The organism is Streptomyces sp. NPDC032091, from assembly GCF_055580265.1.
This window is the reverse complement of the sequence record NZ_JBVILR010000024.1, coordinates 1-43,148: the sequence shown is the minus strand read 5'-3', so window position 1 is coordinate 43,148 and position 43,148 is coordinate 1. Positions and strand designations below refer to the sequence as shown.

Here is a 43,148-nt window from a genome sequence, read left to right as displayed (position 1 = left end):
CCGTCCCTCAACTTCGTCCCCAGACCCACCCTGCTTCACTCTTCGTACCTCTCCCCGCTCCCCCCCCCCCCCCCCCCCCCCTTTGGCCCTTCCCCGGGGGAGCCGGGGTGGCAGGTCGGGAGGCCGGCGGGGTCAGTGGGGGGAGCGGAGTCGGGTTTTCAGGACCTTGCCGCTCGCGTTGCGCGGGAGGGTCGGGACGAACTCCACCTCGCGGGGGACCTTGTAGTTGGCCATTTCACGGCGGGACCAGGCGATCAGGTCGTCGGCGGTGAGGGTGGAGCCGGGGCGGCGGACGGCGTAGGCCTTGCCGACCTCGCCGAGGCGGGGGTCGGGGATGCCGACGACGGCGACGTCGGCGATGTCCGGGTGCAGGCCGAGGAGTTGCTCGATCTCGGCGGGGTACGCGTTGAAGCCGCCGACGATGAACATGTCCTTGATCCGGTCGGTGATGCGCAGGTTGCCCCCGCCGTCGAGGACGCCGACGTCGCCGGTGCGGAGCCACCCTTCGGGGGTGAGGGTGCGGGCGGTGCCCTCGGGGTCCTCGAAGTAGCCGCGCATGACGTGGTGGCCGCGCACCCAGACCTCGCCGGGGGTGCCGGGGTCGAGGGCGGTGCCGTCGGGGCCGGTGATGCGGAGTTCGGTGTCGGGGATGGCCCGGCCGGAGGTGGCGGCGATGACCTCGGCGGGGTCGCCGCGCCGGCACATGGTGACGATGCCGCTGGCCTCGGAGAGCCCGTAGGCGGTGAGGACGGTGGCGATGCGGAGTTCGGCGCGGAGCCGTTCGACGAGCTGGAGGGGGACGACGGCGGCCCCGGTGACGACCAGGCGCAGCGCGGACAGGTCGTGGTGGTCGCGCTGGGGGTGGTCGAGGAGCGACTGGTGGAGGGTGGGCGGGCCGGGGAGGACGGAGATCCGCTCGGCGGCGATGTTGGCGAGGACGGTGTCCACGTCGAAGACGGGCTGGGGGACCATCGTGGCGCCGCGCATCAGGCAGGCGATGATCCCGGCCTTGTAGCCGAAGGTGTGGAAGAAGGGGTTCACGATCAGGTAGCGGTCGCCCTCGCGCAGTCCGGCGAGCTCGCTCCAGACGGCGTAGCAGCGCAGGGTCTGGGCGTGGGTGATCACGGCGCCCTTGGGGCTGCCGGTGGTGCCGGAGGTGAAGATGATGTCGGACGGTGCGTCGGGGGGTATCGCGTCGGCGCGGGCGCGGACGGCGGCGGCCGGGACGCCGTCGCCGCCGGCGAGGAAGTCCTTCCAGGTGCGGAAGTCGGCGGGGGCGTCGTCGGCGAGGACGACGACCTGTTCGAGGTGCGGCAGCCCGGGCAGTGGTCCGGTGCCGGTTCCGGTGCCGGTGCCTTCGGCGGCTGCGCGGCGCAGGGAGGCGACGTAGGAGGTGCCGAGGAAGGTGCCGGTGACGAAGAGGAGGCGGGCGCGGCTGCGCCGGAGGACGTAGGCGGCCTCGGCGCCCTTGAAACGGGTGTTGAGCGGTACGAGGACCGCGCCGGCGGTGACGGCGCCGAGGGCGGAGACGATCCAGTCGACGGTGTTGGGGGCCCAGACGGCGACCCGGTCGCCGGGTTCGACGCCGGCGGCGAGGCAGGCGGCGGCGGCCCGTTCGACACGCTCGCCGAGCTGGGCGTAGTCGAGGCGGGTGCGCCCGTCGACGACGGCCTCCCGACCGGCGTGGCGGCGGGCGGCGTCCCGCACGAGGGCGGCGACGCTTCCCCAGCGCAGATCCCCCCGCGGGTCGGCCGCGTCGGCGGGATCCGCCGGGTCGCCGTGGTCCTCGTAGCCGGCTCGGTCCATCGCCCGCCCCTCCCTTGGAACCCAGTAGCTGACTATCCGTCAGATTAGCTGTAGCCTTCGCGGCTGTCAGCAGTACCGGCGCACCCCGGAGGTGGCGATGGCGGCAACGCTCAAGGACGCTACGGCAATCGTCGGCATCGGCCAGACCCCCTTTGCCAAGCGGCTACCCGCCCCGGAGAAGGAACTGGCCTGCCGGGCGATCCTGGCGGCGCTCGCCGACGCGGGCATCGCCCCCGGCGAGGTCGACGCCTTCGCCTCGTACACGATGGAGGAGACCGACGAGGTCGAGGTCGCCAAGGCCATCGGCGCCGGCGACGTCACCTTCTTCTCCAAGGTCGGCTACGGCGGCGGCGGCTCCTGCGCCACCGTCGGCCACCTCGCCGCCGCCATAGCCACCGGCCAGGCCACCGTCGGCGTCGCCTGGCGCTCCCGCAAGCGCGGCTCCGGCCCGCGCCCCTGGAAGAACACCGCCGTCCAGCTGCCCACCCCCGGCCAGTGGACCCGCCCCTTCGGGCTGCTGCGGCCCGCCGACGAGATCGGCATGCTGGCCCGCCGCTACATGCACGAGTACGGGGCCACCCGCGACCACCTCTTCAACGTCGCGATGGCCTGCCGCAACCGGGCCAACGAGAACCCGGCCGCGATGATGTACGAACGCCCGCTGACCCGCGAGATGTACATGACCTCCCGCATGATCAGCGACCCCCTCTGCCTCTTCGACAACTGCCTGGAGACCGACGGGGCGCTGGCCTGCGTGATCGTCTCCGCCGAGCGGGCCCGCGACTGCCGCCAGAAGCCGGTGTACGTGCACTCCGTCGCCCAGGGCCTGCCCGCCCAGCACCACGGCATGGTCAACTACTGGAACGACGACCCGCTGTCCGGCCCCGCCTGGACCGCCGCCCGGCACCTGTGGAAGCAGGCCGACTTCGGGCCCGCCGACGTGGACGTCGCCCAGATCTACGACGCCTTCACCCCGCTGATCCCGCTCTCCCTGGAGGGCTACGGCTTCTGCGGGCGCGGCGAGGGCGCCGCCTTCACCGAGGGCGGGGCCCTGGAGATCGGCGGCCGGCTCCCGATCAACACCGGCGGCGGCGGGCTCAGCGAGGCGTACGTGCACGGCTTCAACCTGATCAACGAGGGCGTCAAGCAGCTGCGCGGCACCTCCACCGCCCAGGTGCCGGACGCCGCGACCTGCCTGGTGACGGCGGGCGAGGGCGTCCCCACGTCCGCGATCCTGCTCCGCGCCTGAATCCCGCATCGAGGAGTCGCCCGATGACCACCGCCCCCGACGCCGGCGAACACCGGCTGCTGCTCCCCGTCCCCGACGAGGACGGCGCCCCCTTCTGGGAGTACGCCGCCCGCGGCGAGCTCCGCGTCCAGGCCTGCGCCTCCTGCGGCAGGCTCCGCTTCCCGCCCCGGCCCTGCTGCCCGCACTGCGGGTCCTTCGACTCCGAGTGGCGCCCGATGAGCGGGCGGGGCCGGATCTGGTCCTACGTCCTGCCGCACCCCCCGCTGCTGCCGGCGTACGCGGCGCAGGCCCCGTACAACGTGGTCCTGGTGGAGCTCGCGGACGCCCCGCACATCCGGCTGGCCGGGAACGTGGTCAGCTCCGCCGACGCCCCGCTCGACTCGGTGGACCCGGCCCGGCTGCGGATCGGGGCGCGGGTACAGGTGGTGTTCACCGAGACGGGCGGGATGGCCGTGCCGCGCTGGATCCTGGAGAAGCCGTGACGCTGCGGGTGGAGCGGGACGCGGAGAGCGGGGTCGCGGTCGTCACCCTGGACCGGGAGGCGCGGCACAACGCGATCGACCTGGACACGGCGGCCGGACTGGCGGCCGTCTGGCGGGAGTTCCGCTTCGACGAGGAGGTGCGGGCGGTGGTGGTGACGGGCGCGGGCACGGCCGCGTTCTGCACCGGGATCGACCGCTCGGCGCAGGTCCCGCAGCCGGCGTCCCCGTACTCGGTCGACGACCCGCTGGTCGCGATCGGGCCGAAGGCCAACGACCTGTGGAAGCCGGTGGTGGCCGCCGTCAACGGCATGGCCTGCGGCGGGGCCTTCTACCTGCTGGGCGAGGCCGAGTTCATCGTGTCGGCCACCACCGCCACCTACTTCGACCCGCACACCTCGTACGGGATGGTCAGCGCCTACGAGGCCGTGTACATGGCCCAGCGGATGCCCTTCGGGGAGGTCGCCCGGATGTCCCTGATGGGCACGGCGGAACGGCTCTCCGCGCGACGGGCGTACGAGATCGGGCTGGTCTCGGAGCTGGCCGAGCCGGGCGAGCTGCTCGCGGCGGCCCTGCGGTCGGCCCGGACGCTGGCCTCGTTCCCGACGGAGGGCGTGCAGGGCACCGTACGGGCGCTGTGGTCGGCGAAGCAGGCCGCGCTCCAGCAGGCCCTCGCGCAGGCCCCGGCCCTGATCGCCCTGGGGAACCTCCCGCCCGGCCGCCAGGCGGAGCTGTTCGCGGGGCGCCGGCCGGGGACGGAGTTCCGGCTGCGCTGACCGGCACGCGGCGGCCGCCCGACGTGTCGGCATTCACCACCGCACACCCGGAAGGCTCCACTCCGCTCTCTGCGCCACCAGCGAAGACCTCCCCTCCCGAGGTCCCCCGGCAGCGGATCCGTGGTTGCATCCCTGCACCGAACCCGGCGGCAGCCGCACACCCCGCGTCCCTTCGGTGAGAGCACCACGTCACCACGAGGAACACGGCACATGCGACGCCACATCACCACCGAGATCATCATCGACGCGACCCCCGAAGAGGTCTGGCAGGTCCTGACCGACCTCCCCCGCTACTGCGTCTGGAACCCGTTCATCCAGCAGGCCGGCGGCGAGGTCGCGCCGGGCGAGCGGATCCGGCTGACCATGTACGCGGAGTCGGGGAAGCCGACCACCTTCCACCCCAGGGTCGGGGTCTGCGTGCCCGCGGCGGAGCTGCGCTGGACGGGGCACTTCCTCGTCCGCGGCCTCTTCGACGGCGAGCACTTCTTCCGGCTCTCCGAGGGCCCGGGCCGCACCACCCGGCTGGAGCACGGCGAACGCTTCCGCGGCCTGCTGGTCCCCTTCCTCGGCAGGCTGCTGGAGGGAACGGCCCGCAACTTCACCGCGATGAACGAGGCGCTGCGCACCCGCGTCGAAGCGGCCCGCGCCACCTCCTGAGGCACCGGCCGGCTCGGCCGTCCCCGGGCCGGTCCCGGACGCCACGACCGGCGTGCGGGCCCGGGGACCCCGGGCTAGCGTCGGGATCACGACCCCTACCCCGGAGGGCCGGGCATGATCCGCAACGCAATCGGCGCGCTCATGGGTCTGATCGGCGCGACCGCCGCCGTCTGGAGCCCCTTCCGCGCCTGGTACGACGGCCGGCCCGGCCGCGACTACCGCATCGAGGAGCTGTTCTCCGGCTCCGGCGTCACCACCGACCCGCCCGCCCTGCTGGGCTCGCTGCTGCTGCCGATGCTCTGCGCGGCGCTGCTCACGCTGCTCGCCGTCCTCCGCCGCTCACGGCTGCTCATGGCCCTGGCGGGCGTGGTGGTGCTCGGCGTGGCGGTGCTGTGGATGGTCCGCCAGGGCCAGGCGGCCGGGGGGCTGTCGGTTGGCGGCGCCGAGGGGCACGGCCTGGGCGACGGGCTCGCGAGCGCCTTCGGCGCGGGCGCGCTGCTGCTCCTGGCGGCGGCCGTCATGCGCGGGCGGCGCCGCCGGCCCCGTGCCCGCGACCTGGACCTCGACCCCCTGGCCCGGCCGTCGGCCGCGGACCCCGAGCCGTGGGGGCCGGGCGACCGGCCGTAGCGGTCAGCCGGTCAGCCGATCCTTCCGACCTGGCAGCGCTGGACGTCGTTCACCTTGCCGGGGTTCGGCAGCGCGACGGTGACCGTCTGGGTCTCGCGGGGCTTCAGCGTGACGCGGACGGAGGTCCGGTCGACCGTGCCCGCGTTGCCCTCGAAGGTGAGCGGGACGTCGACGGTGCGCTGGGTGTCCAGGTCGGACGTGACCTGGAGGACGGCCTTCGCACGGCCGGGCGCGGCGCAGGAGACGACCATCGCGTGCGCAGGAGCGTCGCTCTTCCTGCTCTTGCCGGTGCCGGTGCCGCCCCCGGTGGTGCTGTCGTTGCTGCCGTTGCTGCCGTTGCTGCTGCTGTGGCTGCTCTTGCCGGACGAGCAGCCGTGGCCGCCGCCGCTGCCGCCGTGCCTGCCGTGGGCCGAGAACCCGCTGAGCGAGAGCACGACACCGACGATCACTGCGGTGAACTTCACATGACGACCGGCCACCATGGCGCGATCCCTTCCCCCGAGGACAACGGCGGGCCACGCTACCAGCGGCCACCGACACCGAAGATCCCGCTCGGGGCGCCCCCGGAACGGCGGCGGCCCCGCCCCCCGGAGGGGGCGGGGCCGTCGGCGTCCGTGAAGGGGATCAGGCGGCGTCGACGACGCCGGAGGCCGCGATCTCGACCTTGCCCTTGGGGGCGCCGGACTGCGAGCCCAGGGCCTCGATCTGGTCGACCAGCGCCTGGCCCTCGACGACCTCGCCGAAGACGACGTGCTTGCCGTCGAGCCACGGGGTGACGACGGTGGTGATGAAGAACTGCGAGCCGTTGGTGTTGCGGCCGGCGTTCGCCATCGACAGCAGGTACGGGCGGTCGTGCTTCAGGTTGAAGTTCTCGTCCGCGAACTTCTCGCCGTAGATGCTCTTGCCACCGGTGCCGTTGTGGTTGGTGAAGTCACCACCCTGGAGCATGAACTGGGGGATGATGCGGTGGAAGCCGGAGCCGGCGTAGCCGAAGCCGTTCTGGCCGGTCGCCAGCTCGCGGAAGTTGCGCGCGGTCTGCGGGACGACATCGTCGAACAGGTTGAAGACGATGCGGCCGGCGGGGGCGCCGTTGATGTTGATGTCGAAGAAGACGTTGCTCATGGGTCCCATCCTGTCACTCCCGGTGCGGAACGCGACCCGGCGGGGCCCGGGAACCCTCCCCCAGGGCGCCCATAAGGGGCGTTCCGGGCGGGTTCGGGGGGTGGGGGACGGGCCCACCCCGGCCCCGCCCGTCAGCCTCCCGTACGGGTGCCCGTGCCCTTGGCGGCGTCCAGGGCGTACACGCAGCGGTCCTTGCTGCACGCGTACACCACGCCCGCCTCCGCCACCGGCGCGCCGGTGATCTCGCCGCCCGTGGCCAGCTTCCAGCGCAGCTGCCCGCCCGCCGCGTCCAGGGTGTAGAGGCAGTGGTCGGCCGACCCGAAGTGGACCCGGCCGTCCGCGACCACCGGCGAGCCGGTGATCTCCCCGCCGGCCGCGAACCGCCACTTCGGGGTGCCGGTGACCGCGTCCAGCGTGTAGAGGGCGCTGCCCGCGCCCAGGTGGACGTTGCCGCCCGCCACCAGCACCGGGTCCGCCGCCGGGCGCGGCTCGGTGGCGATGCGCCAGCGGTCCTTGCCGGTGGCGGCGTCCAGGGCGTAGACGGTGCCCAGGTAGTCGGCGAGGTAGACCCCGCCGCCGGTGACCGCCGGGCCCGGCGCGAACGCGGGCGGGGCCAGGAAGACGGCGGGCGCCTCGAAGTGCCAGCGGACCCGGCCCGAGGCCCGGTCCACGGACAGCACCCGGGTGCCGGCGGCCACGTACACGTTGCCGTCGGGGGCCGGGGTGACGCGGACCGGGACGTTGCCGCAGGAAGCGGCGTCCCCGACCGGGTAGGACCAGGCCTCCAGTCCGGAGCGGGCGTCGAGGGCGCGCAGCCGGGCGTCCTGCCAGACGTAGACGGTGCCGTCGTGGAGGACGGGGGCCGCCTCCGGGGTCTCGAAGTCGGACTGGGCGCCGCTCAGCTCCCACAGCTTCTGGCCGTTGGAGGCCTCCCAGCCCTGGACGCCGCCGCCGCGCGTGGCGGTGACCACGGTGCCCCGCTCGGCGCGCAGCGCGTACACCCAGGCGTCGGCGTTCAGCCGCCACCGCTCGGAGCCGTCCCCGGCGTCGAGGGCGAAGAGGGAGGGCCCGTCGGAGGCGTGGATGCGGCCGTCGGCGACCGCCATGGACCAGGCGACGTCACGGGTCTTGAACTGGCGCCGGCCGCTGCCCACGTCCAGGGCGTGCACCTCGAAGGAGGTCACGTACAGCAGGTCGCCCGCGACGGTCGGGGTCCCCCACACCTCGTTCGACATGCGGAAGCGCCACGGCCGCCAGCGCCCGCTGTCCGGCGACGGACCGGGAGCCGGTACGGACGGGGTCGCCACCGGGGCCGCGGCGGACGCCGACACGCCGGCCGGCGGCCGCACCCAGCCGGTCGCCGAGTCGGCGGCGGCGAGCCCCGCCGGGGCGGAGGCCGTGGCGCGCGGGCCGGGGCCGATCGGCACCGGGGAGGCACCGAGGTGCACGGGCGCCCCCGACGGCGCGGAGACGGGGGCCATCGGCGGCCGGTCGGGGCGCGGCGGCACGGCCTGCCCGGTCCGCGGGTCGGTGAACGGGTCGGCGGTGCCGCGCACGGGCCTGCGGTGCGTGGCGGGGCCCGACAGGGGCGGCGCCGAGGAGTGTCCGGGGGCGGGCGCGTGCCCGGAGGCGGGCGCGGCCGCGGAGCCGCCGCGGGGCGCCTGCGAGGGGCCGCCGGGCGAGGGCACGCCGGGGGCGGGCGTACGGTGGCCGGCGCGCCGGGCCTCGATCATGGCAACGGCCCGCGCGGGGAGCCACGCCGAGGCGGTCCCGCTGTCGTCGCCGCCGTCGAAGAGGTGCGGGGCGAGCTGCGCCTGGAGGTCGGCGGGGGTCGGGCGCTGGGTGGCGTCCATCTGCATGCAGGAGTCGATCAGCGGTCGCAGCTCGTCCGGGAGCCCGTCGAGGTTGGGGCCCTCGCGCAGCAGCATGAACACCGTCTCGACCGGGTTCGCCCCGTGGTACGGCGGGTGCCCGGTCGCGGCGAAGACGAGGGTGGAGCCGAGCGAGAACACGTCGCTGGCGCCCTTGACGCTGCGCGAGTCCTTCGCCTGCTCCGGCGACATGTAGGCGGGGGTGCCGACGGCCACGTTCGTCATGGTCAGCCGCGTGTTGGACACGCCGCTCGCGATGCCGAAGTCGATCACGCGCGGTCCGTCCTCGACGACCAGCACGTTGGACGGCTTCAGGTCGCGGTGGACCAGGCCCGCGCCGTGGATGGACTGCAGCGCCTCGGCGATGCCGGCCGCGAGCCACCGTACGGCCTGCACGGGCATCGGCCCGCACTCGTTGACGATCTCCTCCAGCGAGGGCGCCGGCACGTACGCGGTCGCCAGCCACGGCACGGCCGCGCGCGGGTCGGCGTCGACCACGGCCGCGGTGTAGAAGCCGGACACCGCGCGCGCCGCCTCCACCTCGCGCGTGAAGCGCACGCGGAAGAGCTGGTCCTCGGCGAGCTCGGTGCGCACCGTCTTGATCGCGACGCGCCGGCCGGACGCCGACCGCGCGAGATAGACCAGCCCCATGCCGCCGGCTCCGAGCCGTCCCAGCACCTCGAAGGGGCCGATCCGTCTCGGGTCGTGCTGCGTCAGCTGCTCCACCACTCGCCTCCACACCTCCCCGTACGGGCCCTCTGCCCGGGCCCGCTGTCCGACTCCGGGCCCGTGGCCGGGAGTCGCGCAATCCTGATTCTGTCAGGCCCGCGCCTGGTCCGGCCCCGGCTCCGGGTCTCCGTCGCCGCGCGGCTCCGACAGGAGGGCGAAGACGGCCCCCTGATTGTCGGCGACGACGGCGATCCGGCCGTACGGCGTGTCGAACGGATCGGCGGTGACGCGGCCGCCGAGGCGCTGCGCCGCGGCCACGCTCGCGTCGCAGTCGGGGACGGCGAAGTAGGCCAGGAAGTGGGCGGGCATGATCTCCGGGAAGGCGTCGGTGATCAGGCTGCGGCCCAGGATGGCGGTGGCGGCGCCGGGCGCGGTGCCGGGCGGGGACCACAGGCGGTACTCGGCGGCCGGTTCGGCGGGGGCGCCGGGGTCGCCCTGGTCCTCGGGGACATAGCCGAAGACGGTGGCGTAGAACACGTCGACCGCGTCGCGGGCGCGGGTGTAGAGCTCGGCCCAGCAGTAGGTGTACGGCTCGCCCTGCGCCTCGAACCCGTGGTGGGTGCCGGGCTGCCAGAGCCCGAAGACGGCCCCGCCGGGGTCGGCGGCCAGTGCGGCGGTGCCGTAGGGGCCGACGGGCTGCGGGTCCATCACCATCTGGCCGCCGGCGGCGCGGATGCGGGCCGCGCAGGCGTAGGCGTCGGAGGTGTACAGGTAGACGCCCCAGACGGTGGGCATGCGGCCGTCGGGCTTGGGGGCGAGGGCGGCGACGTTGCGGCCGCGGTGGTAGGCCTGGGTGTAGCCGCCGTACGCGGGGCCCGCGCTCTCGCCGAAGGTCCATCCGAAGAGCTCGCCGTAGAAGCGCTTGCCCGCCTCCACGTCGGGGAGCGAGGCGTCGACCCAGCAGGGGGAGCCTTCCGCGAATGCGACCATGGGGAGGTTCCTTCCATTTGTGCTGGGTCATCCCTGTTGGACATGGTCCGCCCGAAAGGTTGTCCACACCCTGTTGATAAGACTATTCGGGGGATAAGCCGCGATACGGAGCGGGGTGCGCCGGTCGCGCGCAGGCAGGGGAGTAAGGGCGGACGCGCGGTTCCCGCAGCGGGCGCCCCGGCCCCCGGCGCGGCCGGAATCCGCTGCCGCGAGAGGCCCCGCGAACGCTCCCGGGCTGGTCGGCAAGGCCGTAACCCCATTTGCAGGCGGCCGAATAGCGCGCCGGAGCCCCCTCGGTAAGCTGACGGCATGACAGGACAAGTACGCACCGTCGACGGGCGTGTCGCCGGCCGGCGCGGCCAGGCGACGCGGCAGAAGCTGCTCGACTGCCTCAGCGAGATGCTCAGCTCCTCGCCGTACCGCGACGTCAAGGTGATCGACGTCGCGCGCAAGGCCGGTACCAGCCCCGCCACCTTCTACCAGTACTTCCCGGACGTCGAAGGCGCCGTCCTGGAGATCGCCGAGCACATGGCCACGGAGGGCGCCCAGTTGACGGCGCTCGTCGAGGGCCGCAACTGGGTCGGCAAGGCCGGCTGGGCGGCGGCCGAGGAACTCGTCGAAGGATTCCTGGACTTCTGGCGGCGCAACGACGCGATCCTGCGCGTGGTCGACCTCGGCGCCGCCGAGGGCGACAAGCGGTTCTACAAGATCCGCATGAAGATCCTGAACTCGGTCACCAACTCCCTTACGGAGTCCATGAAGGAGCTCCAGGCCAAGGGCAAGGTCGACAAGGAGCTCAGCCCGGCGGCGATGGCGGGCTCCCTGGTGGCGATGCTGGCCGCGGTCGCCTCGCACCAGAAGGGCTTCCAGACCTGGGGCGTCAAGCAGGCCGAACTCAAGCCCAACCTGGCCCTGCTGGTGCACCTGGGCATCACCGGCAAGAAGCCGACCAGGTGACGGCGGACCCCACCGGGGGGTCCGCCGCCGGCGCAGGCCCCCGTACGCCCGCGGTCAGCGCCGCTCCAGGCGGAACAGCCTGATCTCGCGCTCGATGCGCGCCTGGTACGTCGCGTACGGCGGCCAGAACCTCAGCACCGCCCGCCACGCCTCCGCCCGCTCGGCCCCCTCCAGCAGGCGGGCCCGTACCGCGATGTCCCGCCCCTGCCAGTTCACGTCCGCGTCCGGGTTCTTGAGCAGGTTCCCGGTCCAGGCCGGGTGGCCGGGGCGGCCGAAGTTGGACCCGATCAGCAGCCAGCTCGCACCTCCGCCCTCCGGCATGCACGCGAGCGGGGTGGTGCGGGGCTCACCGCTCTTCGCACCCCGGGCGGTCAGGATCACCCCGGGCAGCATCCGGGCACTGAGCAGCACCTTTCCGCCGGTGAGGCGGTGGACCGCCTTGTCCATGGCGGGGATGAAGTGCGGGGCGATCCTGGCGAAGAGGAGGGTCGAGGAGACCTTCTGCATGAGCTTGACGGGGAGGGTCGCGCCGGGAGCCATCAGACGGCCGCCTTCTGGAGGGTCGCGGAGGGGTCGGGGGTCGCCGGGCCGGGCGCGGCGAAGAGGCCGGCCCGCTGCGCGGCGTGCCCGCGGAGCCGGTGGACCGGGCCGAAGAGCAGTTCGTCGGCGGCCGCCCGCTTGAAGTAGAGGTGGGCGTCGTGCTCCCAGGTGAAGCCGATGCCGCCGTGCAGCTGGATGGCCTCGCCCGCGGTGGTCCGCAGGGCCTCCAGGGCCTGCGCGAGGGCCAGGCCGCCCTGCTCGGGGTCCCAGGCGGCGTAGTAGGCGGCGGAGCGGGCCGCCTGGAGCTGGACGTAGAGGTCGGCGAGGCGGTGCTTGACCGCCTGGAAGGAGCCGACGGGCCGCCCGAACTGCTCGCGCCGGCGTACGTGCTCCACGGTGCGGGCCAGCGCCTGCCCGGCCGCGCCGACCGCCTCGGCGGCGAGGACGGCGGCGGCGTGCCGGCCGGCGACGGCCAGCGCGGCGAGGGGGTCGGGGGCGGGGTCGGGGGCGGGTCCGGGGGCGGCGTCGGGGACGTGGTCGGTGCCGAGCAGTTCGGCCGGGACGTCGCGCAGTTGGACGCGGCCCTGCGGGCGCGTCTCGTCGAGGGTGGTCTGCCGGGTGCGGACGAGTCCGGGCGCGTCGCCCCGTACGAGGAACAGCAGCGTCCGGGCCCGGGCGAAGCCGCCGGTGTGCGCGGCGACCAGGAGCAGGCCGGCGCTGTGTCCGTCGAGGACCTGGGCGACCTCCCCGTACAACCGCCAGCCGTCGGCGCCGGCACGGGCCTGCACCCCGCCCGCGCGGCCCCCGCCGGCCCAGTCGCCGGGGGCGTTGTCGCCGGTCAGGGCGAGGACGGTGGACAGGGCGGGGCCCGGAACGGCGAGCGCGGCGGTCAGCTCCCCGGCCGCGAGCGCGGGCAGCAGGGCCGAGCGCTGGGCGGCGGTGCCGAGGGCGGCGACCAGCGGGGCGGCGAGGGCGGCGGTGGCCAGCAGCGGGGAGGGCAGCAGCACGCGCCCGGTCTCCTCGCAGGCCAGCGCCAGGTCGGCGGGGGCGCAGCCGACGCCGCCGTACTCCTCGGCGATGGCCAGGCCGGGCAGGCCCAGCCGCCGGGAGAGCTGCTGCCACAGCCCGGGGTCGTGTCCGGCGTCGGTCCGGACGGCGGCTTTGACCTCGTCCGGGCCGCAGTGTTTGCCCAGGATCTCGCGCAGGGTACGGCGCATCTCGTCCTGCTCCGCGGTGAAGGCGGCATCCATCGTCGAGGCTCCTCCCGTTTCTGACGGGGCGTCATGTTAGGGCGGCGGGGACGAGATGCACAGGGTGCGGAGGACGCGGCTTGGGGGTGGGGGCGGCGGACGGCGCGGGGTGCGGGGTTACATCTGACGTATCGTCAGATGTACCGTCCTCCCATGCCTGGACCCCTGTCTGCACCGCCCGTGTCCCCGTCCCTTCCCGCGCCCCGCCGCCGGGTCGCGGTGGTCGGCGTCGCCCTCTCGGACTGCGGCCGGGTCGACGGCCCGACCCCCTACGCGCTGCACGCGCAGGCCGCCCGCCGGGCCCTGGCCGACTCCGGCCTGGACCGCTCCGTCATCGACGGCTTCGCCTCGGCCGGCCTCGGCGTCCTCGCCCCGGTGGAGGTCGCCGAGTACCTCGGCCTGCGGCCCGCCTGGGTCGACTCGACGTCCGTCGGCGGCTCCACGTGGGAGGTGATGGCCGCCCACGCCGCCGACGCCATCGCCGCCGGCCACGCCAACGCCGTCCTGCTGGTCTACGGGTCGACGGCCCGCGCCGACGTCAAGGCCCGGCGGCGCACGTCGAACCTGTCGTTCGGGTCGCGGGGGCCGCTCCAGTTCGAGGTGCCGTACGGGCACACGCTGGTGGCGAAGTACGCGATGGCCGCGCGCCGGCACATGCACGAGTACGGGACGACGCTGGAGCAGCTCGCCTCGGTGGCCGTCCAGGCCCGCGCGAACGCGGCGGCCAACCCGGACGCGATGTTCCGCGACCCGATCACCGTCGAGGACGTCCTCACGTCCGACCCGATCGCCGACCCCTTCACCAAGCTGCACTGCTGCATCCGCTCCGACGGGGGCTGCGCGGTGCTCCTGGCGGCGGAGGAGTACGTCCCGGACAGCGCCAAGACCCCCGTCTGGGTCCTGGGCACGGGCACCTCCGTCTCCCACACCACGATGTCGGAGTGGGAGGACTTCACGGTCTCCCCCGCGGCCGTCTCGGGCCGCCTGGCCTTCGCCCGCGCGGGCCTCACCCCCGCGGACGTCGACCTCGCCGAGATCTACGACGCCTTCACGTACATGACCCTGGTGACGCTGGAGGACCTCGGCTTCTGCGCCAAGGGGGAGGGCGGCGCCTTCGTGGAGAAGGGCCGCCTGCTGCGGGACGGGGAGCTCCCGGTCAACACGGACGGCGGCGGCCTGTCGGCCTGCCACCCGGGCATGCGCGGGCTGTTCCTCCTGGTGGAGGCCGTCCGCCAGCTCCGCGGCGAGGCGGGGCCGGCCCGCCAGGTCACGAAGCGCGGCGGCACGGACCTCCCGGAGGTGGCCCTGGCCTCGGGCACGGGAGGCTGGTTCTGCTCATCGGGAACGGTACTGCTGGGACGGGGGTGACGGGGCCGGGCGCGGCCCGCGCCCGGCCCGGGGCACCGGCGTCGGCCTCACCTGTTGCCCTTCAGCGCGGCCAGGTCCTTGGCCAGGCCCGCCACCTTGGCGTTCAGCTCCCCGAGCTGGCGGGACAGGGCCGCGATGCCGTCCTCCCGGCCCACGCGGCCGTTCCCGTTGACGGCGAAGGCCCGGGCCTTCGGGACGCCGCTGATCTGGATCTCCACCCCCGCCCATGCCGCCAGCACGGCCGACTGCTCGGGGCTGCCGACGCCGAACAGGTCCCCGGCCTTCTGGAAGGTGGTGTCCGCGAAGTCCTGGAAGGTGGCGTCGGCGGCCGACGCCCTGAGCGCGTCGTACCAGACGCGCCCGGCGCCCTCCCACGCGAACCCGCCGATGCCCACCGCGGCCAGGTAGAACGCCTTGTTCGGGATGCCGGAGTTGTAGTGCACCCCGCCGGAGTCCCCCCTCGGCGAGTCGGGCAGGTGCATGAACTTGCTCATGCGGTCGGGCTGGGGGTCCTTGCCGAACTGGGGATTGTTGTACGCCTGCCCCGGCTCCTTCAGCGATCGCAGGGCGTCACCTGCGATTCCCGGGGTCCACACCTCGGCGCCGATCTTCCAGTCCGCCTCTTCCGCCTTCTGCTTCAGCGACCACTGCTTGACCAGTGAACCGAATACGTCCGACATCGATTCGTTCAGGGCCCCGGACTGGTTGTGGTACTCGAGTCCGGCGGTGTTCTCGGTGACGCCGTGCGTCAGCTCGTGGCCGATCACGTCGAGGGATCCGGTGAGGCTGCTGAACTCCTTTCCGTCCCCGTCACCGAAGATCATCTGCTGGCCGTCCCAGAACGCGTTGTTGAACTGCACGTCGTAATGGACGTAACCGACCAGACGCATTCCCTGGTCGTCGATCGAATTGCGCTGGAAGACCTCCTGGTAGAAGTCGCGCGTCAGGCCCAGGCCCTCGAAGGCCCGGTCGACCGCCGTGTCCGCGGACTCCGGTCCGTCTTCCGTCCTGACCAGTTTCGCGCTGGGCAGGGTCACCCCCTCATCGCAGTCGAAGATGGTGCGCCGGCCGGCACCGGGGGAGGCGGTCGCGCCCCCGAGGGACGCCCGGACCGTGCGTTCACCCCGCAGACGTGCGGTGGTCAGCAGAGTGGCCAGGGCGGCCTGGCGCACCTCGTTGTCCGGGCTTTCCAGGAGCTTGTCGAGAATGTACGGAGGGATGATGCAGTTGATCGGGCGGGTCCTGCTCATGGGGAACCTCCTGAGCGAGAGGACCGACGGTTAAGAATTCATCATTTGACAATTCATCATTTGATGGGAGGGGGAATTTCGCGTCGTGCGGCGGCGGCCGTTTCACGCCGATACCACCAGTCTCGCGCCGCCGCCAGTCGTCAGCAACCGGCAGGTGCGTCGTCGGAGGCGCGCGGGACGGTGCCGGGGGGCGGGGTGCCGGGGCAGGCGGGGCGCCGGGGAAGTGGGGGCCGGGGAAGCGGGGTGCCGGGGAAGCGGGGTGCCGGGGCGGGGGCCGGGCGCGGGGTGGATCCGCCGGGAGGGGGCGGTCCGCCCCTGCCGTCCCGTTTCCGGGCGCGTCCCGTTGTGGCTCGCCCGGTCGCGCCTCATGCATCATTGACCCGGCCGGTTCTTCTTCATCTGCGACCGAATTCCATCTGCTTCAACACCCTTCATGGCTGCGGAGGTTCGCGATGGCGGCACGGACACGCGTCCACCTCGTGCTGGTGCACGGCCTGTTCTCCTCCGCACGGGTGTGGACGGCGTTCCACGGGCTCCTGACCACCGACCCCGAACTCGCGGGCTGGCTCAGCGTCCACCGCTTCCGGTACGACTCCCCCCTCGTACGGCTGTCCCCCGACCGGCGGGTCGCCGAGACCGACGACATCGCCGACCGGTTCGGCACCTTCCTGGAGACCGAACTCGCCGACGCCGAGCGGATCGTCATCGTCACCCACAGCCAGGGCGGCCTCGTCGTCCAGCGCTTCCTCGCCCGGAAGCTGTGGAACGGCGAGGGGCGCGACCTGCACCGCATCAAGCACTTCACCATGTTCGCCTGCCCCAACACCGGCTCCGGGTTCTTCCTCACCGTCCGCGCGGGGCTCACGGTCCGCCAGCAGCCCCAGGAGCAGCAGCTGCGCCCCTTCGACCGGGCGGTGACCGAGGCGCAGCGGACGGTGCTGAGCGCCGTGGTGCACGCCCGCGCCCACGGCGACCAGGAGTGTCCGATCCCCGTGCGCGCCTACGGCGGGTCGGCCGACGACATCGTGCCGCCGGTCGTCGCGCGCGGCGTGTTCCCCCAGGGCGGGGTGGTCACCGCCGACCACCTCTCCATCGTCCGGCCCGCCGACCGCACCGCCGCCTCCTACCTCGCCGTCCGGAAGGCGCTGGAGCGGGTGGCCCGGGGGGACGGCGCGGAGGCCGGGTTCGGGGACCTCTCCCCGCGCTCCCCCGGCCAGCCCGACGGCCGGCCCGAGCTGCCCGCGCCCGCCGCCGGCGAGCCGGACCTGGCGCCGTTCCCGCCGCCCCCGTACGGGCAGCTGGACGAGGGCCAGCTGAAGGGGCAGGAGCGGCTCGGGCTGGTCGCGGACCTGCTGTCGGAGCAGGCCCGCCGGCAGGTCCACGTACTCGCCGGGGTCGGCGGGTCCGGGAAGAGCCGGCTCGCCCTGGAGGCGGCCGACCGGGCGCAGCGCGACGGGCGCCGGGTGTGGTGGGTGTCGATGCCCGAGCTGAGCCTGCGGATGCGGATGATCGCCCGCGACCTGGGCGCCCCGTCGATCACGGTGGAGCGGGCCTGGCTGCTGGGCACGGCCATGGACCTGGTCTGGACACTGCTCAACGCGTGCCCCGACCCCTGGCTGCTGGTCTTCGACAACGCGGACGACCCCGACCGCCTCGGCCCGCGCGACGGCCCGGTGTCCAGCGGGACGGGCTGGCTGCGCAAGCCGCAGAACGCCCGCGGCACGGTGGTGGTCACCAGCCAGGTACGCCGCCAGCAGGCCTGGGGCGACTGGACGCGCGTCCTGCCGGTCCCGCTGCTGGACGAGACCGACGGCGCGTCCATGCTGCTGGAGCGGACCGGCGGTCTGGGCGGTACGAACGAGGAGGCGCGCCGCCTCTCGCGCGAGCTGGGCGGGCTGCCGCTGGCGCTGCGCCACGCCGCCGACGTGGTCCGGGCCGTCAGCGAGAGCCGGATCTCCCTGGCCACGGACATCCGCGACTTCGAGGCCTTCCGCGCCACGGTCTCCGCCCGCGTCGACTTCGCGGCGGGCCAGGAGGGGCCGGACCTCAGCGAGCTGCTGGGGCGGGAGATCGTGGAGAAGTCCTGCGGGATCGCCCTGGACCTGCTGGCCGAGCGGGAGCTGGGGCAGGCGGCGTCCCTGCTGAAGGTGTTCGCCTGTCTGAGCATCGCCCCGATCCCCTACCGGTGCCTGCTGTCCGGCCCGGCGCTCGCCCGCTCCCCGCTCTTCCCCGGCGTGACCCCGGCGCGCACCGGCGCCGCCCTCGCCGGGCTGGAGGAGTTCGGGCTGGTGGAGGCGTACGAGCGGGAGGGCGTCGCGGAACGCGACCTGGCCCACGTGCTGACCCTGCACCCGGTGGTGCACGGGGTGCTGCGCGAGGACGGGGAGGTGCGGGAGCGGTCCGCGGACTACTACGGGCTGGCCGTGCAGCTGGTGCTGTCGGCGACCCATCTGCGCAATCCCGACCACCCGGCGAACTGGCCGCTGTGGGCGGCGCTCGCCCCGCACGCGATGGAGGTGTCCCGCGCCTGCCTGCTCGGCGACCTCAAGCTCTCGGACCGCACGGTGCGCTCCGAGGCCCTGGAGCTGGCCCGGCTGACCTCCCGCTATCTGATCGCGACGGGGCTGCTGGGGTCGGCGTACGACCTGGTGCTGCCGATGGTGGAGCGCTGCGGCACCTTCGGGTTCGACGCCGACGACCGGGAGATCCTGGGTCTGCGCCACGAGCAGGGCCGTATCCACCTGGACCGGGAGCAGCTGCCGCAGGCGGAGCGGGTGCTGGAGCGGGTGGTGGGGGCGCGGACGCGGATCCTGGGCGAGAACCACGCCGACACCCTCGCCAGCCGGCACAAGCTGGCCCGTGCGATCAACGAGCAGTCCGGGCGGGAGGGCGAGGCGGAGGTGATGCTGCGCTCGATCGTGGCGGCGGAGAACGAGGTGCGGGGCCGGGAGCACTACGACACGTTGGTGATGCGCAACACCCTCGCCCGTACGATGCTCGCCCTCGGTTCGCACGCGGAGGCGGAGGCGGAGGCCCGGCAGATCCTGGACATCAGCCGGCGCAACCACTGGCCGCCGTCGACGCCGGAGATCCTGCGGGCGCGGGAGACGCTGACGCACGCGCTGCTGCGCCAGGACCGGGCCCACGAGGCGGAGCAGGTGATCCGGGCGGCGCTGCGGGACGCGTCGCAGCCGCCGGACTCGAACCTGGTGATGCGGTTCCGGTTCACGTTCGTGCTGGTGCTGCTGGGGATCCGGGGGCGTACGCCCGAAGCGGTGAACCAGCTGAAGGTCCTGGTGCGGGACCTGGACCGGGTGGTGACCTCGGAGCATCCGCTGTCGGTGCAGGCCAGGGCGCTCCTGGAGAAGACGCTGCGCGAGATGCCCACCTGAAGGACAGTCAAAACCCGGTATGTATCGGCCGTTCGGGTGGAATCCCGGCGGCCGGTGCGGGCTTGCGCGTAGCCTGACGGTGCCTCACCCTGTGTGACGCGTCCCACACCGAAATGCGCGGAGGTCCGCCGATGACCACTGTCCCGGCCGATACGAACGACGACCGGTCCCTCAGATGGGGGGAGCCGGGCAGCGCCCTGGAGGAGCTCCAGGCGGAGGCCGGCCGGCGGCTCGCGATGGAGGCCCTGGAGGCCGGACGGCAGGCGCTGGAACTCGACGCCAAGTCCGCCTTCCGTACGACCAGTGGGACGCATCCCGTGTAAGTGCTGTTGTTCTCTGTTGTCTTTCCGAGCGCCCGGGGGGCCGTCGAATGACGTCAGAACAAGCAGAACGATCCACGCAGGGCGTGTTGACCGCCGCCCCGGAACCGCCGCACGACCCGTTCTTCCGCGCGGTCACCGCGCCCGCCTTCACCCACGAGCTGCTCGCCGGTCTCGCCGCCGGACGCTGCGCGGCGGTGCGGGTGCCCGGCTTCCTCTCGCCGGAGCGGTGCGCCGAGGTCCTCGGGGCGCTGGAGGCGCGGCCGTTCGACTCGTACCAGCAGGCCCGCATCGATCCGCCGGTGATGCGGTTCGGGGTGGGCGTCAGCGACCACATGGCGGACGGCGGGGTCGGCGAGGGCTACTGGAAGGCGCTGGCGGGCCACCACGAGGCCTGGCGGGGGCTGGGCCTGTCCTTCGACCCGTTCCGTACGAGCCGGGAGGCGCTCGCCGCGGCCTGGCCGGGCGGGGTGGAGGTCGGCCGCAGGGGTGGCCGGGCGATGGGCGACGGGGTGGCCCGGGAGCCGAACCAGGGGTTCCAGGTGCACTTCGACGACGCCCTGCGCGAGTACGAGGGGGACCTGCTGGACGTGCCGCTGATGGGGCAGTTCGCGTTCAACCTGTACCTGAGCGTGCCGCCCGAGGGCGGCGAGACGGTCATCTGGCGTCACCGCTGGCAGCCACAGGACGAGGCGCACCGGCTGTCGGCGTACTACGGGTACGACGAGACGGTGGTGCGGGGCGCCGAGTCGATCGAGCTGGCCCCGCAGGTCGGGGAGGCGCTGCTGCTGGACCCGCGGTTCTTCCACGCGGTGCGGCCGAGCCGCGGGGCGCGGCGGATCGCGCTGGGGTTCGCGGTGGGCATCGGAACCAACGGACGGCTGCTGACCTGGGCCTGAGCGGCCGACCTGACATACCAACGCCATTTCGTCCCAGGGGTTTTGACGCCCGCGCGAGCACCCCACTACGTTCCGTGCATGGATCTCTTGCGCTACGTGGCCTTCAGCACCGACCCGCTCGGCGGGAACCCGGCGGGTGTGGTGCTGGACGCCACCGGCATGGACGAGGCGGCGATGGCCGCCACGGCAGCCGAAGTCGGCTATTCGGAGACGGCGTTCGTGGTGCCCCGGCAGGACCGGGAGCTCGACATCCGCTACTTCAGCCCGCAGAACGAGGTCCCGTTCTGCGGGCACGCCACCATCGCCACGGCCGTCGCCCACGCCCAGCGGTACGGGGTGGGCGAGCTGCTGCTGCACACCGGGGCGGGTCCGGTGCCGGTGACCACCTCGGCGGGTCCGGACGGGGCGGTGGTCGCCACGCTGGTGAGCGTGGCGCCGCGCACGGCCGAGATCTCCGCGGCGGACCTGGCGGAGCTGCTGGCCGCGCTGCGCTGGTCGGCCGCCGACCTGGACCCGGAGCTGCCGCCCCGGGCTGCGTACGCGGGGGCCTGGCACCCGGTGATCGCGGCCGCGAGCCGGGAGCGGCTGGCGGACCTCGACTACGACATGGCGGCGCTGGGCGCGCTGATGGCCCGCCGTGACTGGACGACGATCACCCTGGTCCGGCGCGAGTCGCCGACGGTCTTCCACACCCGCAACCCGTTCCCGCCGGGGGGCGTGGTCGAGGACCCGGCGACCGGTGCGGCCTCGGCCGCGCTGGGCGGGTACCTGCGGAGCCTGGGCCTGGTGGAGGTGCCGGCGGTCCTCACCGTCCACCAGGGCGTGGACATGGGCCGCCCGAGCCTGATCACCGTGGGCGTGCCGGCGGACCCGGCGGCGGGCATCGAGGTGACGGGCACGGCGGTCCCGATCGCCTGATCCGGGCGGGCTCGGGGCCGCGGCTACCAGTCCAGCGCGTCGAGGGGCCGGCCGTCGGGGGCGATGCGCACGACGTGGTGGCCGTGGTCGAAGTCGATCAGCCGGATGTGGGACGCGTCCCGCCACTGCGCCTCCAGGACGCCCCTGGGGTACGCGGGGGTGTACGAGGCCACCGGCCAGCGGCGTGCCGTGGGCAGCGGGCCGGTGTCGATGTGGATGCTCCAGGGCGGGTCGCCGAATCCGAGGCCCCGTTCCACCACCAGGCGGCGGCCGGAGCCGTCGGGGGCGGCGACGTCCCACTCCAGGTCGGGGAACGGGTCGGTCACCACCGCGTACGCCGGGACGGCCAGCACCCCGGCGACGGCCGCGCCCGCCAGGCCGAGGGCGGCGCCCTTGCGCACCGCCGGGCGGCGGGAGCGGAGCAGGGCGGCCCCGGTGAGGGCGAGGGCGGCCAGGGCGCCGAGGAGCACCGGATGGTTGAGCTCGGCCGCGAGGGCCGGCCCGCCGGGCCGGTCGTGGCGCGCGGCGGCGAAGGCGGCCGCCCCGCAGGCCCCGGCCACGGCGACCAGCGCCCACCCGGCGACTCTGTGCATGTCCATGACCGGCACCCTAGCCGGGGGCGCCGTCAGCCTGCGGGGGCGCCGTTAGCCTGGCGGCATGGTCGCTGACTCCGAGTTCCACGAGGTCCTGCACTCCCTGCGCGTCTGGGACACCGCCCTGCCCGCCTTCGACGCGGCGTCGGCGCCCGCGGAGCCGGTGGAGCTGTTCCGGGAGTGGCTCGTGCACGCGGCCCGGGCGGGGCAGGCGGAGCCGCACACGATGGGCCTGGCGACGGCGGACGCGGACGGCCGGCCCGACGTGCGGATCGTGATGCTGCACGAGGCGGACCGGCGGGGCTGGCACTTCGCCTCGCACGCCACCAGCGCCAAGGGCCGCCAGCTGGCCGGGCGGCCGGAGGCGGCGCTGGTCTTCTACTGGCCGGCGGTCGGCCGGCAGGTCCGCGTGCGGGGCCGGGTCACCGCGTGCGGGGAGCGGGAGAGCCGGGCGGACCTTGCCGTCCGTTCGCGCGGTGCGCTGGCGGCCGCGCTGACGGGCCGGCAGAGCGAGGTCCTGGGTTCCCGGGAGGAGCTGGTGGAGGCTTCGGCCGCGGCCTGGGAGCGGGCCGGCGCGGAGCCGGACGCCCCGGCGCCGACGTGGACCCGTTACGTACTGGAGCCGTCCGAGGCGGAGTTCTTCCAGGGCGACGCCGCCCGCCGCCACGTCCGCCTGCGCTACCGCCGCGGCGGCCCGGACACCTGGACCCGCGAGCTGCTCTGGCCGTGAGCCCGCTCCGGCCGCGAGCCCGCTCCGGCGGCGCGACGCGGGACGGCGCCCCCGCGGGAGTCCGCGGGGGCGCCGTCCGGTGGACCGGGGCCCTGGTCAGCCCTTGCCGAAGCCGCCGGCGATGCGGGCGGCGGCGCACTGGCGCCACTCGTCCTGGAAGGTGTTGCTCATCGCGCCGATGTTCCCGCCGTGCGAGCGCAGGTAGGCGAAGATGCCGGCGCAGTTCGACTCCGTCGGGACGAACCGCGAGGTGCAGCTGCCACCGCCGCCGCCGAAGTCGCAGCTGCCGGCGGCGGCGGGCGTGGCGGTGGCCAGGCCGAGGACCGGCAGGGCGATGGTGGCGGCGACGGCGACGGCGCCCGTCTTCAGCTTGCGCGAAATGCTCATCATTTCCGAATTTCCCCTCATTGAGCACAGAAGGCGTTTCCCGCGCCCCGCCCCACACCGCACGGTTTCAGCCCGTGGGGTGGAACATCCCTGGTCAGAGGATGTGCGGTGGCGCTTTGCCTGGCTCGATCCTGTCGGTCCGTCCGCTGTGCGGACAAGAGAGTTGAGGGTTTTCAGAGCTCGACGTCCGAACAAACCGCCCCTTCAGGGACGGAACACCGCGACCCACAGCCCTTCGGCCGCCTCCCGGAAGGCCACCCGCAGCGGCATGCCGACGCGCAGCTCCCCCGCCGGGCAGTCGACGACCTCGGTCATCATCCGGGGCCCCTCCTCCAGGTCCACGACGGCGGCCGTGTACGGGACCCGTTCGCCGAAGGGCGGCAGGTCGTTGCGGTGGATCACCGACCAGGTGTAGAGGGTCGCGCGGCCGCTCGCCTCCTCCCAGGCCACCCGGTCCTCACCGGCCCAGCAGAAGGGGCAGAACTCACGCGGGTAGTGGTGGGCGCGCCCGCAGTCGGCGCACCGCCGCAGCAGCAGCCGTCCCCCGGCGGCGGCGTCCCAGTAGGGGCGGGTGAACTCGTCGACCTCGGGGAGGTCGTACCGCGCAGCGCTCACAGGAAGAGTCCGATCGCAGCGTCGAGGGACCAGGTCTGCCAGGCCATGGCGAGGAACGCGACGCCCGAGATGAGCGCCATCATCGCGTTCTGCCCCTGTTCGGCCCAGTCGTGGATCATGAGCAGCAGGTAGAGCAGGTTCAGCAGCAGCCCGCCGATCAGGGCGACGGGGGTCAGGAATCCCAGCACCAGACCGAGGCCCAGGGCGAGTTCCGCGTAGACGACGACGTACGCCATCAGCCGCGCGCGCGGCTGGACGACGGCCGCGAAGCCGCTCCGGACGAAGGACCACCGGTGCCTGCCCGCGACGTCGGCGGCCCAGGCGATGCCGGTGCCGCGCTCGAACCAGCCCTTCTTGTCCTTGTGCCGCCAGCTCTCCAGCCACCACAGGCCGAGGCCTATGCGCAGCACGGCGAGCCATTCGGCCCCGCTGAGCCAGATGGTCTGCATGGACCGCCACCCTCCACTCTATCTGACGGTACGTCAGTTCAGCGGATCGGCGGCGATCCCGCAAGGCCTCAGACGACCTCCGTGAACAGCCGCCCGTACCCCTCGACCCCGTCCGCCCCCACGCCCGCCGCGCGCAGGGCGGACCACAGCAGGACCTGGTTCGCGGTGAGCACCGGGCGGCCCAGGGTGGCCTCCAGGGCCGCGATCGCCCCGACCGCGCGGAAGCCGTTCCCGCCGATCACCACCGCCTCCACCGCGTCCCCCACCTGCCCCGCCACCCAGTCGTGCAGCCCCCGCGGGGTCACCTGCGCCTGCCCGCCGGGCAGCCCGCAGGGGGCCGCGTACGGGACCTCGAAGCCGGCCTCCTCGTAGTAGCCGCGGCCCAGCTCGTTCAGCGTCTCGTCGAACCACGGCGGATCCACCAGCGCGATCCGCCCCGCCCCCAGGGCCCGCAGCGCCTCGACGGCGGCCGCGCAGCTGGCGACCACCGGCAGGCCGTGGGCGCGTTCGCGCAGCCGGGCCAGCAGGTACGCCTCCCCGCGCGCCCCGATCACGTAGGAGGAGCTGGTGAAGGCGTACGCGAGCACCGCCACCGGCGCGTCCGCCAGCAGCTCGGCGGCCTCGTCCACCCGTGGCGGCTCGGCGAAGGCCCGTACGGGCGCCAGCGGGATCGTCTCCCCCATGGAGCCGCCGCGCCCCATCGCACCGAAGGGCACCCGCGCGTAGTGCAGGCCGACGCCGGCCGGGGCCATGGCGCGCAGTTCCGACTCGGGGCCGACGTCGGCGTGCGGGGTGAGGACACCGAGACGGACCCGTACGTCCCACCCGTCGGGCTGCCACATCGCGCGCTCCTCTCCTACTACCGGAACGACCCACTTTGTCAGGATTCGCCCACCTCTGCGGCCGAGCCGCGCCGGGCCCGCCGCGCCCACCGCCCGGCCTCGTGACCGATCCGCAATCGATTCCCTCCTCGACCGAGACCCATCAACCCTGTGTGTCGATACGCTCACTCCTCATGCCCGCGCCCGCACCCGCACCCGGCCTGACCGCCACCCAGCCCCGCCCCGTGTACGTGATCGGCGCGGGCCCCGGCGGCCTCGCCGTCGCCGCCGCGTTGCGCGCCCGCGGGGTCCGCGCGGTGGTCGTCGAACGGTCGGACGCGGTCGCCACCTCCTGGCGGGGCCACTACGCGCGGCTGCGCCTGCACACCACCCGACGGCTGTCGGCGCTGCCGGGCCTGAAGATCCCGCGCCGCTTCGGGCGCTGGGTGGCCCGGGCCGACGTGGTCCGCTACCTGGAGAAGTACGCCGAGCACCACGCACTGGAACTGGTCACCGGCGTCGAGGTCACCCGCGTCGAACGCGCCGCCGACGGCGAGGGCTGGACCCTGCACGCCTCGGGCGGCCGGCTCCTCTCGGCCGCGGCGGTGGTGGTCGCCACCGGCTTCAACCACACCCCGCACCTGCCGGACTGGCCCGGCGCGGACACCTACACCGGGCAGCTGCTGCACGCCTCCGGCTACCGCGAGCCCTCGCCGTACGCGGGGCGGGACGTGCTGGTCGTCGGTGTCGGCAACACCGGGGCGGAGATAGCCGTGGACCTCGCGGACGGCGGGGCGGCCCGGGTGCGCCTCGCGGTCCGCACCGCCCCGCACATCGTGCGCCGCTCGACGCTCGGCTGGCCGGCGCAGCGCACGGGGATCCTCGCCCGCCGGCTGCCGGTGTGGCTGGTGGACCGGCTCGGGGCGCTGGTGGCGAAGGCCTCGATACCGGACCTGTCGGCGTACGGGCTGCCGCGCCCCGACTCCGGCCTCTACAGCCGGGCCCGGCAGGGGGCCATCCCGGTCCAGGACGTGGGCCTGATCGACGCGGTCCGCGCCGGCCGGGTGGAGCCCGTGGCGGCCGTGGTCTCCTTCGACGGCGACCGCGTCCTCCTCGCCGACGGCACGGCGATCACCCCGGACGCGGTGATCGCCGCGACGGGCTACCGCCGGGGCCTCGAATCCCTGGTGGGCCACCTGGACGTCCTGGACGACCGCGGCCGCCCGCTGGCCCAAGGCCCCCGCACCGTCGCCGGGGCCCCCGGCCTGTACTTCACCGGCTACACCAACCCCCTCAGCGGCATGTTCCGCGAACTGGCCCGCGACGCCCGCCGCGTGGCGAAGGCCCTGTCCCGCTGAAGTCCGTCCCGCCGGTACCCTCGGCCGGTTCCGGTCTGGACGGCGGCCGAACACCTCTGCCACGGTTCAGGCACACCACCTCCACCACCTTTCCTGCGCATCCCTGTTCCTGACGGCGCGTCAGTTCAGTAATCTGACATGACGTCAGCTACCGACGACTCCATCGAGGTCTATCGAGCAGGGCGGGCGAAGCGATGCTTGGATCCACTCACGGCACCCTCACCACCGACTTCCGCGCACGGGTCGAGGCCTGCGGGGAGACCCCCAGGACCGCCGTCCACTCCAGCGCGGCACCGACCGCCGGGGACACGGCCGCACTGGACGTCAGCGGCCGCCCCCTGCACTCCGACGTGCCCGACCTGGACCGGTTCTTCCGGCCCGAGTCGGTGGCCGTCATCGGCGCCTCCGACACCGAGGGCCGGCCGAACACCGGCATCACCCGGCAGCTGATCGCCTGGGCCGAACGCGTCGGCGCCCGCGTCCACCCCGTCCACCCCACCCGGACCGCCGTCTTCGGACTGCCGTGCCACGCCTCCGTCGCCGCGCTGCCCGAACAGGTCGACCTCGCCGTCCTCCTGGTCGCCGACCCGGTTCCGGTCATCGAGGAACTCGCCGACACGAAGGCCAAGTTCGCGGTCGCCTTCGCCTCCGGCTTCGCCGAGACCGGCGAGAGCGGCGCCGCGGCGCAGGCCCGGCTGGCCGCCGCCGTCCAGCGCTCGGGGCTGCGCCTGCTCGGCCCGAACACCAACCTCAACGCCTTCGAGAGGTTCCGCGAGGACCTCGACGGCCCGGCCATCGCCCTGATCACCCAGTCCGGCCATCAGGGAAGGCCCGTCTACACCCTCCAGGAACTCGGCATCCGCCTCTCCCACTGGGCCCCCACGGGCAACGAGGCCGACCTGGAGACCGCCGACTTCATCTCCTACTTCGCCGAACGGCCCGAGGTCGGGGCCATCGCCTGCTACGTCGAGGGCCTCAAGGACGGCCGCTCCTTCCTCCTCGCCGCCGACCGGGCCGCCCGCAACGGGGTCCCCGTCGTCGCCGTCAAGGTCGGCCGCACCGAGACCGGCGCCCGGATGGCCGCCTCCCACACCGGCAAGCTGACCGGCGCCGACACCGTCGTGGACGCCGCGATGCGCCAGTTCGGGGTCATCCGCGTCGACGGCCTCGACGAACTCCAGGACACCGCCGCCCTCCTCGCCCGCGCCCGGCCCCCGCAGGCCGAGGGGGTCGTCGTCTACTCCATCTCCGGCGGCACCGGCGCCCACTTCTCCGACCTGGCCACCGAGGCGGGTCTGACGCTCCCCACCCTCTCGGAGGCCAAACAGGCCGAGCTCCACCAGTGGATCCCGCCCTACCTGAACGTCGCCAACCCGGTCGACAACGGCGGCCACCCCGTCGGCGACTGGCGCGGCCGCAAGATCATCGACGCGATCCTGGCGGACCCCTCCGTCGGCGTCCTGATCTGTCCGATCACCGGCCCCTTCCCGCCCATGAGCGACAAGCTGGCCCAGGACCTGGTCGACGCGGCCGAAGCCACCGACAAGCTGGTCTGCGTCATCTGGGGCTCCCCCGTCGGCACCGAGGAGGCGTACCGGACCACCCTCCTCGGCTCCTCGCGCGTGGCCACGTTCCGCACCTTCGGCAACTGCATCACAGCCGTCCGCGCCTACCTCGGCCACCACCGCTTCACGGCCTCCTACCGCTCCCCCTTCGACGAGGCCCCCCGCACCCCCTCCCCCTCCTACCGCAAGGCCCAGGCCCTGATGCGGCCCGGCCAGCAGCTCAGCGAACACGCCGCCAAGCAGCTGCTGCGCGCCTACGGGATCCGCGTCCCCCGCGAGCAGCTGGTCACCAGCGCGGCGGCCGCGGTCCGGGCGGCGGGCCTGGTCGGGTACCCGGTGGTGATGAAGGCGTCGGGGCCGCAGCTGGCCCACAAGACGGAACTCGGCCTGGTCAAGGTCGGCCTCACCTCGGCGAGCCAGATCCGCGACGCGTACCGCGAACTCACGGACATCGCCCGCTACGAGAACGTCCCGCTGGACGGGATCCTGGTCTGCCAGATGGTCGAACGCGGCGTCGAAATGGTCGTCGGCGTCACCCAGGACCCCCTCTTCGGCCCGACCGTCACCGTGGGCCTCGGCGGGGTCCTGGTGGAGGTCCTCCACGACGCGGCGGTCCGCGTACCCCCCTTCGGGGAGGACCAGGCCCGCACGATGCTCCGCGAACTGCGGGGCGCGGCCCTGCTGGACGGCGTACGGGGGGCTCCGCCGGCGGACGTGGACGCGCTGGTGGAGGTCGTCCTGCGGGTCCAGCGGATGGCGCTGGAACTGGGCGACACCCTGTCGGAGCTGGACATCAACCCCCTGATGGTCCTGCCCCGCGGCCAGGGGGCGGTGGCCCTGGACGCCCTGGCCCTCTGCCGCTGAGCTCCGCCGGTGTTCCCTGGGGCTCCGCCCCCGACCCCGCGCCTCAAACGCCGGCGGGGCCATATGCAGCCCGCGCGGCGTTTGAGCGCACCGAGCGCGGAGCGCACGGTCTCGGGGTCAGGGGCGGAGCCCCTGGGAACGGAGGAAGGGCGGGTAGGGGACCTCGCCCCGCGCAGCGGCCCACCCGCACCGGCAACCGCCGCCCACCCCGACAGGAGACCCATGACCCCCGCCACCCCCTCGGACGAGATCCGGCACCGCTTCGAGAGCGGCGTCTCCTGGATCACCCTCAACCGTCCCGACGCCATGAACGCCCTCACCTGGGACCAGCGCGAGCGCGTCATCGCCCTGCTCGCCGACGCCTCCGCCGACCCCGCCACCCGGGCGGTCGTCCTCACCGCCACCGGCAAGGGCTTCTGCGCCGGCGCCGACCTCCGCGGAGCGCCCGCCCCCGCCCCCGCCACCGACCGCGTCGCCGGCGACGTGGCCCGCATGATCCGCCTGGGGGCCCAGCGCCTCATCACCGCGGTCCTCGACTGCGAGAAGCCCGTCATCGCCGCCGTCAACGGCACCGCCGCCGGCATCGGCGCCCACCTCGCCTTCGCCTGCGACCTCGTCATCGCCGCCGAACCGGCCCGCTTCATCGAGGTGTTCGTCCGCCGCGGCCTCGTCCCCGACGGCGCCGGCGCCTACCTGCTGCCCCGCCTCCTCGGCCCGCAGAAGGCCAAGGAACTGATGTTCTTCGGCGACGCCGTCCCCGCCGCGGAGGCCGCCCGCCTCGGCCTCGTCAACAAGGTCGTCCCGGCCGACGAGCTGGAGGCGACCGCCCGCGCATGGGCCGAGCGCCTCGCGCAGGGCCCCACCCGCGCCCTCGCGCTCACGAAGCAGCTGGTCAACGCCTCCCTGGACGGCGACCGGGCGACGGCACTCGCCGCCGAGGCCACCGCCCAGGAACTCAACATGACCACCGCCGACGCCAACGAGGGCGTGGCCAGCTTCGTGGAACGCCGCACCCCGAAATACCTGGGCCGCTGAGCCGCCCGGCCGCCCCGCCCCCGCCTACATCCGCGGATCCGGCCTCAGCACCGCGAACACCGCCCCCGCCGGGTCCGCCCCCCAGGCGATCCGCCCGACGTCCGGCACGTTCGCCGCCGGCATCAGCACCGCGCCGCCCGCCTCCTCGACCGCCACCACGGTCGCGTCCGCGTCCCGCACGTGGAAGTACGGCACCCACCGCGGCAGGATCGCCGACGCCCCGCCCGCCCCCTCCCCCTGCGGCGCGACCCCGCCGAAGGAGGTGGCCTGCTGGTCTCCGTCGGCGAGGCTCAGCACCCGGTACGTCATCCCCGGCGCCTCCATCTCCGCCGAGCGCCACCCGAAGAGCCGGCCGTAGAACCGCAGCGCCTCCTCCGGGTCGGGTACGTGCAGCTCCACCCACAGCAGGCTGTTCTCGGCGGAGGCCAGCTCCAGCCCGGCCGTCCTCCCGGGCTGCCAGCAGGCGAACCGCGCGCCCTGCGGGTCGGTGAACTGGGCGAGCCAGCCCTCTCCCATGACGTCCATCGGCGCCGCCCGCACCTGCCCGCCCGCGCGCAGCACGGTGTCGGCGGTGGCCCGGATGTCCTCGCTCTGGAAGTACACGGTCCACGCGGAGTCCGCGCCCTCCTCCATCAGCGGGCCGAGCGCGGCGACGGTCTTGCCGCCCTGCTGGAAGAACCCGTACCCGCCCGCCTCGGGGCCGGCGGAGACGAAGTCCCAGCCGAAGACCGCCCGGTAGAACGCGGCGGCCGCACCGGTGTCGGGGCTTCCCAGGTCGAGCCAGTTGGGCGATCCGGTACGGAAGTCGGTGCCGAGCATCTGTTCCTCCACAGGTAGGCGCCACGCAGTCGCTCGCCACCATGCCCAGCCCCCAACCCCCGCAGGGCGTACGGGCCGCCTCGTCCGTCCGGATTCACCCGTTCGGCGCCGTCCCTCCCCACCCCTTCTCATCTGACGAGCCGTCAGGTTCAATCGGGGGGTGATGGGACACGCAGGGATGGCGGCCACCGTCGTCCGATACCTCAGGTCAGCCGGCTCCCCCACCTCCGCGGCCCGGGAGCCCGATTCCGCGCACGTCGACGCCCTCCCGCGCCCCGATCTGCGGGCCGTCGGCGAGGACGAGCGCGCGCCCGTCGGCCCCGCCGAGTTCCGCGCCGTCCTCGGCAACTTCGCGAGCGGGGTCACGATCATCACCGCCCCGCCCGCCGAGGGCGAGGAGGATCCGGCCGGCTTCGCCTGCCAGTCCTTCGCCTCGCTCTCCCTCGACCCGCCGCTGGTCACCTTCATGGTGGCCCGTACGTCGACCACCTGGCCGCGCATCGCCCGCGCCGGGGTGTTCTGCGTCAACATCCTGGGCGCCGCGCAGGGCGAGCTCTGCCGCGCCTTCGCCGTCAGCGGGGCCGACAAGTTCGCCGGGGTCTCCCACCGGCCGGCCCCCGCCACCGGCTCCCCGCAGCTCGACGACGTCCCCGCCTGGATCGACTGCCGGATCCACGCCGTCCACACCGGCGGGGACCACCTCATCGTCGTCGGCCGCGTCGAGGCCATGGGCGCGGAGGGCGAGGGCGACCCCCTCCTCTTCCACAAGGGCCGCTTCGGCCGCCTGGCGGACTGACTCCCCCGCCCGGCCCCTCTGCCCACCCCTGCCCGCCCGCCGCGCCCCGGCCCGGACCGCCCGGACCGCCCGGCGCGCGTGACGCGCGCCGGGCCGCCGGGCCGCCGGGCCGCCGGGCCATCCGGCCGCCACCCCTCAGAACGTGAGGACCCCCCGCGCCACCCGCCCGTGGTGCGCGTCGTCCGCCGCCTTCGCGAAGTCCTCCACCGGGTAGACCTCCGTCACCAGCTCGTCCAGCAGCAGCTCCCCCCGCCGGTACAGCTCGGCGTAGAGCGCGATGTCGCGCTGGGGGCGCGAGGACCCGTACCGGCAGCCCATGATCGTCTTGTCCAGGTACAGGGACGAGACCAGGAACGACGCCTCCTCCTTGAACCCCGGCACCCCGAGCAGCACCGCCTGCCCGTGCCGGTCGAGGAGGTCGATCGCCTGCCGGATCAGCTTCACGCTGCCCACGCACTCGAAGGCGTGGTCCGCGCCCGTCGGCAGGATCTCGCGGACGGCCGCCGAGGTGTCGGCGAGTGACCCGGCCGCCGACGCGTCCACGAAGTGCGTTGCCCCGAACTGCCGCGCAACCGCCTCCTTCGCCGGGTTCGCGTCCACCGCGACGATCGCCGAGGCCCCCGCGATCCGGGCGCCCTGGATGACGTTCAGCCCGATCCCGCCCGTCCCGATGACCACGACGGTCTCCCCGAGCCCCACCTTCGCCCGGTTCAGCACGGCCCCCACCCCGGTGAGCACCCCGCAGCCGATCAGCGCGGCCGAGGTCATCGGGATGTCCTCGGCGATCTTCACCGCCTGCACGGCCTTCACGAGGGTCCGTTCCGCGAAGGCGGAGTTCGACGCGAACTGGAACAGCGGCTGCCCGCCCCGCGAGAACGGCCGGTCCGGCATCCCGATCGCCCGGCGGCACATCGTCGGCCGGCCCCGGTCGCAGTCCGCGCAGGCCCCGCAGTTGGCGAGGGTCGACAGGGAGACGTGGTCCCCGGGCGCCACGTGCGTCACCCCCGGCCCCACCGCCTCGACCACCCCGGCCCCCTCGTGTCCGAGCACCACCGGCGGCGGGAAGGGGATCGTCCCGTCGATCACCGACAGGTCGCTGTGGCACAGCCCGGCCGCGCCGATCGCGACCAGCACCTCCCCCGGCCCCGGGTCCCGTACCTCCAGGTCCCCGACCACCTGGGCCTGCTTGCCGTCGAACACGACGCCCCTCATCTGGGCTCCTTAGGCAGGCCGAGCACCCGCTCGGCGATGATGTTCCGCTGGATCTCGTCCGAACCGCCGTAGATCGTGTCGGCCCGGGTGAACAGGAACAGGCGCTGCTCCTCGTCGAGCCCGAGTTCGTACGGGACTCCGCGCGCCCAGTGCCCCGGCCCGGCCGTGGCCCCCGCGCCGTGGACGGCCACCGCCAGCTCGCCGAGCCGCCGGTGCCAGCCGCCCCACAGCAGCTTCGCCACGCTGGGCGCCCCGGCGTCCCCGGCCGCCCCGAGGGTGCGCAGGGCGTTCCACCGCATGGTGCGCAGCTCGGCCCACTGCCGTACGAGGCGTTCGCGCAGCACCGGGTCGGGCGCGCCGGAGGCGGCGTACGCCCGGACGACGCGTTCCAGTTCGGCGGCGAAGCCGATCTGCTGGACGAGGGTGGAGACCCCCCGTTCCAGGGCGAGGAGCCCCATGGCCACCGTCCAGCCGTTGCCCTCTCCGCCGACGACCTCCTCGGCGACGGCCCCGTCGAAGAAGACCTCGTTGAACTCGGCCGTCCCCGACATCTGCCGGATCGGCCGGACCTCCACCCGCCCCGGCTGGTCCATCCGTACGAGCAGGAAGGACAGGCCGTGGTGGCGCCGGGACGCGGCCTCGGTCCTCGCCAGGACGAAGCACCAGTCGGCCTCGCGGGCCAGGGAGGTCCAGATCTTCTGGCCGGTGACGCGCAGCCGTCCGTCCGCCGGATCGCGTACGGCGGCGGTGCGCACGCCGGCGAGGTCGGACCCGGCATCGGGTTCGCTGTAGCCCTGGCACCACAGCTCCTCGCCTCGGGCGACGGCCGGCAGGAAGCGGTCCTTCTGCTCGCGGCTGCCGTAGGCGATCAGGGTGGGGGCGAGGAGGTTCTCGCCGATGTGGCCGACCCGGGCGGGGGCGCGGAGCGCCGCGTACTCCTCGGCCCAGACCACCTGTCCGGTGAGGGAGAGCCGCCGGTTGCCGTAGCCCTCCTCCTCCCAGCCCTGGCCGATCCAGCCGCCGCGACCCAGCTCCCTTTCCCAGGCGCGGCGGACCTCGACGCCCTCGTGCTCGCTGCCGGGCCCGCCGAGGCCGCGGGCCTCCTCGTACGGGCCGACGAGGTGCCCGGTGAGCCAGGCGCGGGCGCGGGCCCGCAGTTCCCCGTCCTCGGCGCCGAAGCTGAAGTCCACGCCGCTCCCCCCTTTCCTCTCAGGCCGTTCCCTCTCAGGCGTTCGGGCGGTCCTTGGCGGCGACCGCCTTGGCCATGGCCTCCAGCTGGGCGAGCATCGGCATCGGGTCGGTGCCCACCGTCCCGGGAAGGAAGTCGGCGATCTTCTCGGGGGTCCAGGCCCCTTCGGCGTACCCGGCGCGCAGTTCGCGGGGCTGCGCCCAGACGGCGATCTTCGGTCCGGCGATCGTGTAGACCTGCCCGGTGATGCCCTCGGCCGTGGCGCGGTCGCTGAGCAGGTACGTCACGAGCGCGGCGACGTCCTCGGGCTCGCCGATCTCCTTGAGCTCCATGGGGACGTTGGCGGACATCCGGGTACGGGCGACGGGGGCGACGGCGTTGGCGGTGACCCCGTACTTGTGGAGCCCGAGGGCCGCGCTGCGGACGAGGGAGATGATCCCGCCCTTTGCGGCGCTGTAGTTGGCCTGGGCGACGGAGCCGGTGTGGTTGCCGCTGGTGAACCCGATGAGGGTGCCGGAGCCCTGGCGGCGCATGACGGCGGAGGCGGCCCGGAAGACGGTGAAGGTGCCCTTCAGGTGGGTGGCGACGACGGGGTCCCACTCCTCCTCGGACATGTTGAAGAGCATCCGCTCGCGCAGGATGCCCGCGACGCACACGACTCCGTCGAGGCGCCCGTACTGGGCGAGGGCGGTGTCGATGATGCGCTGGCCGCCCGCCATGGTGGAGATGTCGTCGGCGACGGCGACGGCCTCGCCGCCGGCCGCGAGGATCTCCTTGACGACGTCCTCCGCCACCTCGCTGGTGGGCGCGTTCCCCTCGATCCCGACGCCGTAGTCGTTGACGACGACCCTGGCGCCCTCGGCGGCGGCGGCGAGTGCCACGGCCCGGCCGATGCCCCGGCCGGCGCCGGTGACGGCCACGACCTTGCCTGCCAAGAAGTTCCCCACGTCCGGCCCCTTCCCGCTTTTTCTGACGGTCCGTTAGATTCTATGACCAGTCAGATCCCTTCCCACAAGCCCCTGTTCGTTCAAGGAGTGGATGCGGCCATGACCCTGCCCCCCGAGTTCCACGAGATCGCCAAGCGCGTCAACAACTGGGGACGCTGGGGAGCCGACGACGAGATCGGCACCCTGAACCTGATCACCGAGGAGGTCGTACGGGTGGCGGCCGCCGAGGTCCGCACGGGGCGCCGCGTCCCGCTGGCCCTCCCCCTCAAGGAGGACGGGGTGCAGGCCGGCCTGATCCCCGGGCGGATCAACCCCCTGCACACCATGGTCCAGATCAACCAGGAGCTGTTCGGCCCGGGCACGGTGGCGTGCAGCGACGACGCCGTGACCATGGGCCTCCAGGCGGGCACCCACTGGGACGCTTTGACCCATGTCTCGCACTCGGGCCGCATCTACAACGGCCGCCCGGCGTCGACGATCACCCCGCACAGTCGGGCCCAGTTCAGCGGCATCGACAAGGCCGCGCCGATCGTCTCGCGCGGGGTGTTGTTGGACGTGGCCCGCGCCAAGGGCCTGGACCGCCTCCCGGGCGACCACGCCGTCACCCCGGAGGACCTGGCGGAGGCGGAGGAGTTCGCCGGGGTCAGCGTCCGCGCGGGGGACGTCGTCCTGGTCCGCACCGGCCAGCTCCAGGTCTACCTGGCGGGCGACAAACACGGCTACGGCTTCCCGTCCCCCGGGCTGTCGGTCCGCACCCCGGAGTGGTTCCACGCCCGCGACGTGGCGGCGGTCGCGAACGACACCCTGACCTTCGAGATCTTCCCGCCGGAGATCGACAACCTCTGGCTCCCGGTGCACGCGCTGCACCTGGTCGAGATGGGCATGCACCAGGGCCAGAACTGGAACCTCGAACCACTGTCCACAGCCTGTGCGGAAGCAGGCCGCTACTCGTTCCTCCTGTCGGCCATGCCGGAACCCTTCGTGGGCGGCACGGGAACCCCGGTGTCCCCGGTAGCCATCCTCTGACGGCCCGGCTCCACCAGGCTGAACCACACCACCTTCACGCACTCCCCCTGCGCGACGGCGGCCCAGTCATCGGCACAGGCCGCCACGAGCGCCAGCCCCCGCCCGCCGGTGGCATAGGTCCCGAGCCCACTCCCCCCTTGCGGCCACCGCTCGGGCGCACAGTCGGACACGTACACGGTCACCCGGTCGCGCACGAGCGACACCTCGACGGCGATCTCGGCCGTATCGGTGTGCCGGTAGGCGTTGGTCACCACCTCGGACGCACACAGCCGCGCCCGCTCCTCCAGCCCTTCATGCCCGCCACTCCGCAGCACGGACACCACCCAGTCCCGCGCGATGCGGGGCGTATCGGCCCGACTCGGCGCAACCATCCGGTAGGTGAGCCCGGCCCCGGGGACGGGCTCGTCGGCCTGCCGTAAAACGCTCGTGTTCATCGTGGTCTCTCCCAACGCGGTACGAGTTCGCGCTGCCTGCGCCATGCGTGGCATTGGCCGCCCCCAGGTGACCCGCGCCCAAGGCGCGCGTCAGCGGCTGCACTTCGGTCTTACTGGCGTGCGACGCGGTGCAAGCACCGACTGTAGCGAGTCCGTCACACAGTTTCTACGGAATCCGTCATACCCAAGCGACAGGTGGACCCTGCTCCCGGGCACAGGCCAAGATGAGAGCCGACAGGAGGGGGCGCCGATGCCGCCAAGGAAGGCTCCGACCGCTCGGCAGCGCCGACTGGGTAGCGAGCTCCGCAAGATCCGGGAACACGCCGGCATCTCGATGACCGACGCCGCGTCCCAACTGAGCACCGACCGAACCAACATGAGCAACGTCGAGAGCGGCCGCTTCGGCGTCAGCAGCGAGCGCGTACGCACGTGGGCGAGGCACTACGGCTGCCCCGACCCGGCCTACGTCGACGCCCTCGCAGCCATGGCCGATGAACGCGGACGCGGCTGGTGGGACGACTACCGCGACGAGCTTCCGGCCAGCCTGCTCGACCTCTGCGAACTGGAGCACCACGCCCGTGCACTGCGGAGCGTGCAGATCATTCACATCCCCGGACTACTCCAGACCGAGGACTACGCCCGCGCAGTGTTCGAACAAGCCGTTCCGCCCATGCAACCCGTGGACCTGCGACGATATCTCTCGCTTCGAATGCGACGCCGAGACGTCCTGGACCGCAAGGAGACACTCACCTGCACCTTCCTGATCCACGAAGCCGCCTTGCGGATGAGGTTCGGCAGCCGGAGGGTCGCGGTCAACCAACTTGAGTACCTACTGAAGCAATCCGAACGAGACAACGTGACCCTGCGGGTGATCCCCTTCGATGCCGGCGGGTTCCCCAACGCCGGGGGCCCGACGCTCTACGCGTACGGCCCGGTACCGCAGCTCGACACCGTCCACAACGACGTCCCAACCGGCACCGTGCTGCTCGACGCCGAAACGCGCCTCGTCAACTACCGCGCAGTGCTGGACCGGACGGAGGAACGGGCGCTCGACCCAGAACGATCTCGCGACTTCCTCCGCGAGATGGCGCAACAAGCATGAGGGCGTGAGAACAATGGAAATCAACTGGCGCAAGTCCTCCCGGTCTGCAGATACGGGCGACTGCCTGGAGGTCGCGGTGCAGGACGGCGAGGTCCTGATCCGCGAAAGCGACGACCCCGGCGTAGTCATCCGCACCTCCCGATCAAAGCTCCGGGCCTTCATCGACGGAGCCGCCGCAGGCGAGTTTGACGACCTCGCCTGAGGACACGGCACACCCGGCCCCCTGCCCTCCTCGGGCAGGGGGCCGACTCACATCCACACCGCACGCCGGATTGGCATATGCCGTATCACCCGTTAGACGTCAAACGGTTGATACGCGCGTGCGGCCAGCGCTAACGTCGCATTACGCCGCCGGGCTCGCCCCGGGACGGCTTAACTCTCCCGCTCACTGCGCCAGTTCGGGAGAGGCCTCCGGTTGCCCCCTCCCTGCTGCTCGTCACAGCCCGGGAGGGGGCGACTCTCCGCGACGGCAGGAGCCCGGCACATGACCACGGCCACGCCCACTCCCCTGGACCACGCGGTGGCGATCCGGACCGGCTACTGGTTCGAGGCCCTCTGCTACGCGGACGCCTACGACGCACCGCCAGAACTCCTCGACCGGGCCATGCTGGACACCCCCGAGGAGGCGATCCGGCTGATCCGGCTCCAGATCCGCACCGCCCACCCCTTCGCCCTCTCCCCCACCGAGGTGGACCGGGCCCTCGCCTGGGCCGACGGCGGCGGCCGTATCCAGGCCCTCGCCGCCCTCCACCGCGGCGAAACCGCCGGCTTCAGCATCGTCCTCCGCGACGGCCTCCGCCCCGAATGGCGCGTCCGCCCGGTCGACCACCTCACCCTCACCCGCACCCAACCGGCAGCGTGCGCCAACTGCGAGGTGGCCGACAACGCTCTCGCAAACGACGCCTACTGCCGCCAGCCTTGGCGCAGGCGCGTGCGACCGAATCGGACAAGGGGAGAAGACGGCATGGACGCATCCATCACCTGGCAGAAGTCCTCGAAGTCAACCGACGCCGAGGGCAACTGCCTAGAGGCCGCGCCCCACAACGGCCACATCCTCATCCGCGAAAGCGACGACCCCTCGCAGATCGTCACCACCACCCCCGCCAAGCTCGCCGCCTTCATCGCGGGCGTCAAGGCAGGCGAGTTCGACCACCTCATCCCCTGACCGGGACGGCGAACCGGCCGCTTCCCCCTCATGATCATCCGTCGCAGAATGCTCGGCATGACGATGACGCGCGTGATCACCCAGCAGACCATCGGCGGCTCCGACGTCCTGGAACTCGCCGAGATACCCACCCCCTCCCCCGGCCCTGGCGAGGTACTCGTGGCCGTACGGGCCACCGGTATGAACCCCGCCGACTGGAAGGTCCGCATCGGCAAGGTGGACTTCTTCGGGCCGCCGCCGTTCGTCCTCGGTCACGAGTTCAGCGGCGCGGTGCAGGCCCTCGGCGAGGGCGTGACCCGCTTCGCGGTCGGCGACGAGGTCTACGGCTGGACCGTCCCCCCGCACGGCAGCCACGCCGACCACGTCATCGTGTCCGAGGACCGCATCGCGCCCAAGCCGCGCACCCTCGACCACGTCGGCTCCGCTGCCCTGCCGATCTCCGGCTTCACCGCCTACCAGGCCCTGATCACCCTCTCCGACGTACAGCCGGGACAGCGCGTGCTGATCCACGGCGCGGCCGGCGGCGTCGGCCACCTCGCCGTACAGATCGCCAAGGCCCGAGGCGCGTACGTCATCGGCACCGCCCGCGCCGCCAAGCACGCGTACCTGCGCGGACTCGGCGCCGACGAGCTGATCGACTACACGGCCCGGGACTTCTCGACCCTGCGGGACATCGACGCCGTGCTCGACACCATCAGCAACGACTACGGCCCGCGTTCCCTGCCCACCCTCAAGCCGGGCGGCATCCTGGTCGACGTCGTCGGCGTCGGCGTGGACCGCACCGAGGTCATGGCCCGTGCCGCCGAACTCGGCGTCCGGTTCGTGGAGTTCTTCCTGGAACCCACCCCCGCCGTACTGGCCGACTTCGCCGAGCTCGTCGACGCGCACGGCATACGCCCCACGATCTCCGAGACCTTCCCCCTCACCGAGGCGGCCAAGGCCCATGAGCTGAGCGAGACCGGCCGCGTCCAGGGGAAGATCGTGCTCGTGCCCTAGAGCGGTTAAATCGGATGATAACGGACGGATATCGCCCCTGTTTACGGTGGCGCACGGCCTCGGATTCCCGAGGGTTCAGCCCGACGATCAGATCAGCTGAAGGAGAACCATGCGCTCTCTCCGCCGCCGTGTCCCCGTTCTCGCGGCGCTGTCCGCAGCCGTCCTGCTCACCGGCGTCGGCGACGCCCAGGCCGCCACCGGGACCATCGACATCTACCCGACGGACATCACCAACCCGGTCGACGGTCAGTGCTACGACACCACTCTCCCCAACAACTACGGGCAGCGCGTGGTGGTCAACCACACGGACCGCAAGCTGAAGGTGTTCCTCGGCACCGGATGCCCTGCGGGCAGGGAGGAGAAGGTGCTGGATCCCGGCGCGAGTTACCAGGCCAGCGGCACCTGGTACCCGTTCGTCGCCGTACGGTCGGTGCAGATCGTCTGAGCCCGTCGAACGGCAGGACACCGATGGGCGGCGGGCCGGCACACCGGCTCCCGCCCGTCGGCGACACCCCTAGAAGGGCGGCCAGTCCGAACCCGGAGGCGGGGCGGGGTGGAACCGGTTGCCGTTGCGCATCTCCAGCGGCCAGCGCCGGTCGATGACGTCAGCGGCCTCCTTGCACGCCTCGCAGGAGCTCGGCCACTCGGGCATCCACGGATACGGCGAGGTGGTGAGGCCCTCGTGTGCCAGACCGCACAGCGTCGCGCCGAAGCCCTCGCCGGAGTACGCGTACGCCACGTCGTACGCGTGGGCGGGGCCCTGCGGGAGCTGCGGGGACTCCGCGCGCTCCCACTGGATGTAGCCGTACTGCGGCCGCGAGACCTCGCGCGGGTCGTATCCGAATTCCGTCCAGGCGTAGCACCAGGGGCAGAACCAGCGTTCCTTCACCGCCGCGCCCCACTCCATCGGCGGGTCGTCCACCGGCAGGCGTCGCATCTCATGGCTACAGACATCACAGGTCACAGCGCATTGTGCCCGCACCGTTGGCAGCCGCACGCATCCGTGGTCACCCGCCGTGCCGGAGCACCCGGACCCGGCACGATCCGGAGGAGACGGGCCTAGCCCGTCTCTTCCGGATCTTGCCTGACCCGCGCCGCCCGGCACCGCACCTCGCCGCGTTGGCGGAGCACCCGAGTACGTCCAGTACAAGGGCGCCCCGCCAACGCGCCGATGCACGGCACCGGACGACGCGGGCTTGACCGGCAAGATCCGAAAGAGACGGCCTAGATCGGCAGGCCGATCAGCCCCCACCCCCGCCGGTCCGCCTCGCCGACCACCTCGGCCCAGCCCCGCACCAGCTCGGCGAACTCCTCGAACCCGGCGACCCCCTCCCCCGGCTCCCGCGCCACCAGCTCCCCGTACGGCACCCGTACCCCCTCCAGCCCCGGGGCGGCCGCGCACCACCTCCGCCGGAGCCGCGCCACCGTCTCCGGGCCGCGCACGATCAGCGGACCCGACCGCCACAGCCCCTCCAGCGAGGGCAGCACCCCGGGGTCGACCTGCTCGGCATCGACGTCGGCCCGCGGCCCCCACCAGATCAGCCCCTCCAGGAACGCGTCCAGTGCCGCCCGCACCTCACCCCCGACGGCGCCCCGGACCTTCTCCCAGCCGTCCGCCGCCCGGAAGTGCGGCTTGTACGAGCCGAGCGTGCCCCGGAACTCGTACCGCCCCAGCCAGGACCGCTCCGACCCGGCGGCCGGCCACACCCACCCGTCGACGACGGCACCGTCCCCGTCGGCGTCGTCGTCCGCGTACGCCGACTCCTGCAGCACCCGCAGCCGGTCCTCCGGAGCCACCGCCCTCACGTGCGCCCAGTCGACGACCAGGACCGTCATGTCCACACCCATGCGGGGATGCTAGGTCGGACCACCCGTCAACGCCCCGGCGCGGTGTCCAGGTCCTCCAGGATCCGTTGGAACGGCCGCCGCAGGGCCACGGCCACGGGGCGCGGGTCCGCCCCGGACCAGGCGGCCAGCTCCTCCCGGGCCGCGGCCACGGCGGGCCGGGCGTCGGCCCCCGCGAGGGCGGCCTCGACGGCGCGGGCCGTCAGCGAGGCGAGCCCGGGCAGCCGGTCCCCCGCACGCCGGACGTCCCCGGCCAGGTCCTCCCTCCCGCCGAACCCCGCGACCTCCCGCGCCAGGGTGACCAGGTGCGCCGTGAGCCCGTCCACCAAGGCCACGCCCCGCACCCGGGCCGCCACCGCCCCCCGGTACCGGCGCCGCAACGGGTTGAACCGCATGGCCCGCTGCGCCTGCGCCGCCCGGGCGGCATCGGCGTGGACCGCCGTCACGTGTTCCTCCACCAGCGTCAGGTTGTCCCGCGCGGCATCCGGCCCGGCCCCCAGCGCCGCCGCCGTCCCGGTCAGGGCCCGCGTCACCCGCAGCCGGCAGTCCTCGACCAGACCGCCCAGCACCCGATGGGGGTCGGGCGGCCACAGCAGCGGCGCGAGGAGGACCGTCACCACACCGCCCACCACCGTCTCCCACACCCGGTGGAAGGCGTACGCGTCCGGCGCGTCGTTGGCGAAGACCAGCAGGGACGACGCCGCCACCTGGATGTTCAGCCCGCCCCCAGCCCGCAGCACCATCCCCACACCCAGCCCCAGGGCCACCACCAGCGCCAGCGCGACGGTCGACAGCCGCAGCACGTTGACCACACCGATCCCGATGAGCACCCCGGCCACCACCCCGAGGGCCCGCTGCACCGACGCCCCCAGAGCCGTACCGGGATCCCCGCGCAGCGCCACCAGCGGCACCACGGCCGCGTACACCGGCGGCTGAGCGGCCCCCAGCCACAGCGCGGCCTGCCACGCGACGGCGACGCTCACCACGATCCGCGCCGCCCCCGGCCACTCGGCCCGCACCAGCCCACCGAGCCCGGAGAACCACTCACGCACCCGCCCACCCTGCGCCGCCCGGCCTCCCTCCCGCCCCCATTACGCCGAAGGCGGCATGTCCGCGCGTCGATCCCGGCCCGCACCGATGAGTTCCGCCCTCCCCGGCAGTCTCACCCCCAGCACCACCATCACTCCCCCCTCTCCACCAGGAAGGAAGGCCGCCATGGCCCCCCAACTCCTCCGGGCCGTCAACATCAACGTCACCCGCGACGGCATCGGCGCCGGCGAGAACCAGCGGCTCGACCGCCCCTTCGGCGACGGCCTCGACCCCTCGGTCCTGTTCTCCTGGGCCGGCGCCACGGCGAGCTGGCCGAACCGCACCGACCCGGGCGGCAGCCGCGGCCTGGACGACTACTTCACCCGCGACTGGAACCGCAACATCGGCGCCGAGATCATGGGCCGCAACAAGTTCACCCCCTACCGCGGCCCCTGGGAGGACCACCCCGAGTGGCAGGGCTGGTGGGGCGACGAACCCCCGTTCCGCACGCCGGTGTTCGTCATGACCCACTACCCGCGCCCCTCCCTCACCGTCTCCGACACCACGTTCCACTTCGTCGACGCCGACCCGGCCACCGTCCTGGCCCGGGCGCGCGAGGCAGCGCAGGGCAAGGACGTCCGGCTGGGCGGCGGGGTGACCACGATCCGCGAATTCCTCGAAGCCGACCTGGTCGACACCCTCCACGTGGCCGTCTCACCGGTGGACGCCGGCGCGGGCGTCCGTCTGTGGAACTCCCCGGACGACCTCCTCGACCGTTTCCACAGGGACGTGGTCCCCAGCCCGAGCGGGGTGACCCACCACCTGTTCTGGCGCCGCTAGGCCGCGACACACCGAATCGAACTTGCGTCCAAGGGCCCCCGTCGGTAGACAGTTAGGCTGGCACAGGCAGATCAAACCTGGGGGCGGGGGCCATGGCCGACCACGTACCGATCAATCCGTGCACGATTCCGCAGTTCACGGGTGACCTGGACGCGTTGGAGAAGAACAAGACGGCGATCGACACGGCGGCG

The 43,148-nt window shown here is 73.5% G+C and carries 44 protein-coding genes; 23 read left to right on the top strand and 21 right to left on the bottom strand.

The features are described from left to right. Positions 1–132: 132 nt before the first annotated feature. Positions 133–1,806, bottom strand: a complete 1,674-nt coding sequence (locus ACZ5NJ_RS30705) for a FadD3 family acyl-CoA ligase (protein ID WP_468769070.1) — start codon at positions 1,804–1,806, stop codon at positions 133–135. A 97-nt stretch (positions 1,807–1,903) separates the two neighbouring features. On the opposite strand from ACZ5NJ_RS30705, the gene ACZ5NJ_RS30700 reads away from it, so the two are divergent. The 5 genes from ACZ5NJ_RS30700 (at position 1,904) to ACZ5NJ_RS30680 (ending at position 5,594) form a co-directional block, all read left to right on the top strand. After that, complete coding sequence (locus ACZ5NJ_RS30700; protein ID WP_468769069.1) at positions 1,904–3,055, top strand: lipid-transfer protein; 1,152 nt, start codon at positions 1,904–1,906, stop codon at positions 3,053–3,055. 23 nt (positions 3,056–3,078) lie between these two features. Continuing rightward, complete coding sequence (locus ACZ5NJ_RS30695; protein WP_468769067.1) at positions 3,079–3,537, top strand: Zn-ribbon domain-containing OB-fold protein; 459 nt, start codon at positions 3,079–3,081, stop codon at positions 3,535–3,537. After that, positions 3,534–4,310: an enoyl-CoA hydratase/isomerase family protein gene (locus tag ACZ5NJ_RS30690; RefSeq protein WP_468769066.1), complete on the top strand. Its 777-nt coding sequence runs from the start codon at positions 3,534–3,536 to the stop codon at positions 4,308–4,310. The genes ACZ5NJ_RS30695 and ACZ5NJ_RS30690 overlap by 4 nt, the downstream gene beginning before the upstream one ends. A gap of 210 nt (positions 4,311–4,520) precedes the next feature. After that, on the top strand, positions 4,521–4,967 hold the full coding sequence (locus ACZ5NJ_RS30685) for an SRPBCC family protein (RefSeq protein WP_468769065.1): 447 nt from the start codon (positions 4,521–4,523) through the stop codon (positions 4,965–4,967). Between the two features lie 114 nt (positions 4,968–5,081). After that, positions 5,082–5,594, top strand: coding sequence for a hypothetical protein (locus ACZ5NJ_RS30680; RefSeq protein WP_468769063.1), 513 nt, complete (start codon positions 5,082–5,084; stop codon positions 5,592–5,594). Between the two features lie 11 nt (positions 5,595–5,605). Here the strand turns inward: ACZ5NJ_RS30680 and ACZ5NJ_RS30675 are convergent, their stop codons facing one another. The 4 genes from ACZ5NJ_RS30675 to ACZ5NJ_RS30660 all read right to left on the bottom strand — a co-directional run bounded on the left by ACZ5NJ_RS30675 (position 5,606) and on the right by ACZ5NJ_RS30660 (position 10,246). Then, the gene (locus ACZ5NJ_RS30675) at positions 5,606–6,076 is read right to left on the bottom strand and encodes a hypothetical protein (protein ID WP_468769062.1); all 471 of its coding nucleotides are present in this window, start codon (positions 6,074–6,076) and stop codon (positions 5,606–5,608) included. Positions 6,077–6,218: 142 nt separating this feature from the next. Next, the gene (locus ACZ5NJ_RS30670; protein WP_468769061.1) at positions 6,219–6,716 is read right to left on the bottom strand and encodes a peptidylprolyl isomerase; all 498 of its coding nucleotides are present in this window, start codon (positions 6,714–6,716) and stop codon (positions 6,219–6,221) included. A 131-nt stretch (positions 6,717–6,847) separates the two neighbouring features. Then, positions 6,848–9,316: a protein serine/threonine kinase AfsK gene (afsK, locus tag ACZ5NJ_RS30665; RefSeq protein WP_468769059.1), complete on the bottom strand. Its 2,469-nt coding sequence runs from the start codon at positions 9,314–9,316 to the stop codon at positions 6,848–6,850. Between the two features lie 90 nt (positions 9,317–9,406). After that, the gene (locus tag ACZ5NJ_RS30660) at positions 9,407–10,246 is read right to left on the bottom strand and encodes a VOC family protein (protein ID WP_468769057.1); all 840 of its coding nucleotides are present in this window, start codon (positions 10,244–10,246) and stop codon (positions 9,407–9,409) included. Positions 10,247–10,555: 309 nt separating this feature from the next. Here ACZ5NJ_RS30660 and ACZ5NJ_RS30655 point away from each other — a divergent pair, with 309 nt between their 5' ends. After that, on the top strand, positions 10,556–11,203 hold the full coding sequence (locus tag ACZ5NJ_RS30655; RefSeq protein ID WP_358895160.1) for a TetR family transcriptional regulator: 648 nt from the start codon (positions 10,556–10,558) through the stop codon (positions 11,201–11,203). Between the two features lie 54 nt (positions 11,204–11,257). Here the strand turns inward: ACZ5NJ_RS30655 and ACZ5NJ_RS30650 are convergent, their stop codons facing one another. Beyond that, on the bottom strand, positions 11,258–11,743 hold the full coding sequence (locus ACZ5NJ_RS30650) for a nitroreductase family deazaflavin-dependent oxidoreductase (protein WP_468769055.1): 486 nt from the start codon (positions 11,741–11,743) through the stop codon (positions 11,258–11,260). Next, positions 11,743–12,993, bottom strand: coding sequence for an acyl-CoA dehydrogenase family protein (locus ACZ5NJ_RS30645; protein WP_468769054.1), 1,251 nt, complete (start codon positions 12,991–12,993; stop codon positions 11,743–11,745). The genes ACZ5NJ_RS30650 and ACZ5NJ_RS30645 overlap by 1 nt, the downstream gene beginning before the upstream one ends. 153 nt (positions 12,994–13,146) lie before the next feature. Between ACZ5NJ_RS30645 and ACZ5NJ_RS30640 the strand changes: the two genes are divergently transcribed. Beyond that, entirely contained in the window at positions 13,147–14,361 is a 1,215-nt protein-coding gene (locus ACZ5NJ_RS30640) for a thiolase C-terminal domain-containing protein (protein ID WP_468769052.1), read from the top strand. A 47-nt stretch (positions 14,362–14,408) separates the two neighbouring features. On the opposite strand, the gene ACZ5NJ_RS30635 is transcribed toward ACZ5NJ_RS30640, so the two are convergent. Next, positions 14,409–15,611: a M4 family metallopeptidase gene (locus ACZ5NJ_RS30635; protein ID WP_468769051.1), complete on the bottom strand. Its 1,203-nt coding sequence runs from the start codon at positions 15,609–15,611 to the stop codon at positions 14,409–14,411. Positions 15,612–16,063: 452 nt separating this feature from the next. On the opposite strand from ACZ5NJ_RS30635, the gene ACZ5NJ_RS30630 reads away from it, so the two are divergent. The 4 genes from ACZ5NJ_RS30630 to ACZ5NJ_RS30615 all read left to right on the top strand — a co-directional run bounded on the left by ACZ5NJ_RS30630 (position 16,064) and on the right by ACZ5NJ_RS30615 (position 21,140). Then, entirely contained in the window at positions 16,064–19,003 is a 2,940-nt protein-coding gene (locus ACZ5NJ_RS30630; protein WP_468769049.1) for an alpha/beta hydrolase, read from the top strand. Positions 19,004–19,134: 131 nt separating this feature from the next. Next, positions 19,135–19,326, top strand: coding sequence for a hypothetical protein (locus ACZ5NJ_RS30625; RefSeq protein WP_468769048.1), 192 nt, complete (start codon positions 19,135–19,137; stop codon positions 19,324–19,326). Between the two features lie 86 nt (positions 19,327–19,412). Beyond that, positions 19,413–20,222: a 2OG-Fe(II)-dependent halogenase WelO5 family protein gene (locus ACZ5NJ_RS30620; RefSeq protein WP_468769047.1), complete on the top strand. Its 810-nt coding sequence runs from the start codon at positions 19,413–19,415 to the stop codon at positions 20,220–20,222. Positions 20,223–20,300: 78 nt separating this feature from the next. Then, entirely contained in the window at positions 20,301–21,140 is an 840-nt protein-coding gene (locus ACZ5NJ_RS30615) for a PhzF family phenazine biosynthesis protein (protein ID WP_468769046.1), read from the top strand. 23 nt (positions 21,141–21,163) lie between these two features. Here ACZ5NJ_RS30615 and ACZ5NJ_RS30610 read toward each other — a convergent pair whose 3' ends face one another. Beyond that, positions 21,164–21,739, bottom strand: a complete 576-nt coding sequence (locus ACZ5NJ_RS30610) for a hypothetical protein (protein ID WP_468769044.1) — start codon at positions 21,737–21,739, stop codon at positions 21,164–21,166. 58 nt (positions 21,740–21,797) lie between these two features. On the opposite strand from ACZ5NJ_RS30610, the gene ACZ5NJ_RS30605 reads away from it, so the two are divergent. Next, the gene (locus ACZ5NJ_RS30605) at positions 21,798–22,463 is read left to right on the top strand and encodes a pyridoxine/pyridoxamine 5'-phosphate oxidase (protein ID WP_468769042.1); all 666 of its coding nucleotides are present in this window, start codon (positions 21,798–21,800) and stop codon (positions 22,461–22,463) included. Between the two features lie 96 nt (positions 22,464–22,559). Here the strand turns inward: ACZ5NJ_RS30605 and ACZ5NJ_RS30600 are convergent, their stop codons facing one another. The 4 genes from ACZ5NJ_RS30600 to ACZ5NJ_RS30585 form a co-directional block, all read right to left on the bottom strand. Further along, a complete protein-coding gene (locus ACZ5NJ_RS30600) occupies positions 22,560–22,853 on the bottom strand; it encodes a hypothetical protein (protein ID WP_468769040.1) in 294 nt (97 codons plus the stop codon). Positions 22,854–23,054: 201 nt separating this feature from the next. Next, the gene (locus tag ACZ5NJ_RS30595; RefSeq protein ID WP_468769039.1) at positions 23,055–23,465 is read right to left on the bottom strand and encodes a Zn-ribbon domain-containing OB-fold protein; all 411 of its coding nucleotides are present in this window, start codon (positions 23,463–23,465) and stop codon (positions 23,055–23,057) included. Next, positions 23,462–23,914, bottom strand: a complete 453-nt coding sequence (locus ACZ5NJ_RS30590) for a DoxX family protein (protein ID WP_468769038.1) — start codon at positions 23,912–23,914, stop codon at positions 23,462–23,464. Before ACZ5NJ_RS30590 ends, ACZ5NJ_RS30595 begins: the two co-directional genes overlap by 4 nt. Positions 23,915–23,982: 68 nt before the next feature. Continuing rightward, positions 23,983–24,756, bottom strand: coding sequence for a maleate cis-trans isomerase family protein (locus ACZ5NJ_RS30585; RefSeq protein WP_468769036.1), 774 nt, complete (start codon positions 24,754–24,756; stop codon positions 23,983–23,985). A 173-nt stretch (positions 24,757–24,929) separates the two neighbouring features. Here ACZ5NJ_RS30585 and ACZ5NJ_RS30580 point away from each other — a divergent pair, with 173 nt between their 5' ends. The 3 genes from ACZ5NJ_RS30580 (at position 24,930) to ACZ5NJ_RS30570 (ending at position 29,557) form a co-directional block, all read left to right on the top strand. After that, a complete protein-coding gene (locus ACZ5NJ_RS30580; protein WP_468769034.1) occupies positions 24,930–26,093 on the top strand; it encodes a flavin-containing monooxygenase in 1,164 nt (387 codons plus the stop codon). A gap of 194 nt (positions 26,094–26,287) precedes the next feature. Then, positions 26,288–28,522, top strand: a complete 2,235-nt coding sequence (locus ACZ5NJ_RS30575) for an acetate--CoA ligase family protein (protein WP_468769032.1) — start codon at positions 26,288–26,290, stop codon at positions 28,520–28,522. Positions 28,523–28,744: 222 nt separating this feature from the next. Further along, positions 28,745–29,557, top strand: coding sequence for an enoyl-CoA hydratase/isomerase family protein (locus ACZ5NJ_RS30570; protein ID WP_468769030.1), 813 nt, complete (start codon positions 28,745–28,747; stop codon positions 29,555–29,557). Positions 29,558–29,581: 24 nt separating this feature from the next. Here the strand turns inward: ACZ5NJ_RS30570 and ACZ5NJ_RS30565 are convergent, their stop codons facing one another. Then, entirely contained in the window at positions 29,582–30,376 is a 795-nt protein-coding gene (locus tag ACZ5NJ_RS30565) for a VOC family protein (RefSeq protein ID WP_468769028.1), read from the bottom strand. 178 nt (positions 30,377–30,554) lie between these two features. Between ACZ5NJ_RS30565 and ACZ5NJ_RS30560 the strand changes: the two genes are divergently transcribed. Further along, positions 30,555–31,172, top strand: a complete 618-nt coding sequence (locus tag ACZ5NJ_RS30560; protein ID WP_468769166.1) for a flavin reductase family protein — start codon at positions 30,555–30,557, stop codon at positions 31,170–31,172. Between the two features lie 135 nt (positions 31,173–31,307). Here ACZ5NJ_RS30560 and ACZ5NJ_RS30555 read toward each other — a convergent pair whose 3' ends face one another. The 3 genes from ACZ5NJ_RS30555 to ACZ5NJ_RS30545 are packed head-to-tail and all read right to left on the bottom strand — an operon-like array spanning position 31,308 to position 34,520. Continuing rightward, on the bottom strand, positions 31,308–32,384 hold the full coding sequence (locus ACZ5NJ_RS30555; RefSeq protein WP_468769026.1) for a Zn-dependent alcohol dehydrogenase: 1,077 nt from the start codon (positions 32,382–32,384) through the stop codon (positions 31,308–31,310). Continuing rightward, a complete protein-coding gene (locus tag ACZ5NJ_RS30550) occupies positions 32,381–33,574 on the bottom strand; it encodes an acyl-CoA dehydrogenase family protein (RefSeq protein WP_468769025.1) in 1,194 nt (397 codons plus the stop codon). Before ACZ5NJ_RS30550 ends, ACZ5NJ_RS30555 begins: the two co-directional genes overlap by 4 nt. Before the next feature lie 34 nt (positions 33,575–33,608). Further along, complete coding sequence (locus ACZ5NJ_RS30545) at positions 33,609–34,520, bottom strand: SDR family oxidoreductase (protein ID WP_468769023.1); 912 nt, start codon at positions 34,518–34,520, stop codon at positions 33,609–33,611. 99 nt (positions 34,521–34,619) lie between these two features. Here ACZ5NJ_RS30545 and ACZ5NJ_RS30540 point away from each other — a divergent pair, with 99 nt between their 5' ends. After that, positions 34,620–35,546, top strand: coding sequence for a cyclase family protein (locus tag ACZ5NJ_RS30540; RefSeq protein ID WP_468769022.1), 927 nt, complete (start codon positions 34,620–34,622; stop codon positions 35,544–35,546). On the opposite strand, the gene ACZ5NJ_RS30535 is transcribed toward ACZ5NJ_RS30540, so the two are convergent. Then, entirely contained in the window at positions 35,465–35,980 is a 516-nt protein-coding gene (locus tag ACZ5NJ_RS30535) for an ATP-binding protein (RefSeq protein WP_468769020.1), read from the bottom strand. The genes ACZ5NJ_RS30540 and ACZ5NJ_RS30535 overlap by 82 nt on opposite strands. Positions 35,981–36,230: 250 nt before the next feature. Between ACZ5NJ_RS30535 and ACZ5NJ_RS30530 the strand changes: the two genes are divergently transcribed. The 5 genes from ACZ5NJ_RS30530 (at position 36,231) to ACZ5NJ_RS30510 (ending at position 39,688) form a co-directional block, all read left to right on the top strand. After that, positions 36,231–37,082 carry a Scr1 family TA system antitoxin-like transcriptional regulator gene (locus ACZ5NJ_RS30530; RefSeq protein WP_468769019.1) on the top strand — a complete coding sequence of 284 codons (852 nt, stop codon included), beginning with the start codon at positions 36,231–36,233 and terminating at the stop codon, positions 37,080–37,082. A 13-nt stretch (positions 37,083–37,095) separates the two neighbouring features. Beyond that, the gene (locus ACZ5NJ_RS30525) at positions 37,096–37,284 is read left to right on the top strand and encodes a DUF397 domain-containing protein (protein WP_468769165.1); all 189 of its coding nucleotides are present in this window, start codon (positions 37,096–37,098) and stop codon (positions 37,282–37,284) included. A gap of 282 nt (positions 37,285–37,566) precedes the next feature. Beyond that, positions 37,567–38,247 (top strand): DUF397 domain-containing protein, encoded by a 681-nt coding sequence (locus ACZ5NJ_RS30520; protein ID WP_468769017.1) that lies wholly within the window; start codon positions 37,567–37,569, stop codon positions 38,245–38,247. Between the two features lie 57 nt (positions 38,248–38,304). Then, a complete protein-coding gene (locus ACZ5NJ_RS30515; protein ID WP_468769016.1) occupies positions 38,305–39,243 on the top strand; it encodes an NADP-dependent oxidoreductase in 939 nt (312 codons plus the stop codon). Positions 39,244–39,352: 109 nt separating this feature from the next. Next, the gene (locus tag ACZ5NJ_RS30510) at positions 39,353–39,688 is read left to right on the top strand and encodes a hypothetical protein (protein ID WP_468769015.1); all 336 of its coding nucleotides are present in this window, start codon (positions 39,353–39,355) and stop codon (positions 39,686–39,688) included. 69 nt (positions 39,689–39,757) lie between these two features. On the opposite strand, the gene ACZ5NJ_RS30505 is transcribed toward ACZ5NJ_RS30510, so the two are convergent. From ACZ5NJ_RS30505 to ACZ5NJ_RS30495, 3 genes are all read right to left on the bottom strand, one after another. After that, complete coding sequence (locus tag ACZ5NJ_RS30505) at positions 39,758–40,180, bottom strand: hypothetical protein (protein WP_468769014.1); 423 nt, start codon at positions 40,178–40,180, stop codon at positions 39,758–39,760. A 287-nt stretch (positions 40,181–40,467) separates the two neighbouring features. Beyond that, positions 40,468–41,091: a hypothetical protein gene (locus ACZ5NJ_RS30500; RefSeq protein ID WP_468769012.1), complete on the bottom strand. Its 624-nt coding sequence runs from the start codon at positions 41,089–41,091 to the stop codon at positions 40,468–40,470. 26 nt (positions 41,092–41,117) lie between these two features. Then, complete coding sequence (locus ACZ5NJ_RS30495; RefSeq protein WP_468769011.1) at positions 41,118–42,140, bottom strand: FUSC family protein; 1,023 nt, start codon at positions 42,138–42,140, stop codon at positions 41,118–41,120. Between the two features lie 163 nt (positions 42,141–42,303). On the opposite strand from ACZ5NJ_RS30495, the gene ACZ5NJ_RS30490 reads away from it, so the two are divergent. Beyond that, positions 42,304–42,957 (top strand): dihydrofolate reductase family protein, encoded by a 654-nt coding sequence (locus tag ACZ5NJ_RS30490; RefSeq protein WP_468769009.1) that lies wholly within the window; start codon positions 42,304–42,306, stop codon positions 42,955–42,957. Positions 42,958–43,148: the final 191 nt, after the last annotated feature.

Excerpts from the sequence above, each read along its gene's own strand:
- ACZ5NJ_RS30705 (WP_468769070.1), bottom strand. The coding sequence starts at position 1,806 with ATGGACCGAGCCGGCTACGAGGACCACGGCGACCCGGCGGATCCCGCC.
- ACZ5NJ_RS30700 (WP_468769069.1), top strand. The coding sequence starts at position 1,904 with ATGGCGGCAACGCTCAAGGACGCTACGGCAATCGTCGGCATCGGCCAG.
- ACZ5NJ_RS30695 (WP_468769067.1), top strand. The coding sequence starts at position 3,079 with ATGACCACCGCCCCCGACGCCGGCGAACACCGGCTGCTGCTCCCCGTC.
- ACZ5NJ_RS30685 (WP_468769065.1), top strand. The coding sequence starts at position 4,521 with ATGCGACGCCACATCACCACCGAGATCATCATCGACGCGACCCCCGAA.
- ACZ5NJ_RS30680 (WP_468769063.1), top strand. The coding sequence starts at position 5,082 with ATGATCCGCAACGCAATCGGCGCGCTCATGGGTCTGATCGGCGCGACC.
- ACZ5NJ_RS30675 (WP_468769062.1), bottom strand. The coding sequence starts at position 6,076 with ATGGTGGCCGGTCGTCATGTGAAGTTCACCGCAGTGATCGTCGGTGTC.
- ACZ5NJ_RS30670 (WP_468769061.1), bottom strand. The coding sequence starts at position 6,716 with ATGAGCAACGTCTTCTTCGACATCAACATCAACGGCGCCCCCGCCGGC.
- ACZ5NJ_RS30660 (WP_468769057.1), bottom strand. The coding sequence starts at position 10,246 with ATGGTCGCATTCGCGGAAGGCTCCCCCTGCTGGGTCGACGCCTCGCTC.
- ACZ5NJ_RS30655 (WP_358895160.1), top strand. The coding sequence starts at position 10,556 with ATGACAGGACAAGTACGCACCGTCGACGGGCGTGTCGCCGGCCGGCGC.
- ACZ5NJ_RS30650 (WP_468769055.1), bottom strand. The coding sequence starts at position 11,743 with ATGGCTCCCGGCGCGACCCTCCCCGTCAAGCTCATGCAGAAGGTCTCC.
- ACZ5NJ_RS30645 (WP_468769054.1), bottom strand. The coding sequence starts at position 12,993 with ATGGATGCCGCCTTCACCGCGGAGCAGGACGAGATGCGCCGTACCCTG.
- ACZ5NJ_RS30640 (WP_468769052.1), top strand. The coding sequence starts at position 13,147 with ATGCCTGGACCCCTGTCTGCACCGCCCGTGTCCCCGTCCCTTCCCGCG.
- ACZ5NJ_RS30635 (WP_468769051.1), bottom strand. The coding sequence starts at position 15,611 with ATGAGCAGGACCCGCCCGATCAACTGCATCATCCCTCCGTACATTCTC.
- ACZ5NJ_RS30630 (WP_468769049.1), top strand. The coding sequence starts at position 16,064 with ATGGCGGCACGGACACGCGTCCACCTCGTGCTGGTGCACGGCCTGTTC.
- ACZ5NJ_RS30625 (WP_468769048.1), top strand. The coding sequence starts at position 19,135 with ATGACCACTGTCCCGGCCGATACGAACGACGACCGGTCCCTCAGATGG.
- ACZ5NJ_RS30615 (WP_468769046.1), top strand. The coding sequence starts at position 20,301 with ATGGATCTCTTGCGCTACGTGGCCTTCAGCACCGACCCGCTCGGCGGG.
- ACZ5NJ_RS30610 (WP_468769044.1), bottom strand. The coding sequence starts at position 21,739 with ATGGACATGCACAGAGTCGCCGGGTGGGCGCTGGTCGCCGTGGCCGGG.
- ACZ5NJ_RS30605 (WP_468769042.1), top strand. The coding sequence starts at position 21,798 with ATGGTCGCTGACTCCGAGTTCCACGAGGTCCTGCACTCCCTGCGCGTC.
- ACZ5NJ_RS30600 (WP_468769040.1), bottom strand. The coding sequence starts at position 22,853 with ATGATGAGCATTTCGCGCAAGCTGAAGACGGGCGCCGTCGCCGTCGCC.
- ACZ5NJ_RS30590 (WP_468769038.1), bottom strand. The coding sequence starts at position 23,914 with ATGCAGACCATCTGGCTCAGCGGGGCCGAATGGCTCGCCGTGCTGCGC.
- ACZ5NJ_RS30585 (WP_468769036.1), bottom strand. The coding sequence starts at position 24,756 with ATGTGGCAGCCCGACGGGTGGGACGTACGGGTCCGTCTCGGTGTCCTC.
- ACZ5NJ_RS30580 (WP_468769034.1), top strand. The coding sequence starts at position 24,930 with ATGCCCGCGCCCGCACCCGCACCCGGCCTGACCGCCACCCAGCCCCGC.
- ACZ5NJ_RS30575 (WP_468769032.1), top strand. The coding sequence starts at position 26,288 with ATGCTTGGATCCACTCACGGCACCCTCACCACCGACTTCCGCGCACGG.
- ACZ5NJ_RS30570 (WP_468769030.1), top strand. The coding sequence starts at position 28,745 with ATGACCCCCGCCACCCCCTCGGACGAGATCCGGCACCGCTTCGAGAGC.
- ACZ5NJ_RS30565 (WP_468769028.1), bottom strand. The coding sequence starts at position 30,376 with ATGCTCGGCACCGACTTCCGTACCGGATCGCCCAACTGGCTCGACCTG.
- ACZ5NJ_RS30560 (WP_468769166.1), top strand. The coding sequence starts at position 30,555 with ATGGCGGCCACCGTCGTCCGATACCTCAGGTCAGCCGGCTCCCCCACC.
- ACZ5NJ_RS30555 (WP_468769026.1), bottom strand. The coding sequence starts at position 32,384 with ATGAGGGGCGTCGTGTTCGACGGCAAGCAGGCCCAGGTGGTCGGGGAC.
- ACZ5NJ_RS30540 (WP_468769022.1), top strand. The coding sequence starts at position 34,620 with ATGACCCTGCCCCCCGAGTTCCACGAGATCGCCAAGCGCGTCAACAAC.
- ACZ5NJ_RS30535 (WP_468769020.1), bottom strand. The coding sequence starts at position 35,980 with ATGAACACGAGCGTTTTACGGCAGGCCGACGAGCCCGTCCCCGGGGCC.
- ACZ5NJ_RS30530 (WP_468769019.1), top strand. The coding sequence starts at position 36,231 with ATGCCGCCAAGGAAGGCTCCGACCGCTCGGCAGCGCCGACTGGGTAGC.
- ACZ5NJ_RS30525 (WP_468769165.1), top strand. The coding sequence starts at position 37,096 with ATGGAAATCAACTGGCGCAAGTCCTCCCGGTCTGCAGATACGGGCGAC.
- ACZ5NJ_RS30520 (WP_468769017.1), top strand. The coding sequence starts at position 37,567 with ATGACCACGGCCACGCCCACTCCCCTGGACCACGCGGTGGCGATCCGG.
- ACZ5NJ_RS30515 (WP_468769016.1), top strand. The coding sequence starts at position 38,305 with ATGACGATGACGCGCGTGATCACCCAGCAGACCATCGGCGGCTCCGAC.
- ACZ5NJ_RS30510 (WP_468769015.1), top strand. The coding sequence starts at position 39,353 with ATGCGCTCTCTCCGCCGCCGTGTCCCCGTTCTCGCGGCGCTGTCCGCA.
- ACZ5NJ_RS30505 (WP_468769014.1), bottom strand. The coding sequence starts at position 40,180 with ATGCGACGCCTGCCGGTGGACGACCCGCCGATGGAGTGGGGCGCGGCG.
- ACZ5NJ_RS30500 (WP_468769012.1), bottom strand. The coding sequence starts at position 41,091 with ATGGGTGTGGACATGACGGTCCTGGTCGTCGACTGGGCGCACGTGAGG.
- ACZ5NJ_RS30490 (WP_468769009.1), top strand. The coding sequence starts at position 42,304 with ATGGCCCCCCAACTCCTCCGGGCCGTCAACATCAACGTCACCCGCGAC.